55 protein-coding genes (1 of these 55 only partly in view) are annotated in these 55,035 nt (G+C 66.4%); 39 read left to right on the forward strand and 16 right to left on the reverse strand.

Features of this window, described 5'->3' with window-relative positions; translation table 11 throughout:
- Positions 1-363 precede the first annotated feature (363 nt).
- The 7 genes from prfB to C4S71_RS17550 all read left to right on the forward strand — a co-directional run bounded on the left by prfB (position 364) and on the right by C4S71_RS17550 (position 6,902).
- Positions 364-1,462, forward strand: a protein-coding gene (gene prfB / locus C4S71_RS17520; protein ID WP_103970054.1) for a peptide chain release factor 2 whose coding sequence is annotated in 2 segments (ribosomal slippage) — positions 364-438 and positions 440-1,462 — 1,098 coding nt in all. Because the reading frame shifts where the segments join, the coding sequence is not laid out codon by codon here.
- Positions 1,463-1,587: 125 nt separating this feature from the next.
- Positions 1,588-3,138 carry a lysine--tRNA ligase gene (lysS, locus tag C4S71_RS17525; RefSeq protein WP_086508996.1) on the forward strand — a complete coding sequence of 517 codons (1,551 nt, stop codon included), beginning with the start codon at positions 1,588-1,590 and terminating at the stop codon, positions 3,136-3,138.
- Between the two features lie 91 nt (positions 3,139-3,229).
- Positions 3,230-3,616: a hypothetical protein gene (locus C4S71_RS17530; protein ID WP_010630199.1), complete on the forward strand. Its 387-nt coding sequence runs from the start codon at positions 3,230-3,232 to the stop codon at positions 3,614-3,616.
- Positions 3,617-3,832: 216 nt separating this feature from the next.
- A complete protein-coding gene (locus tag C4S71_RS17535) occupies positions 3,833-5,242 on the forward strand; it encodes an MFS transporter (protein WP_103970055.1) in 1,410 nt (469 codons plus the stop codon).
- A gap of 28 nt (positions 5,243-5,270) precedes the next feature.
- The gene (locus tag C4S71_RS17540) at positions 5,271-5,579 is read left to right on the forward strand and encodes a BolA family protein (RefSeq protein WP_086508998.1); all 309 of its coding nucleotides are present in this window, start codon (positions 5,271-5,273) and stop codon (positions 5,577-5,579) included.
- Complete coding sequence (locus tag C4S71_RS17545) at positions 5,576-6,448, forward strand: hypothetical protein (protein WP_234250797.1); 873 nt, start codon at positions 5,576-5,578, stop codon at positions 6,446-6,448. The genes C4S71_RS17540 and C4S71_RS17545 overlap by 4 nt, the downstream gene beginning before the upstream one ends.
- Positions 6,441-6,902 carry a GNAT family N-acetyltransferase gene (locus C4S71_RS17550; protein ID WP_103970056.1) on the forward strand — a complete coding sequence of 154 codons (462 nt, stop codon included), beginning with the start codon at positions 6,441-6,443 and terminating at the stop codon, positions 6,900-6,902. The genes C4S71_RS17545 and C4S71_RS17550 overlap by 8 nt, the downstream gene beginning before the upstream one ends.
- An 11-nt stretch (positions 6,903-6,913) precedes the next feature.
- Here the strand turns inward: C4S71_RS17550 and C4S71_RS17555 are convergent, their stop codons facing one another.
- Both C4S71_RS17555 and rsmD read right to left on the reverse strand, forming a co-directional pair.
- A complete protein-coding gene (locus C4S71_RS17555; RefSeq protein ID WP_103970057.1) occupies positions 6,914-7,105 on the reverse strand; it encodes a cell division protein ZapB in 192 nt (63 codons plus the stop codon).
- Between the two features lie 116 nt (positions 7,106-7,221).
- Positions 7,222-7,854, reverse strand: coding sequence for a 16S rRNA (guanine(966)-N(2))-methyltransferase RsmD (gene rsmD / locus C4S71_RS17560; RefSeq protein ID WP_103970058.1), 633 nt, complete (start codon positions 7,852-7,854; stop codon positions 7,222-7,224).
- Between the two features lie 89 nt (positions 7,855-7,943).
- On the opposite strand from rsmD, the gene ftsY reads away from it, so the two are divergent.
- The 4 genes from ftsY to rpoH all read left to right on the forward strand — a co-directional run bounded on the left by ftsY (position 7,944) and on the right by rpoH (position 12,061).
- The gene (gene ftsY / locus C4S71_RS17565; RefSeq protein WP_103970059.1) at positions 7,944-9,338 is read left to right on the forward strand and encodes a signal recognition particle-docking protein FtsY; all 1,395 of its coding nucleotides are present in this window, start codon (positions 7,944-7,946) and stop codon (positions 9,336-9,338) included.
- Positions 9,335-10,003 (forward strand): cell division ATP-binding protein FtsE, encoded by a 669-nt coding sequence (gene ftsE / locus C4S71_RS17570; RefSeq protein ID WP_086509003.1) that lies wholly within the window; start codon positions 9,335-9,337, stop codon positions 10,001-10,003. The genes ftsY and ftsE overlap by 4 nt, the downstream gene beginning before the upstream one ends.
- Positions 10,000-11,007, forward strand: a complete 1,008-nt coding sequence (ftsX, locus tag C4S71_RS17575) for a permease-like cell division protein FtsX (RefSeq protein WP_086509004.1) — start codon at positions 10,000-10,002, stop codon at positions 11,005-11,007. Before ftsE ends, ftsX begins: the two co-directional genes overlap by 4 nt.
- A gap of 187 nt (positions 11,008-11,194) precedes the next feature.
- On the forward strand, positions 11,195-12,061 hold the full coding sequence (gene rpoH / locus C4S71_RS17580) for an RNA polymerase sigma factor RpoH (protein ID WP_086509005.1): 867 nt from the start codon (positions 11,195-11,197) through the stop codon (positions 12,059-12,061).
- A gap of 136 nt (positions 12,062-12,197) precedes the next feature.
- Here the strand turns inward: rpoH and slmA are convergent, their stop codons facing one another.
- The 5 genes from slmA to coaBC all read right to left on the reverse strand — a co-directional run bounded on the left by slmA (position 12,198) and on the right by coaBC (position 17,109).
- A complete protein-coding gene (slmA, locus tag C4S71_RS17585) occupies positions 12,198-12,812 on the reverse strand; it encodes a nucleoid occlusion factor SlmA (RefSeq protein WP_086509006.1) in 615 nt (204 codons plus the stop codon).
- 61 nt (positions 12,813-12,873) lie between these two features.
- Complete coding sequence (gene argB, locus C4S71_RS17590) at positions 12,874-13,794, reverse strand: acetylglutamate kinase (RefSeq protein WP_086509007.1); 921 nt, start codon at positions 13,792-13,794, stop codon at positions 12,874-12,876.
- Between the two features lie 31 nt (positions 13,795-13,825).
- Positions 13,826-15,223 carry a phosphomannomutase/phosphoglucomutase gene (locus C4S71_RS17595; protein WP_103970060.1) on the reverse strand — a complete coding sequence of 466 codons (1,398 nt, stop codon included), beginning with the start codon at positions 15,221-15,223 and terminating at the stop codon, positions 13,826-13,828.
- 102 nt (positions 15,224-15,325) lie between these two features.
- On the reverse strand, positions 15,326-15,808 hold the full coding sequence (dut, locus tag C4S71_RS17600; protein WP_103970061.1) for a dUTP diphosphatase: 483 nt from the start codon (positions 15,806-15,808) through the stop codon (positions 15,326-15,328).
- 41 nt (positions 15,809-15,849) lie between these two features.
- Positions 15,850-17,109, reverse strand: a complete 1,260-nt coding sequence (coaBC, locus tag C4S71_RS17605) for a bifunctional phosphopantothenoylcysteine decarboxylase/phosphopantothenate--cysteine ligase CoaBC (protein ID WP_103970062.1) — start codon at positions 17,107-17,109, stop codon at positions 15,850-15,852.
- 135 nt (positions 17,110-17,244) lie between these two features.
- Between coaBC and radC the strand changes: the two genes are divergently transcribed.
- The 11 genes from radC to C4S71_RS17660 all read left to right on the forward strand — a co-directional run bounded on the left by radC (position 17,245) and on the right by C4S71_RS17660 (position 27,416).
- The gene (gene radC, locus C4S71_RS17610) at positions 17,245-17,919 is read left to right on the forward strand and encodes a RadC family protein (RefSeq protein WP_086509011.1); all 675 of its coding nucleotides are present in this window, start codon (positions 17,245-17,247) and stop codon (positions 17,917-17,919) included.
- A gap of 571 nt (positions 17,920-18,490) precedes the next feature.
- Positions 18,491-18,727, forward strand: coding sequence for a 50S ribosomal protein L28 (rpmB, locus tag C4S71_RS17615; protein ID WP_010630182.1), 237 nt, complete (start codon positions 18,491-18,493; stop codon positions 18,725-18,727).
- Positions 18,728-18,753: 26 nt separating this feature from the next.
- The gene (gene rpmG, locus C4S71_RS17620; RefSeq protein WP_086509014.1) at positions 18,754-18,909 is read left to right on the forward strand and encodes a 50S ribosomal protein L33; all 156 of its coding nucleotides are present in this window, start codon (positions 18,754-18,756) and stop codon (positions 18,907-18,909) included.
- A gap of 93 nt (positions 18,910-19,002) precedes the next feature.
- Positions 19,003-19,839 (forward strand): bifunctional DNA-formamidopyrimidine glycosylase/DNA-(apurinic or apyrimidinic site) lyase, encoded by an 837-nt coding sequence (gene mutM, locus C4S71_RS17625; protein WP_103970063.1) that lies wholly within the window; start codon positions 19,003-19,005, stop codon positions 19,837-19,839.
- Between the two features lie 22 nt (positions 19,840-19,861).
- Positions 19,862-21,052, forward strand: a complete 1,191-nt coding sequence (locus tag C4S71_RS17630) for a class I SAM-dependent rRNA methyltransferase (RefSeq protein ID WP_086509016.1) — start codon at positions 19,862-19,864, stop codon at positions 21,050-21,052.
- Between the two features lies 1 nt (position 21,053).
- Positions 21,054-21,368, forward strand: a complete 315-nt coding sequence (locus C4S71_RS17635) for a putative signal transducing protein (protein WP_103970064.1) — start codon at positions 21,054-21,056, stop codon at positions 21,366-21,368.
- 19 nt (positions 21,369-21,387) lie between these two features.
- Positions 21,388-21,828 (forward strand): acyl-CoA thioesterase, encoded by a 441-nt coding sequence (locus C4S71_RS17640; RefSeq protein ID WP_103970065.1) that lies wholly within the window; start codon positions 21,388-21,390, stop codon positions 21,826-21,828.
- Positions 21,829-22,011: 183 nt separating this feature from the next.
- Positions 22,012-23,124, forward strand: a complete 1,113-nt coding sequence (gene ald / locus C4S71_RS17645; protein WP_103970066.1) for an alanine dehydrogenase — start codon at positions 22,012-22,014, stop codon at positions 23,122-23,124.
- A 110-nt stretch (positions 23,125-23,234) separates the two neighbouring features.
- Positions 23,235-24,260: a tryptophan--tRNA ligase gene (locus C4S71_RS17650; protein WP_103970067.1), complete on the forward strand. Its 1,026-nt coding sequence runs from the start codon at positions 23,235-23,237 to the stop codon at positions 24,258-24,260.
- Positions 24,261-24,412: 152 nt separating this feature from the next.
- Entirely contained in the window at positions 24,413-25,615 is a 1,203-nt protein-coding gene (locus tag C4S71_RS17655; RefSeq protein ID WP_103970068.1) for a YeeE/YedE family protein, read from the forward strand.
- 124 nt (positions 25,616-25,739) lie between these two features.
- Positions 25,740-27,416, forward strand: a complete 1,677-nt coding sequence (locus tag C4S71_RS17660) for an NAD-dependent malic enzyme (RefSeq protein ID WP_086509357.1) — start codon at positions 25,740-25,742, stop codon at positions 27,414-27,416.
- Between the two features lie 86 nt (positions 27,417-27,502).
- Here the strand turns inward: C4S71_RS17660 and acnA are convergent, their stop codons facing one another.
- A complete protein-coding gene (gene acnA / locus C4S71_RS17665) occupies positions 27,503-30,253 on the reverse strand; it encodes an aconitate hydratase AcnA (RefSeq protein WP_103970069.1) in 2,751 nt (916 codons plus the stop codon).
- A gap of 170 nt (positions 30,254-30,423) precedes the next feature.
- Between acnA and C4S71_RS17670 the strand changes: the two genes are divergently transcribed.
- Both C4S71_RS17670 and trxB read left to right on the forward strand, forming a co-directional pair.
- Positions 30,424-30,633, forward strand: coding sequence for a zinc ribbon domain-containing protein (locus C4S71_RS17670; protein WP_086509355.1), 210 nt, complete (start codon positions 30,424-30,426; stop codon positions 30,631-30,633).
- Between the two features lie 156 nt (positions 30,634-30,789).
- On the forward strand, positions 30,790-31,743 hold the full coding sequence (trxB, locus tag C4S71_RS17675) for a thioredoxin-disulfide reductase (protein WP_103970070.1): 954 nt from the start codon (positions 30,790-30,792) through the stop codon (positions 31,741-31,743).
- 166 nt (positions 31,744-31,909) lie between these two features.
- Here trxB and C4S71_RS17680 read toward each other — a convergent pair whose 3' ends face one another.
- Entirely contained in the window at positions 31,910-32,224 is a 315-nt protein-coding gene (locus C4S71_RS17680) for a SlyX family protein (RefSeq protein WP_422666857.1), read from the reverse strand.
- A 48-nt stretch (positions 32,225-32,272) separates the two neighbouring features.
- On the opposite strand from C4S71_RS17680, the gene C4S71_RS22955 reads away from it, so the two are divergent.
- Complete coding sequence (locus C4S71_RS22955) at positions 32,273-32,737, forward strand: cold-shock protein (RefSeq protein ID WP_086509353.1); 465 nt, start codon at positions 32,273-32,275, stop codon at positions 32,735-32,737.
- 153 nt (positions 32,738-32,890) lie between these two features.
- Here the strand turns inward: C4S71_RS22955 and C4S71_RS17690 are convergent, their stop codons facing one another.
- The 7 genes from C4S71_RS17690 to map form a co-directional block, all read right to left on the reverse strand.
- Positions 32,891-33,298: a hypothetical protein gene (locus tag C4S71_RS17690; protein WP_086509352.1), complete on the reverse strand. Its 408-nt coding sequence runs from the start codon at positions 33,296-33,298 to the stop codon at positions 32,891-32,893.
- A 22-nt stretch (positions 33,299-33,320) separates the two neighbouring features.
- Positions 33,321-34,493 (reverse strand): succinyl-diaminopimelate desuccinylase, encoded by a 1,173-nt coding sequence (dapE, locus tag C4S71_RS17695; RefSeq protein ID WP_086509351.1) that lies wholly within the window; start codon positions 34,491-34,493, stop codon positions 33,321-33,323.
- Positions 34,480-35,505, reverse strand: a complete 1,026-nt coding sequence (dapD, locus tag C4S71_RS17700; RefSeq protein WP_103970071.1) for a 2,3,4,5-tetrahydropyridine-2,6-dicarboxylate N-succinyltransferase — start codon at positions 35,503-35,505, stop codon at positions 34,480-34,482. The genes dapE and dapD overlap by 14 nt, the downstream gene beginning before the upstream one ends.
- Positions 35,506-35,548: 43 nt before the next feature.
- On the reverse strand, positions 35,549-35,893 hold the full coding sequence (locus C4S71_RS17705; RefSeq protein WP_103970072.1) for a Spx/MgsR family RNA polymerase-binding regulatory protein: 345 nt from the start codon (positions 35,891-35,893) through the stop codon (positions 35,549-35,551).
- Positions 35,893-37,119, reverse strand: a complete 1,227-nt coding sequence (gene dapC, locus C4S71_RS17710) for a succinyldiaminopimelate transaminase (RefSeq protein WP_103970073.1) — start codon at positions 37,117-37,119, stop codon at positions 35,893-35,895. The genes C4S71_RS17705 and dapC overlap by 1 nt, the downstream gene beginning before the upstream one ends.
- Positions 37,120-37,280: 161 nt before the next feature.
- Complete coding sequence (locus tag C4S71_RS17715) at positions 37,281-39,962, reverse strand: [protein-PII] uridylyltransferase (protein WP_103970074.1); 2,682 nt, start codon at positions 39,960-39,962, stop codon at positions 37,281-37,283.
- Between the two features lie 11 nt (positions 39,963-39,973).
- Entirely contained in the window at positions 39,974-40,765 is a 792-nt protein-coding gene (gene map, locus C4S71_RS17720) for a type I methionyl aminopeptidase (protein WP_086509346.1), read from the reverse strand.
- 321 nt (positions 40,766-41,086) lie between these two features.
- On the opposite strand from map, the gene rpsB reads away from it, so the two are divergent.
- The 14 genes from rpsB to lpxB form a co-directional block, all read left to right on the forward strand.
- Entirely contained in the window at positions 41,087-41,833 is a 747-nt protein-coding gene (gene rpsB, locus C4S71_RS17725) for a 30S ribosomal protein S2 (RefSeq protein WP_010630160.1), read from the forward strand.
- Positions 41,834-42,008: 175 nt separating this feature from the next.
- A complete protein-coding gene (tsf, locus tag C4S71_RS17730; protein ID WP_103970075.1) occupies positions 42,009-42,878 on the forward strand; it encodes a translation elongation factor Ts in 870 nt (289 codons plus the stop codon).
- Between the two features lie 115 nt (positions 42,879-42,993).
- Entirely contained in the window at positions 42,994-43,755 is a 762-nt protein-coding gene (gene pyrH / locus C4S71_RS17735) for a UMP kinase (RefSeq protein WP_086509344.1), read from the forward strand.
- A gap of 4 nt (positions 43,756-43,759) precedes the next feature.
- Positions 43,760-44,317 carry a ribosome recycling factor gene (gene frr, locus C4S71_RS17740; protein WP_103970076.1) on the forward strand — a complete coding sequence of 186 codons (558 nt, stop codon included), beginning with the start codon at positions 43,760-43,762 and terminating at the stop codon, positions 44,315-44,317.
- Between the two features lie 58 nt (positions 44,318-44,375).
- Positions 44,376-45,152: a polyprenyl diphosphate synthase gene (gene uppS, locus C4S71_RS17745; RefSeq protein WP_422666858.1), complete on the forward strand. Its 777-nt coding sequence runs from the start codon at positions 44,376-44,378 to the stop codon at positions 45,150-45,152.
- On the forward strand, positions 45,145-45,945 hold the full coding sequence (locus tag C4S71_RS17750) for a phosphatidate cytidylyltransferase (RefSeq protein ID WP_103970078.1): 801 nt from the start codon (positions 45,145-45,147) through the stop codon (positions 45,943-45,945). Before uppS ends, C4S71_RS17750 begins: the two co-directional genes overlap by 8 nt.
- Before the next feature lie 16 nt (positions 45,946-45,961).
- Complete coding sequence (gene ispC, locus C4S71_RS17755; protein ID WP_103970098.1) at positions 45,962-47,155, forward strand: 1-deoxy-D-xylulose-5-phosphate reductoisomerase; 1,194 nt, start codon at positions 45,962-45,964, stop codon at positions 47,153-47,155.
- A 45-nt stretch (positions 47,156-47,200) separates the two neighbouring features.
- Positions 47,201-48,559, forward strand: coding sequence for a sigma E protease regulator RseP (gene rseP / locus C4S71_RS17760; protein ID WP_103970079.1), 1,359 nt, complete (start codon positions 47,201-47,203; stop codon positions 48,557-48,559).
- A 122-nt stretch (positions 48,560-48,681) separates the two neighbouring features.
- Positions 48,682-51,024 carry an outer membrane protein assembly factor BamA gene (gene bamA, locus C4S71_RS17765; protein WP_234250790.1) on the forward strand — a complete coding sequence of 781 codons (2,343 nt, stop codon included), beginning with the start codon at positions 48,682-48,684 and terminating at the stop codon, positions 51,022-51,024.
- A gap of 25 nt (positions 51,025-51,049) precedes the next feature.
- Positions 51,050-51,556, forward strand: coding sequence for an OmpH/Skp family outer membrane protein (locus C4S71_RS17770; RefSeq protein WP_086509339.1), 507 nt, complete (start codon positions 51,050-51,052; stop codon positions 51,554-51,556).
- Between the two features lie 45 nt (positions 51,557-51,601).
- The gene (gene lpxD, locus C4S71_RS17775) at positions 51,602-52,642 is read left to right on the forward strand and encodes a UDP-3-O-(3-hydroxymyristoyl)glucosamine N-acyltransferase (RefSeq protein ID WP_086509338.1); all 1,041 of its coding nucleotides are present in this window, start codon (positions 51,602-51,604) and stop codon (positions 52,640-52,642) included.
- Positions 52,643-52,765: 123 nt separating this feature from the next.
- The gene (gene fabZ / locus C4S71_RS17780; RefSeq protein ID WP_035592045.1) at positions 52,766-53,209 is read left to right on the forward strand and encodes a 3-hydroxyacyl-ACP dehydratase FabZ; all 444 of its coding nucleotides are present in this window, start codon (positions 52,766-52,768) and stop codon (positions 53,207-53,209) included.
- Positions 53,206-53,973 carry an acyl-ACP--UDP-N-acetylglucosamine O-acyltransferase gene (gene lpxA, locus C4S71_RS17785; RefSeq protein WP_103970080.1) on the forward strand — a complete coding sequence of 256 codons (768 nt, stop codon included), beginning with the start codon at positions 53,206-53,208 and terminating at the stop codon, positions 53,971-53,973. Before fabZ ends, lpxA begins: the two co-directional genes overlap by 4 nt.
- A gap of 23 nt (positions 53,974-53,996) precedes the next feature.
- A protein-coding gene (lpxB, locus tag C4S71_RS17790; RefSeq protein WP_103970081.1) for a lipid-A-disaccharide synthase crosses the window boundary here: on the forward strand, positions 53,997-55,035 show its 5' portion. 185 nt of this gene lie beyond the right edge of the window; the window shows 1,039 of its 1,224 coding nt (coding positions 1-1,039); its start codon is at positions 53,997-53,999; its stop codon lies off the right edge, out of view.

Genomic DNA, 55,035 nt, shown 5'->3' on the forward strand with positions numbered 1-55,035 from the left:
CTCATGCAACGGATCAGTAGCGCCGGCGTCTGGCTGCGTCACGGCTTGGAGAGTAGAATTGCTCATGGCGTATCCATCCTATGCTGGTTGTGATCTGGCGTGATCAATCAGCAGGATACGCCACCCTCTCTACTTCCCTCCATACACAAGACTTGAGCTTAACTCACCCTAGTAGATTTAACCAGAAATGTGATGTAAGACTTTCGCCTGCTTGTGTGTAAGACATTGCTGACAGTGCCGGCCGGCAAGGATGCGCCCCTGCGCCGAGTTCGCTACAATAAGCGCCTTTTCCGCGCCGTCCGCCCAGGGTTCGTATCCTTCGGCGGCGTCGTTATTCCCTAGCGAATCAGGCGAGCGAGCCCCATGCTGGAAACCAACCCCATTCACAACCTCATCAAGGACCTGGCCGAACGGACAGACGTCCTGAGGGGGTATCTTTGACTATGCCGAACGCAAGGATCGGCTAGAGGAAGTCTCCCGCGAGCTGGAAGACCCGAACGTCTGGAACGACCCCGAGTACGCGCAGAAGCTGGGCAAGGAGCGCGCCGCGCTGGAGCTGGTGGTCGAGACCATCGACGAGCTCGACCGGGGCCTGGCGGACAGCCGCGACCTGCTCGAGCTGGCCGAGATGGAGGAGGACGAGGACACCGTCTCCGAAGTCCGCAAGGAGCTCGACGGCCTGCAGGCGAGCCTCGAGAAGCTCGAGTTCCGGCGCATGTTCTCCGGCGAGATGGACGCCAACAACGCCTACCTGGACATCCAGGCCGGCTCCGGCGGCACCGAGGCCCAGGACTGGGCCAACATGCTGCTGCGCATGTACCTGCGCTGGTGCGAGCACCACGGCTTCAAGACCGAGATCACCGAGCTTTCCGCCGGTGAGGTGGCGGGCATCAAGTCGGCCACGATTCACGTGCAGGGCGACCACGCCTTCGGCTGGCTGCGTACCGAGACCGGCGTCCACCGCCTGGTGCGCAAGAGCCCGTTCGACTCCGGCGGCCGTCGCCACACGTCGTTCGCCTCGGTGTTCCTGTCGCCGGAGATCGACGACAGCTTCGAGGTCGAGATCAACCCGGCGGACCTGCGCGTCGACACCTACCGCTCCAGCGGCGCCGGCGGTCAGCACGTCAACACCACCGATTCCGCGGTGCGTATCACCCACGAGCCCACCGGCATCGTGGTGGCCTGTCAGAGCCAGCGCAGCCAGCACGCCAACCGCGACTTCGCCATGAAGCAGCTCAAGGCGAGGCTGTGGGAGCACGAGATGGAGAAGCGCAACGCCGCCAAGCAGGAAGCGGAAGACTCCAAGGCCGATATCGGCTGGGGCAGCCAGATCCGCTCCTACGTGCTCGACGACCAGCGCATCAAGGACCTGCGAACCGGCGTGCAGACCAGCAACTGCGACCGGGTGCTGGACGGCGATCTGGACGCCTTCATCGAAGCCAGCTTGAAGCAAGGCTTGTAACCGGCACTTGCGCTTGCCGATACGGCAGAGCCCCTCGATTCGAGGCGTGTAAAGGGCGCGCCTCTCCCGTCGAGGGGCGTCTTGTCTCGGTATCTTTCGAACGGATGAATCCAACAGGTAGCAACATGGCCAACCAGAGCTCCTCCCCGGAAAGCCCCCAGACCGACGAGAACCGTCTGATCGCCGAGCGTCGGGCCAAGCTGGCGGCACGCCGCGAGCGCGCTGCCGCCACCGGCGGCAGCGCCTTCCCCAACGACTTCCGCCGCGACAGCCTGGCGGCCGAGCTGATCGCCGAGCTGGGCGAGAAGGACAAGGCCGAGCTGGAGGCGCTCAGCCGCCCGGCGGCGGTGGCCGGGCGCATCATGCGCAAGCGCGGTCCGTTCCTGGTGATCCAGGATCCCAGCGCCACGATCCAGCTCTACGTCGACAAGCAGGGCCTGCCGGAAGCGACGCTCGAGGACATCAAGGGCTGGGACATCGGCGACATCGTCGCGGCCCGCGGCCCGGTGCACAAGTCGGGCAAGGGCGACCTCTACGTGATGATGGAAGAGGCCAGGCTGCTGACCAAGAGCCTGCGCCCGCTGCCGGACAAGTTCCACGGCCTGACCGACATGGAGGCGCGCTACCGCCAGCGCTACGTCGACCTGATCATGAACCCCGACTCGCGCAAGGTGTTCGAGACCCGCGCCGGGGTGATCAGCGCCATGCGCCGCTTCTTCGAGGAGCGCGGCTTCATGGAGGTGGAAACCCCTATGCTGCAGCCGATTCCCGGCGGTGCCACCGCGCGGCCCTTCATCACCCACCACAATGCGCTGGACATCGACATGTACCTGCGCATCGCGCCGGAGCTCTACCTCAAGCGCCTGGTGGTGGGCGGCTTCGAGAAGGTCTTCGAGATCAATCGGAACTTCCGTAACGAAGGCCTCTCGACTCGCCACAACCCCGAGTTCACCATGGTCGAGTTCTATCAGGCCCATGCCAACCATCATGACCTGATGGATCTCACCGAGGAGATGCTGCGCACCATCGCGCTCAAGGTGCTGGGCACCACTACCGTGGTCAACACCGTGCGCAACGCCGAGGGCGAGGTGCTCGAGAGCTACGAGTACGACTTCGGCAAGCCGCTCAAGCGCATCAGCGTGTTCGACTCGATTCTCGAGTTCAACCCGGACATCCACGCCGAGGCGCTGGCCGACGAGGCCGCCGCGCGGCAGATCGCCGAGCGGCTGGACATCGACGTCAAGGACGGCTGGGGCCTGGGCAAGATCCAGATCGAGATCTTCGAGAAGACCGTCGAGCATCGCCTCAAGGACCCGACCTTCATCACCGATTACCCCACCGAGGTGAGCCCGCTGGCAAGGCGCAACGACAGCAACCCGTTCGTCACCGAGCGCTTCGAGTTCTTCGTCGGCGGGCGCGAGATCGCCAACGGCTTCTCGGAGCTCAACGACGCCGAGGACCAGGCCGAGCGCTTCCGCGCCCAGGCGGCGGAGAAGGAGGCCGGGGACCTCGAGGCGATGTACTACGATGCCGACTACGTGCGCGCACTGGAGTACGGCATGCCGCCCACTGCCGGTGAGGGCATCGGCATCGACCGCCTGGTGATGCTGTTCACCGACAGCGCCTCGATTCGGGATGTGTTGCTGTTCCCGGCCATGCGCCCTGAGGTGGAGTGAAGGAGCTGCGCAGCGCTGCTGGGCGGAAGTATTGGTAAGCGGCGGCGCTAGCGCCCATAATGATCACCGTTTCGACGTCGAGGAGACCGCGATGAAACTGCTCAACCGCTCCGCCCTGAGCGTCAGGCCGACCCGGCACTTCGTGGACTGGATCAATGCGCTGGAACCCACCATGGGGGAGGACGACCTCACCCTGGAGGACGTCGAACGTGAAAGCACGGTCTATCTGATTCCCGAGATGGACACCCCGGAGGCCCTGGAGGCTTTCGTGCGCGAGCGCTACCTCGAGATCCTCGAGACCGAGCTGCGCGCCTGGGAAGAGGACGAGCGGCAGTGGCCCGAGGCCCTCGACTGGGCGCTGTTCCAGCGCTTCCTGCAGGTCGAGCATAGCTATCTCGCCATCGACCTGGACGACGAAACGGCGCTGGAAATCTCCGAGGTCGACGATTCACTCCTGCTGGAAACCGACCAGGACTGAGGAAAGCCCCGATTTTCTGCTGCGCTCGATATCCCGCTCTCCGGCGGTGCTCGCAATCCTCATTTAGCAGGCTGTAAACTCCGGTTGCTGCGCTCCGGCGGAAAGCGGGCTCTCATCGCTCGCGACGCAAATCGGCGTCTTTCCATTTTTAAGGCAGATGCGAAAACCGGCTGCGGCCGGTTTTCTCGTTACGAACTTCGCAGCGATGGAAACCGAATGAGCCGACTCTTTTCGACCCGGCCCGGCGACGACGGCTTGCCGGGTCCCGAGCGACGCCTGGCGGTGCTGGCGCTGATCCTCGGCACGCTGATGGCGGTGGTCGATGTCACCATGGTCAACATCGCGCTGCCGTCGATAGCGCGCGATCTGCAGATTTCCGATGCCCGCGCGGTGTGGGTCACCAACCTCTACCAGATCGTCTGCGCCGCCTTCCTGCTGGTATGCGCCTCCTTCAGCGAGATGATCAGCCGCCGTCGCCTCTACGTGGCCGGGCTGCTGCTGTTCGTGTTCGCCTCGCTGGGCGCGGCGCTGTCGCGCAGCCTGGAGTGGCTGCTGCTGTTTCGTGCGCTGCAGGGGCTGGGGGCGGCCGCCACGCTCTCCATCGGACCGTCGCTCTACCGTTCGATCTTTCCCACCCGGCTGCTGGGCAGCGCGCTGGGGCTCTCGGCGCTGGTGGTGGCAGGTGGCTATGCCGCCGGCCCGGCGCTCGGCGGGCTGATCCTGTCGGTGGCCAACTGGCCTTGGCTGTTCGCTCTGCATCTGCCCCTGGGGCTCATTTCGCTGTGGCTGGCCTGGCGCGCGCTGCCTCGCGAGAAGGGACGCCGCGGCGGCTTCGACGGTCGCGGGGCGCTGGGCTCGGTGATCATGCTGGGCAGCTTCTTTCTGGCCATGGACACCCTGGGCCATGGGGCGCCGCTGTGGCAGGCGCTGGCCTGGCTGGCCGTGAGCGTCGTAGTGGGCTACCTCTTCCTGCACCGCCAGCGCCGCGCCAGCCATCCGCTGCTGCCACCGCAGTTGTTCCGCGTGGCGCGCTTCCGTCTGGCGGTTTCCGCCTCGGGTCTGGCCTTCGTCGGCCAGGGGCTGGCCTTCGTCGCGCTGTCGTTCCTCTATCAGCAGGAGATGGGCTTCTCGCCGCTGCACACCGCCTGGCTGTTCACCCCCTGGCCGCTGGCCATCATGCTGGTGGGCCCGCTGGCCGGCCGCCTTGCCGACCGCGTCAATCCCAGCCTCATGGCCAGCACCGGGCTGGTGCTGCTGATGCTGGGGCTGGCCTCGCTGGCGCTGCTGCCCAAAGATGCGGGGCTCATCGACAGCCTGTGGCGCACGGCGCTCTGCGGCATCGGCTTCGGCTTGTTCCAGCCGCCCAACAACCGCGAGATGATGACTAGTGCGCCGCGGGAGCTCAGCACCAGTGCCTCGGGGGTACTCAGCACCACGCGCACCGTGGGACAGTCCCTCGGTGTGGCCCTGGTCGGCGCCTTCATGGCCGCCAGTGCGCCGGTTCAGGTCACGCTCTGGGTCGGCTGTCTGGCCTGTCTGCTGGCACTCGGCGCCAGCCTGGCGCGGATGTCGCTCGCCGGTCAGGCACTGTCACAGGTGAAGTCGCCGGACAAGGGAGTACAATGACCCCATGTTTCATCATCGAGGAGCCACCATGAGCATTCAGGCCGTCATCGAAGAGAAGCTGCAGGCCCTCGAGCCCACCCACCTGGCGGTGGAGAACGAGAGTCATCGACATGCCGTTCCGGCCAACTCCGAGACCCACTTCAAGGTCACGGTGGTGTCCGAGCACTTTCAGGGCCTGATGCCGGTGAAGCGCCACCAGCGCCTCTATGCGCTGCTGGCCGATGAGCTGGCGGGGCCGGTACACGCCCTAGCGCTGCATCTCTACACGCCTCAGGAGTGGGCGGCGCGCGGCGGTGCGCGTCCCGACTCCCCCGACTGTCGCGGCGCCGGCGCGTGACCACCGAACCGCAGCGCCTTCAGTATCTGGAGGCGATGGGGCTGACCGCCTGGGTAGCGCGCTACCGGCTGCCCAATGCCCAGCCGACCGAAGCCTGTGAGTGGACGCTGCCCGAGCGGGCGGCGCCCGCACCGCCCGCTGAGCGGCTGCATGCGCTGCTGGACGAAGCCGAGGCCACCCCCCGTCAGGCGCCACCCACATCGACGGCGGGCGAGAGTGCACGCCCCAGGCCGCCCCGTCGCGCCCGGCAGCTGCTGGGCATCGAGCCCGAAGGCGAGGCGCCTGAGACAGACTCTGCCCCGGTCAGTGCGAAAACGGCGAATGCCGATGCGGCCAGCCCGGAGACGAGTCCCGAGACGACGCCCACGATGCCACGGCAGGCGCAGGAGCCCCTGCGCTTCACCCTGCAACTGGCCTGCCTGGCCGGGCGCTGGCTGGTGTTCGTGCCGCAGCCGTCGGCGCCGGACGCCGCCCAAGGCGAGCTGCTCAGCAATGCACTGAAGGCAGCCGGGATCGACGTTCCCGTGCCGCTGGTCTTCGAGACCTTTCGCTGGCCACCCATGGAGAACCTGCCGGTCGAGGCCCCCCTGGAAGAGGCGCGGGAAGGGCTTGCCGCCTTCGTCGAGGGCACGCAGAGACGCGGATGGTCGCCCGAGCGGGTGCTGATCTTCGGCCGTGACGACACGCTCGATCGACTCCTCGACCTGAGTCACGGCGAGGGGCGAATCGAATCGCTGGGCCTGCCCGGCTGGCAGGGGCCCGGTCTGGATGAGCTGGTGCAGAGCGCCGAGGCCAAGCGTTCGCTGTGGCCCACGCTGCTGGCGTGGCGGCGGGCCTGGTCGGCGAAGGACGCCGAGGCCGATGACTGATGGCGGGGTGCGCCGCCTCTCGCTCGGCGATCTGGAGCGGCTGGTGGCGCTGGAACGGCAGCAGCCTCGCCACTGGTCGGCCGGTCAACTGCAGGCCGCGCTCGAGGATCGCGACTGCTGCGTGTTCGGCATCGAAGTCGAGGATGCGCTCGTCGCTCACGCCGTGGTGGCAAGGCTGCCGTTCGAGGCTGAGCTGCAGGCGATGCTGGTCGCACCCGCCATGCGTCGCCGCGGCCTGGCGGCGACGCTGCTCACGGCAGTGGTGACGCAGTGCCGCCGCTGGGGCAGCGAGAGACTGTTGCTCGAAGTGCGGGCGGGCAATGCAGCGGCCGTTGCGCTCTATCGGCGTGCCGGCTTCAACGAAGATGGCCGGCGGCGCGGCTATTACCCGCCCCTGGAGGGCACGACCGGCGCGAACAGGGAAGATGCCATCCTGATGTCGCGCCGTTTGTAAGAAGTGAGGGCTTAGCCGCGCTCGGTTTCCACTTCGTCGAACTTGCCCAGCAGGGCGGTCAGGCGGCGCTCCCACTCTTCGCGCTCCTGCTTCAGCCGGCTGTTTTCCTCGCGCAGCTCCTCCGCCTCCATCTTCAGCAGCTCCAGGGCCTCGACGGCACTGGCCACTTTCTGTTCGAGCCGGTTGAAGAGTTCGGTGCTCATCGTGTTCTCCTGAAATAGGTCCTGCCGGGGCGGGCACCTGCCCGCACTGAATCCGTTGCGCAGCGTAACGCCGAGGGCCGAGGCTCGGCAAGCGTAGCCGAACGGCGACGCAGCCTTCAGGCGGCGGGCTTCGCCTGGCGCCGGTAGAGCCGGCCGGTGCTGTCGCCGGCGCGCACTTCGCGATGCAGCGACCAGCTCTCGGGTACCTCGATGTCGAGGCCCGTTTCGGTCTCCACATAGATCCACGCATCCGTCGTGAGCCAGCCCTGCTCCAGTCGCTCGATGCAGGGCGTCGCCAGGCCCTGGCGAAAGGGCGGGTCGAGAAAGACCAGCGAGAAGGGGCCGAGGCCGGTCGGGCCGGCGACGAGGAGCTCCAGGGCGTCGGCGCTACGTACCGTGCCTCGTTCGCCGGCGCCCAGGGTTTGCAGGTTGTCGCCGAGGGCCTGGGCAACCCGGGCATCACGCTCGACGAACAGCGCCTCGGTCGCGCCGCGGGAGAGCGCCTCCAGGCCCAGCGCGCCGGTACCGGCGAACAGGTCCAGTACCCGTGCCCCCGGGGTGGCGGCCGTCAGCCAGTTGAACAGCGTCTCCCGCACCCGGTCGGGCGTGGGACGCAGCCCGGGGCTGTCGAGCACCGGCAGCAATCGACGCCGAAACTCGCCGCCGATGATGCGCAGCCGCCCGCCGCCCTTGGACGAATGGGTGCCGGAGCGGGAGTGTGAGCGGAGGGGAGGACGGCGTCGGGTCATGGGGCGAATTGTACCCGTCGCCTTGTCCACAGTCATGATGCGCGGTGTTAGGATGTAGCGATCATTCACCCGTGAGGCTGAATTCCCCCATGTTCGGTTTTTTCAAGCGCAAGAAGCAGCAGGAAGAGCAGCAGGACGAGCTGAAAGGTCAACAGCCGACGCCGCCCGAAGAGCAGACCGAAGAAGAGCGTGCGCGCGACGGGCGACCCACCGAGGAATCCGCGACAGAGGTTACGACCGCTGAGCAGGCCGAACGCGAACCGGCTCCTGCCGAACCGGATGTGGTCGACGCCCCGCGCGCCGGGGAGCGTGCCATGGCCGGCCCCGCCGCGGACGAGGCGCATGAGCGCACCGAGGCGTTCGACGAGGTCGACCGGGAAGAGGAGAACGCGGTGCTGCGCGCCGAGACGCTGGCTCCCGAATCCGAATCCGAATCCGAGCCTGCAGCGCAAGCGGCAGCGGAGTCCGAGCCTGAACCTGAACCTGAACCGGAGCCCGCGCGCACGCCGCTGCAGGAGAAGCCGGTGGCCGAGAAGCAGGGCTGGTTCGCGCGCATCCGCTCCGGCCTGGGCAAGACCCGCGCCAACCTCACCGAGGGCATCGCCGGGCTGTTCCTGGGCAAGAAGCAGATCGACGACGAGCTGATCGAGGATCTCGAGACTCAGCTGCTGATGGCCGACGTGGGCATCGAGGCCACCACCGAGATCATCGACCGCTTGACCGAGCGCGTCTCGCGCAAGGAGCTCAAGGATCCCCAGGCGCTCTACCGCGCGCTGCAGGACGAGCTGGCCACGATGCTCGACGCCGTGGCCAGGCCGCTGGCGCTGCCGGCCAAGGGCGAAGGCCCCTTCGTGATCCTGGTGGTGGGCGTGAACGGGGTGGGCAAGACCACCACCATCGGCAAGCTGGCCCAACGCTTCCAGCGGGAGGGGCGCAGCGTGATGCTGGCCGCCGGCGACACCTTCCGCGCCGCGGCGGTGGAGCAGCTCAGGGTGTGGGGCGAGCGCAACAAGGTGGCGGTGATCGCCCAGCACACCGGCGCCGACAGCGCCTCGGTGATCTACGACGCCGTGGCCGCGGCCAAGGCGCGCAAGGTCGACGTGCTGATCGCCGATACCGCCGGGCGCCTGCACAACAAGGGGCACCTGATGGAGGAGCTCAAGAAGGTGCATCGGGTGATGGGCAAGCTCGACGACAGCGCCCCCCACGAGGTGATGCTGGTGCTCGACGCCGGCACCGGCCAGAACGCGCTGTCTCAGGCCAGCACCTTCAACGAGGCGGTGCCGGTCACCGGCATCACCCTGACCAAGCTCGACGGCACCGCCAAGGGCGGCATCATCTTCGCCCTGGCCAAGCAGCTCGGTACGCCGATCCGCTTCATCGGCGTGGGCGAGGGCCTGGATGACCTGCGTCCTTTCGAGGCCCGCGACTTCGTCGACGCGCTCTTCGACCAGGGCGACGAGGGAGCCGCCGCCTCGTCATGATCCTCTTCGAGCATGTGGGAAAGCGCTACGGCGGGCGCTTCGACGCGCTGGCCAACATCGATTTTCGCGTAGAGCGTGGCGAGATGGTCTTTCTCACCGGCCATTCGGGGGCCGGCAAGAGTTCGCTGCTGCGTCTGATCATGCTGCTCGAGCGGCCCACCCGCGGCCGGGTGCTGGTTGCCGGTCACGACATCGGCCGCCTGCATCCCAGTCAGGTGCCGTTCTATCGCCGCCAGATCGGCGTGGTGTTCCAGGACCATCAGCTGCTCCACGACCGTTCCATCTTCCACAACGTGGCGCTGCCGCTGGAAATCCGTGGCTTCGAGCCGCACGAGGCGGCGCGTCGGGTACGGGCGGCGCTGGACAAGGTGGGCCTGCTGCATCGCGAGAAGGCATTGCCCATCGAGCTCTCCGGCGGCGAGCAGCAGCGCGTGGGCATTGCCCGAGCGGTGGTCTGCAAGCCCTCGCTGCTGCTGGCCGATGAGCCCACCGGCAACCTCGACCCACAGCTCTCGGCCGACATCATGGCGCTGTTCGAGGACTTCAACCGCATCGGCACCACGGTCATGATCGCCAGCCATGACCTGGCGTTGATCGCCCGCCTGCGTCATCGCGTGCTGCGCCTGCGCGAGGGGCGTCTGGTCGCCGACGAGGAGGCTGCATGAGCCGCCGTCAGCCGCGGGAAGGCGGCACCAGCCGTCGTCAGCCGCCGCCACCGCCCCGTGGTGCCCGTACCCAGCGCACCCGCTCCTCGAGCCGCTTCCGCGGCTGGCTGCGCCACCATCGCGCCATGTGTCTCGACAGCGCCCGGCGCCTGCTGCGCACGCCCATCGGCAGCCTGTTGACCATGCTCGCCATCGCCATCGCCCTGGTGCTGCCGGCGGCGCTGTGGCTGGCGCTGGACAGTGCACGCCTGCTCGATGCCGAGCTGGAGGAGAGCGCCACCCTGACCGTCTATCTCGAACACCAGGTCGACGAGGGGCAGGCCGGTCGCATCGACGAGGCGGTGGCGGCCCACGAGGGTGTGGCGCGGACCCGGTTGATCAGCGCCGCCGAGGGCATGGCGGAGTTCCAGCAGGCGCTGGGGTTGGCCGACGCCCTGGGCCGGCTGGAAGACAACCCGCTGCCGGCCAGTATCGTGGTGGTGCCGGTGGACCCGGCTCCCGAAGCGGTGCGTCGACTGGCCGGAGAGCTCGAGGCGCTCAGCGGCATCGACGAGGTACGCCTCGACCTGGCCTGGCTCGAGCGGCTGCGCCATCTGGCCGAGCTCGGCAGCCGCCTGGCGCTGGCGCTGGCGGTGCTGTTCGGCCTGGGCGTGCTGCTGGTGGTGGGCAATACCATTCGCCTGGCGGTGGAGAGCCGCCGCCAGGAGATCGAGGTGGTGATGCTGATCGGTGCCACCCACGCCTTCGTGCGGCGGCCGTTCCTCTACAGCGGGGCCTGGTACGGTCTCGGCGGCGGCCTGCTCGCCTGGGGGCTGCTGGCGCTCGGCAATCAGTGGCTGGCGCTGCCGGTCAGCGCCCTGGCGGCCAGCTACGGCGCCACCTTCACGCTGCCGCAACTGGGGCCGGAGGGCTCGGCAACGCTGCTGTTGTGCAGTACACTACTGGGCTGGCTGGGCGCCTGGATCGCCGTGAGCCGTCACCTCGCGGAGGTGCGGCCGCGGTAAAGAGCGGAGGTTCGGCCGCGATAGAGCGGAGGTGCGGCCGCGGTAAAAGGCCGCAGGGTTCCAGGCTGCGCTCGCGACCGCGCCCAGCATCTGCCACGCTGACGGCAGGATAGGGAACATTATCGACTCTCGTTCGTCTAAACGGGCGATTGAACCGTATATTAGGTTTTCAAGGAGACAACCTGCAATGAGCACCAGTCTTCTGCCGGTGGGTCACCTCTCACCGGGGCATGACCTCAATGGGTACATCCAGGCGGTCAACGGCATCCCCATGCTCACCGCCGAGGAAGAGCGCGAACTCGCCTTCCGCCTTCACGACGAAGGCGATCTGGAGGCGGCGCGTCGTTTGGTGCTGTCGCATCTGCGCTTCGTGGTGCACATCGCCCGCAGCTACTCCGGCTACGGTCTGCCTCAGGCCGACCTTATCCAGGAGGGCAACGTGGGCCTGATGAAGGCCGTCAAGCGTTTCGACCCCAATCAGGGCGTGCGCCTGGTCTCCTTCGCCGTGCACTGGATCAAGGCCGAGATTCACGAGTTCGTGCTGCGCAACTGGCGTATCGTCAAGATCGCCACCACCAAGGCTCAGCGCAAGCTGTTCTTCAACCTGCGCAGTGCCAAGAAGCGCCTGGCCTGGCTCAACAACGACGAAGTCGACGCCATCGCCCGCGATCTCGACGTCAAGCCCGAGGTGGTGCGCGAGATGGAGGGTCGTCTGGCGGCCCATGATGCCGGCTTTGACGTCTCGCCCAGCGAGGACGAGGATTCCGCTTACCAGGCGCCGGTGCACTACCTCGACGATGACGGCTCCGACCCGGCCGTGCAGCTCGAAGACAGCGACTGGGAAGACGACGCCAACCGTCGCCTGAAGATGGCGCTGGAGGCGCTGGACGAGCGCTCGCGGGACATCCTGCAGCAGCGCTGGCTGGCCGACGACAAGGCGACCCTGCACGAGCTGGCCGATGTCTACGGTGTCTCCGCCGAGCGTATTCGCCAGCTCGAGAAGAACGCCATGAAGAAGATCCGCCAGCAGCTGGGCGACACCCTGGCCGCCTGACGCGGTGGCCTGCTTCCAGCGAGCTCTGCTGAGGACATGAACAGCGAAGCCCCGACCAGTGGTCGGGGCTTCGTCGTTGATGTGGCCTAGTCGTTGGTGTGGCCTAGGCGTTGTGTGGCCTAGTCGTTGGCGTGGCCTAGGCGCTCTGGGTAAGCGGCTCGCGCATCAGCTGCGCCGAGAGCAGCGCCCACTGATCGTCCCAGTGTTCGGTGGGCCGGCGCTGGAAGTCGCTGCGTACGTACTGCGAGATGCGCCCCTCGGCCACGGCGATCAGCAGGTTGGCGGTAGCCGACACCGGCAGCACGGTGCGCCGTCTTTCGCGCAGTTCCGCCTCGCGCAGCACCTGCTTGAGCTGGGTCTCCACGCGCTCGAACAGCTGGTGGATGCGCAGCCGCAGCCGGGCGGTCTCGCCGGTCAGGACATCGCCTTCCAGCAGGCGCGAGAGGCCCGGGTTCTTCTCGGCGAAGGCCAGCAGCAGGATGAGGATCTGGCCGCAGCGCGGCACGGCCTCGTGCACCTCTTCGAGAATGCGCGAGATGCGCTCGAACAGGGTCTCCTCGATGAACGAGATCAGTCCCTCGAACATGCGCGCCTTGCTCGGGAAGTGGCGATAGAGGGCGGCTTCGGAGACCCCCACCTGGCGCGCCAGCGCCGCGATGGTGATGCGTTTGCCGCTGTCTTCTTCCAGCATCAGGGCGAGCGCCTGCAGGATCTGCTCGCGCCGGCTGGTGATCTGTGTAGCCTGCGTCATGTGGGTCTTCTGTTATTCATGGCCGGCGCCACCCGCCCGGCGTTGCCGGGCGGATGGCCGCTCAGGCGTTGTCGTTCCCTTGTCGGTCGGCATCGGTGATGAGGGTGCCGACCCCCGCGTTGGTGAATATCTCCAGCAGCGTGGCGTGGGGTACACGCCCGTCGATGATATGGGCACTGCGTACGCCGCCCTTCACGGCGTCGAGTGCACAACGGATCTTGGGCAGCATACCACCATGGATGGTGCCATCGGCGATCAGGGCGTCAACCTGCGCGGTGGTCAGCCCGGTCAGCACCTCGCCCTCGGCGTTCATCAGGCCGGCCACGTTGGTCAGCAGCATCAGCTTCTCGGCGCCCAGCGCCTCGGCCACCTTGCCTGCTACCAGATCGGCGTTGATGTTGTAGCTGTTGCCCTTGGCATCGACGCCGATGGGCGCGATCACCGGGATGAAGTCGCGCTCGGCGAGCATCTCGATCAGATCGGTGGAGACGTGCTCCACCTCGCCCACGTGGCCGATGTCGATGATCTCGGGGGCGGTCATCTCCGGCGTCTGATGCTCCACCTTGAGCTGACGCGCGCGGATCTGGGCGCCGTCCTTGCCGGTGAGGCCGATCGCCTTGCCGCCGCACTGGTTGATCAGATTGACGATCTCCTTGTTGACCAGCCCGCCGAGCACCATCTCCACCACGTCCATGGTCTCGGAATCGGTGACCCGCATGCCGTTGACGAAGCGCGACTCGATCTTCAGCTTGGCCAGCAGGTCGCCGATCTGCGGCCCGCCGCCGTGTACCACCACCGGGTTGATGCCCACCTCCTTCATCAGCACCATGTTGCGTGCGAAGGAGTCGATCAGGGTGTCCTCGGTCATGGCATTGCCGCCGTACTTGACGACCACGGTCTTGCCGGAAAAGCGCTGGATGTAGGGCAGCGCCTCGGAAAGCACTTCCACTACCAGGCGCGGGTCACGAGTCGTTTCGGTCATGTTCCTTCCTTCAATGAACGAAGCGCTGCCGTCAGCTCGGCAGCGTCAGCGCCGGGTCGACCTGTTTCAGGGCGTCGGCAAACCGGTTGCGGATACGTTCGAGCGCCGCATCGCTCTTGCCCTCGAAGCGCAGCACCAGCACCGGGGTGGTGTTGGAGGCGCGGCACAGGCCCCAGCCGTCGGGGTAGTCGACGCGAATGCCGTCGAGCGTGGTCTTGACGCCATCGTCGCCGAAGTCGCCCTCGCGAGCCAGCTTCTCCACCAACTCGAACTTGTTCTCGTCGGTGACGTGAACGTTGATCTCGGGGGTGCCGAGATCCTGCGGATAACGGGCGAAGAAGGCGTCGGCGTCATCGTCCTGCTTGGCAAGGATCTCCAGCAGCCGGGCGGCGCCGTAGATGCCGTCGTCGAAGCCGTACCAGCGCTCCTGGAAGAAGATATGGCCGCTCATCTCGCCGGCGAGCTGAGCTCCGGTCTCCTTCATGCGTGCCTTGATCAGCGAGTGGCCGGTGCGCCACATCTCCGGCGTGCCGCCGGCCCGCTCGACCACGCCCGCCAGGTTGCCGGTGCACTTGACGTCGAAGATCACCCGCGCGCCGGGATTGCGCGACAGCATGTCCTCGGCGAAGGCCATCATCAGGTGGTCGGGGTAGATCAGCTTGCCGCTCGGCGTGACCACGCCGAGGCGATCACCGTCGCCGTCGAAGGCCAGGCCGATATCGGCGCCGGTCTCCTTCACCGTGCGCATCACATCCTGCAGGTTTTCGAGCTTGCCCGGGTCGGGGTGGTGGTTGGGGAAGGTGCCGTCGATCTCGGCGAACAGCGGTATCGTTTCGGCGCCGAGCATCTCGATCAGCTTGGGGCCGAGCTCGCCGGCCACGCCGTTACCGCAGTCGACCACCGCCTTCAGCGGACGCTCGAGCTTGATGTCGCCGACGATGCGCTCGAGGTAGGCGTCGCGCACGTCCGCGTGGCGCACGCTGCCCTGGCCTTCGGCCAGATCGCCGGACTCGATGCGCCGGTACAGCGCGGTGATCGCCTCGCCGGAGAGCGTCTCGCCGCCGAGCACGATCTTGAAGCCGTTGTAGTCCGGCGGGTTGTGGCTGCCGGTGACCATCACCCCGGAGGCGGTCCCTTCGAGAATGTGCGTGGCGAAGTAGAGCACCGGCGTGGGTACCATGCCGATGTCGATCACGTCGCGGCCGGCGGCGGTCAGGCCGCGCATCAGCGCCTCGCTGAGTCGCGGGCCGGAGAGGCGGCCATCGCGGGCTACCACCACGGTGGACTCGTTGCGCGCCGCGGCTTCCGAGCCGATGGCGCGACCGATCTGCTCCACGGTCGCCTCGGTCAGGGTATCGTCGACGATGCCGCGGATGTCGTAGGCGCGGAAGATGGAGGCCGGTACGCTGCTGTTGGTGGCTTGGCTCATAACGGTTCCTTGTCAGACAAGTGTGAATTCATGTGCCTGGTTGCGATGACGCTGTCGCAAGGTCCTCTCCTTGGGCCGTGTGCGCCAGCGTCGTGTCGGTCGTCAGTGGCGCCCCGAGCTGCCGAAGCCGCCTGCGCCGCGCAGGCTGGCCTCGAAGTCGTCGACGATTTCCAGCTCGGCCTGGACTACCGGTACCAGAACATACTGGGCCAGACGTTCGAAAGGCTCCAGTACGAACGGGGTGCTGCCGCGGTTCCAGGTCGAGATCATCAGCTCGCCTTGGTAGTCGGAGTCGATCAGGCCCACCAGGTTGCCCAGCACGATGCCGTGCTTGTGACCGAGACCCGAGCGCGGCAGGATCAGGCCGGCCAGGCCCGGGTCGCCGATGTGAATCGCGAGTCCGGTGCGCACCAGCTCGCACTGGCCGGGCGCGATGGTCAGCGGCTCATCGAGCAGGGCGCGCAGGTCCATGCCGGCGGAGCCCAGGGTGGCATATTGGGGCATGTAGTCGCGCAGACGCTCGTCGAGCAGCTTGACCTCGAGGCGCGGCTTTGGGGCTTGATGGGTTGGCTGGGACTCGGACATGGTCGTTCCGTCAGGTTGGCTGAATGTCTGGGTAAATCGCGTCAGTGAACGGGGCGCTCGGCCAGGCGGCTCAGGGCCTGTTTCAGCACGGCCCTGGCGAGCTCGAGCTTGGGCTGAGGCGGCAGGCTCTCGCCGCCTTCGCCCTCGCCGTCGCGCCACATGAGCAGGGCGGCGTTGTCGTCGGCGCCGAAGCCGAGCCCCGCGGCCGAGACGTCATTGGCCACGATCATGTCGAGCCGCTTGCGCTCTAGCTTGTCGCGGGCGTAGGTCTCCAGGTCGCGGGTCTCGGCGGCGAAACCCACCACGAAGGGGCGTCCGCCCGCCGCGTCGCGTCGCTCGGCGACGGCGGTGATGATATCCGGATTCTTGATCAATCTGAGGCTCAGGGTCTCCTCCCCCTCGCGCTTCTTGATCTTGTGCTCCGCCGCCTTCTCGGCGCGGTAGTCGGCCACCGCCGCACAGCCGATGAAGATGTCGCACTCGCCGGCCAGCTGCTGGCTCGCCTCGTGCATCTGCAGCGCCGTCTCCACCTCGATGCGGGTCACGCCCGCAGGCGTCGGCAGGCTGACCGGGCCGCTGATCAGGGTGACCTTGGCGCCTAACTCCGCGGCGGCGGCGGCCAGGGCGAAGCCCATCTTGCCCGAGCTGTGATTGGAGAGGTAGCGCACCGGATCCAGCGGCTCGCGGGTGGGGCCGGCGGTGATCGCGATATGCAGGCCCTGGGCGATACCCACATCCTTGACGGAGGGCGTCAACAGCTCGGCCACGATCGCCTCGGGCTCGAGCATGCGACCCGGCCCCACGTCGCCGCAGGCCTGATCGCCGCTGTCGGGGCCCAGCAGTCGCCAGCCGTCCTGCTCGAGACGCTCGGCGTTGCGCTGGGTGGCGACGTGGCGCCACATGGCCTGGTTCATGGCCGGTGCCATGACCTTCTCGGCTTCGCTGGCCAGGCACAGGGTGGTGAGCAGGTCGTCGGCCATGCCCTGGGCCAGGCGCGCCATCAGGTCGGCGGTGGCCGGCGCGATCAGAATCACGTCGGCCCAGCGGGCCAGTTCGATATGCCCCATGCCGGCCTCGGCTTCGGGGTCGAGCAGCGAGGTACGCACCGGCTCGCCGGTGAGCGCCTGCAGCGTCAACGGTGTGATGAAGGCCTGGGCGCCCTCGGTCATGACCACGCGTACCTCGCAGCCTGCCTGCTTGAGCAAGCGGGCGAGCTGAGCGCTCTTGTAGGCGGCGATGCCGGCACTGATACCGAGCAGAATGCGTCGGCCGACGAGCCGATTGACGGTCTGCGTAATCATGACGATTTCCTGAACTGAAACCCGACCGCCTACCTTACCACCGCCGTTGAAGTTGCGCAGCCGCAGCCTTCGGCCAAGGTCGGTTACAATGGGTGACTTCCTATCACCAGGGAAAGCGTAGCAAGGAGACAGAGGATGTCGATTCGCAACTGGCCCGAGGGCGAGCGCCCGCGGGAAAAGCTGCTGACGCTGGGGGCCGAGGCGCTTTCCGATGCCGAACTGCTGGCCATCTTTCTGCGCGTGGGGGTAGCGGGGCGCTCGGCGGTGGATCTCGCCCGCGACCTGCTCACGGCTTTCGGCGGCCTGCGCCAGCTGCTCGAGGCCGACCAGACGCGCTTCTGCGCCGAGCGCGGCCTGGGTACGGCCAAGTTCGTGCAACTGCAGGCGACGCTCGAGCTCTCAAAACGTCATCTTGCCGCTCAACTGGCCCGCGGCAATGCCCTGACCTCCCCCACCCTGGTGCGCGCCTACCTGGCCACCCAGTTGCGCCACCTGGGCCACGAGGAGTTCGCCGCGCTGTTCCTCGACACTCAGCACCGGGTGATCCGCTTCGAGTCGCTGTTTCGCGGTACGTTGGACAGCGCTTCTGTCTACCCGCGCGAGGTAGCGCGCCGGGCGCTCGAGCTGGGCGCCGGGGCGATCATCTTCGCCCACAATCACCCCTCCGGCGTGGCCGAACCCAGCGATGCCGACCGGCGCATCACCGAGCGGCTGCGCGAGGCGCTCTCGCTGTTCGAGATCCGCGTGCTGGATCACTTCGTCGTCGGCGACGGGGAGGTCGTGTCTTTCGCCGAGCGAGGCTGGCTTTAGGAAACACTGCATAAATGTCTGCGCGAGCGAATCGCTGCGTTGCGCGGTGCTCAGAGTCCTCACCTATACCCCATAGGCTCCGGCTGACTCGCAGCCTTCGGCTACTCGCCCCTTCGGGGCCAGCCTACGGCTGTTTGTCGCTTCGCTCGGTACTGCGCTCCGTGCGCCTTGCGCTTCATCTCGCTCGCCAATTTATTCAGCGCTTCCTAGGGTGAGAAACCGGCTGCGCTCGGCCATGCGGCGTTGAACCTTGCTTCGCAATGCTCATTTAGCCCACTAAACTCCGCTTGCTCAGCAAGGTTCGCCTAGCCTGGCCTTCGCTCGCTCGGTTCTCTGGCTGGGTGGAGAAGGCCCATTGTTTGTGGTGGAAGTGCGACTGCTCATGAAAGCTTGCGGGAGTGGGGGTAAGGGAGTGTAGAATACGCGGCTACTTGCCTGTAGGGGCGCACTCTGCTATAAAGTGCAGCCTTTGAATTCCCTTGGGTCAAATGACAACGGGGTCGTTCCCGGTTTGCCCGACAGGTTTTGAACACACAGGTTTGACCACCTGGCCAAGCGGTTGGAGGCTCCCATGTCCAAAGTATGTCAGGTCACCGGCAAGCGCCCGGTGACTGGTAACAACGTTTCACACTCCCAGCGCAAGACCCGTCGTCGTTTCTTGCCGAACCTGCACACCCACCGTTTCTGGGTGGAGTCCGAGAACCGCTTCGTCAAGCTGCGGGTCTCCTCCAAGGGTATGCGCATCATCGACAAGAAGGGCATCGATGCGGTGCTCAGCGACATCCGCAAGCGCGGCGAAGCCGTCTAAGCGACCAGATCAGGGAGTAAGCAGTCATGCGTGACAAGATCAAGCTGGTGTCCAGTGCCGGTACCGGTCACTTCTACACCACCGACAAGAACAAGCGGAACACTCCGGACAAGCTCGAATTCAAGAAGTTCGACCCGGTCGTCCGCAAGCACGTGATGTACAAGGAAGCCAAGATCAAGTAAGCCTTGGTCGTCTTCCGCAGGTGTTCAAACCTGTTCGCCTGAACCCGGTCACATGGCCGGGTTCAGGCGTATTTATTTCCCGGATATCGTTGCATGCCCGAGCTTCCCGAAGTCGAGACCACCCGGCGCGGCATCGCCCCCCACGTGGAAGGGCGCGAGATCGTCGAGGTAATCGTGCGCCAGCCGCGCCTGCGCGTACCGGTGCCCGAGGATTTCATCGAGCGCCTGGTGGGCTCGCGCATCGGCACCCTGTCGCGCCGCGCCAAGTATCTGCTGCTGCCGATCGAGGGCGGGGAAGAGCACGCGCGCGCCGGCAGCCTGATCTGGCATCTGGGCATGTCGGGCAGCCTGCGCATTGCCCGGCTGGGCGAGCTGCCGAAGAAGCACGACCACGTTGACCTGGTGCTCGACGACGGCGCCATCCTGCGCTACCACGACCCGCGCCGTTTCGGCTTCGTCGACTGGCTGGCCGGCAGCGCCGAACGCGACCCGCGGCTGGCGAACCTGGGGCCCGAGCCGCTGTCGGATGCCTTCGACGGTGAACGCCTCTACCGGCTCTCCCGCGGCCGACGCATGGCAGTCAAGCCATTCCTGATGGACAATGCCGTGGTGGTGGGCGTAGGCAACATCTACGCCAGCGAAGCGCTGTTCCTGGCCGGCATCGATCCGCGCCGGGCGGCGGGGCGTATCTCCCGCGAGCGCTACGAGCGTCTGGCGGCTGCCATTCGCGAGGTGCTGGCTGCCGCGATCACCCAGGGCGGGACGACGTTGCGCGACTTCGTCAGCGGCACCGGCGAGCCGGGCTACTTCAAGCAGCGTCTCAACGTCTACGGCCGTCACGGCCAGGGCTGCCGGCGCTGCCACGGCGAGCTGCGACTGGTGACGCTGGGCCAGCGCGCCAGTGTCTTCTGCCCCTCTTGCCAAACATGATCCCCATTCCACGAGACCGACCATGACCCAGACCCTGCGCCTCAAGAAGAACGCCGACCGCCGCCTCAAGGCCGGTCACCTGTGGCTCTACTCCAACGAGGTCGACATCGAGGCCACGCCGCTCAAGGGCCTCGAGCCGGGCGCCCAGGTGGTGGTCGAAGCGGCGAACGGCAAGGCCATGGGCGTGGCCTACGTCAATCCCAACTCGCTGATCTGCGCCCGGGTGGTCTCGCGCGATCCCAACATGCGCCTCGACCGTTCGCTGCTGGTGCATCGCTTCAACCAGGCGCTGTCGCTGCGTCAACGCCTCTATGCCAAGCCGTTCTACCGGCTGGTGCACGGCGAGGGCGACCTGCTGCCGGGGCTGGTGGTGGATCGCTTCGACGACGTGCTGGTGGTGCAGCTCAATACCCTGGGCATGGAGCGCCTCGCCGAGGAGGTCGTCGCCGCACTGGACAAGGTGGTGTCGCCGCGGGTCATCGTGTTCAAGAACGACTCCTCCGGGCGGCGCCAGGAGCAGCTCGAGCGTCAGGTCACCCTGGCCAAGGGCGAGCTCGACGGCCCGGTGCTGATGGAGGAGAACGGCGTACGCTTCCACGCCCCGGTCCTCGACGGCCAGAAGACCGGCTGGTTCTACGATCACCGCGCCAACCGTGCCTGGCTCAACGGCCTGGTGGCCGGCAAGCGGGTGCTGGACCTGTTCAGCTACATCGGCGGCTGGGGCGTGCAGGCGGCGGCTCACGGCGCCCGCGAGGTGCTGTGCGTGGACGCCAGCGCTCAGGCCCTGGAGCGGGTGGCCGAGAACGCGGCCCTCAACGGCCTGCACGAGCAGGTGGCGGTGGGGGAAGCCGATGCCTTCGAGGCGCTGAGCTCGCTCAAGGCCGACGGTGAACAGTTCGACGTGGTGATCCTCGACCCGCCGGCCTTCATCAAGAAGCGCAAGGACATCCCCAACGGCGAACGCGCCTACGCCAGGCTCAACCGCGAGGCGATGCGCCTGCTGGGCCGCGACGGTTTGCTGCTCTCGGCCTCCTGCTCCATGCACCTGGCCCCCGAGCGGCTGGTGGACGTGGTGCGCGGTGCGGTGCGCCACCAGGACCGTCACGGTCAGATCGTCTATCAGGGCCATCAGGCGGCGGACCACCCGGTGCATCCGGCGATCCCGGAAACCGCTTACCTGAAGGCTTTGGGCGTCCGCGTCTTCCGGGATTGAAATGAGCGGCTACGTACGCGTCTTCGCCCACTCCAATGCGCTGCTGGTCAGCCACGTGCGCAACGTGCTGGACGCGGCGGGCATCCCCGTGGAACTGCGCAACATGGTGCTGGGCGGCGGTGCGGGCGAGCTGCCGCTGGGCGAGTGCGAACCCGAGGTGTGGGTGGCGGCGCACAACCGCGAGCGCGCCGAGGCGTTGATCCAAGCGGCCATGTCCGGTGCAGCCGATGCACCGGCGTGGCGCTGCCCCAACTGCGGCGAAGCGCTGGAGGGCGTATTCGATACCTGCTGGCGCTGCGGCACGTCCAAGACCTGAACCTGCAAGGGAGTGCACCATGACACAGGAGTGGGACCTTCCCGATCCGTTCGTGATCGAACTCGAGGTGCAGCCCTCGGCCATCGACGAGTACGGTCACGCCAACAATGCTGCCTACCTGCGCTGGGTCGAGCAGGTGAGCTGGGCGCATTCGGAGCATCTCGGCCTCGATCTGGCGCGCTATCGTGAGCTGGACCGGGCCATGGCCGTGCACCGCCACGAACTCGACTACCTGGCGCCTGCCTTCGAGGGAGAGCGCCTGGCGCTTGCCACCTGGATCGTCGGCTGCGACGGCCGCCTGACCCTGACCCGCCGCTTCCAGCTCGTTCGACCCGCCGACGGTCGCACTCTGCTGCGCGCTCGCACCCGCTTCGCCTGTATCGAACTCTCCAGCGGTCGGCCACGCCGCCTGCCCGAGGAGTACGTGGCGATCTACGGTGGAGCGCTGGTGGCCGAGTGAGGCGTGATTTTTTTGTCATCCCGCTCTTAAAAATAACGATTTTCTGCCGCTCTGGCCTTGAGAATGGATTTTTGCCGTTCTTTACCGTTGGTACTTCGTGTATGGACTGACTGTGCTGTAATGAGCGTGACGATCCCCTGACAAGGACGATCCCTAACAAGACAGCGCCGTTGGAGGTACCCCATGAAGATCGCCGTGCCGAAGGAAATCAAGAACCATGAGTATCGCGTCGCCCTGACTCCCACCGGAGCGCGGGAGCTGGCGGCGCGTGGCCATTCGGTGGCCGTTCAGGTGGGGGCCGGGGAGGGAGCGGGCTTCGCCGATACCGACTATGAAGCGGCAGGCGCCCGGCTCGAGGCCGACGTCGATACCCTGTGGGGCGAGGCCGAGCTGATCCTCAAGGTCAAGGAGCCGCAACCGGAAGAGGTGGCGCGGCTCTCCCGCGGCCAGACCCTGTTCACCTACCTGCACCTGGCGGCCGAGGAGCAGCTGACCCGCGGCCTGATGGAGAGCGGGGCCACTTGCATCGCCTACGAGACCGTGACCGACCGCCAGGGCGGCCTGCCGCTGCTGGCGCCGATGAGCACCGTGGCCGGTCGCATGGCCATTCAGGCCGGCGCTCACAGCCTGGAAAAGGCCCAGGGCGGCTCCGGCGTGCTGCTGCCCGGCGTGCCCGGCGTGGCGCCGGGCAGGGTGACCGTTATCGGCGGCGGCGTGGTGGGCGAGAACGCCGCACGCATGGCGCTGGGGCTGGGTGCCGAGGTCAGCGTGCTAGACAAGTCGATTGCGCGCCTCGAAGTGCTCGACGACCGCTATCAGGGGCGCATGAAGACCATCTTCTCCACCGCCGACGCCATCGACGAGGCGGTGCGCGAGAGCGACCTGATCGTGGGTGCCGTGCTGATTCCCGGCGCCGCCGCGCCCAAGCTGATCACTCGTGCCATGCTCGCCGACATGAAGCCCGGCAGCGTGCTGGTCGACGTCGCCATCGACCAGGGCGGCTGCTTCGAGACCAGCAAGCCCACTACCCATGCCGAACCGACCTACGTGGTCGACGGTATCGTCCACTACTGCGTGGCCAACATGCCGGGTGCGGTGGCGCGTACCTCGACCCAGGCGCTGACCAACGCCACCCTGCCGTTCGTCATCGCCCTGGCCGACAAGGGCTGGAAGCGGGCGCTGGCCGACGATGCCCACTTCCTGCCCGGGCTCAACGTCCACGATGGGCAGATCACCTACCGTGCCGTGGCCGAGGCTTTCGGCCTGGAATCTGTCGATCCGGCGCGTTTGGTGTAACAAATGTCTGCGCGAGCGAATCGCTTCGGTGAGCGGGGTCGGGGCGGTCGCCTTGACCGCCCCCTCGCGTTAACATAGCGGGCATTTCCGACAAGCAGAGTCCGCTTTCCATGAGTGCAGCTTCCCAGAAGACACGCGTTCTCACCGGTATCACCACCACCGGTACCCCGCACCTCGGCAACTATGTCGGCGCCATCAAGCCCGCCATCGCCGCGAGCCAGGACCCGAGCGTGCAGTCCTACTACTTTCTCGCCGACCTGCATGCACTGATCAAGTGCCAGGACCCGCAGCGGGTGCAGGAGTCGCGCCTGGAGATCGCCGCCACCTGGCTGGCGTTGGGGCTCGATACCGACAACGCCATCTTCTACCGCCAGTCGGACATTCCCGAGATCCCCGAGCTGACCTGGATGCTCTCCTGCGTGTGCGCCAAGGGCCTGATGAATCGCGCCCACGCCTACAAGGCGGCGGTGGCCGAGAACGAGGCCGCCGGCAACCAGGACCCCGACAAGGGCATCACCATGGGCCTGTTCGGCTACCCGGTGCTGATGGCCGCCGACATCCTCATGTTCAACGCTCACAAGGTGCCGGTGGGACGTGACCAGATCCAGCACATCGAGATGGCCCGGGATATCGGCGGGCGCTACAACCACCTGTTCAAGGGCGAGTACTTCACCCTGCCCGAGGCGGTGGTCGACGACGAGGTGGCGGTGCTCAACGGCCTCGACGGACGCAAGATGTCCAAGAGCTACAACAACACCATCCCGCTGTTCGTCTCCGAGAAGAAGCTGCTCAAGCTGGTGCGCAAGATCAAGACCAACTCGCTTGAGCCCGGCGAGCCCAAGGACCCGGAAGGCTGCACTCTGTTCCAGATCTACTCCGCCTTCGCCAGCCGCGAGGAGCGCGAAGCGATGCGTGCCGAGTACGCCAACGGCATCGGCTGGGGCGAGGTCAAGAACCGCCTGTTCGAGCAGCTCGACACTCAGCTGCGCGAACCGCGGGAGCGCTACCAGGCGCTGATGGAGGATCCGGGGCACATCGAGAACGTGCTGCAGAAGGGTGCCGAACGGGCCCGCGCCGAGGCCGCACCGTTCATGGACAAGCTGCGCCAGGCCGTGGGCCTGGGACGCTTCGTCTAGCCTGCGAAACTGACCTTCGAAGCTGACCTTGGAAGCTGATCTTTGAAGGGAGTGAACGGGGCGCCTGCGGGCGCCCCGTTGCGTTGTGTCCACGCTGGCGGAGTGCGGCCTAACTTGCCAAGCTGCAGGGGCGAATCGAAAGGAGGAGTTTCATGGCCACTGCACTGGAAGCGAAAGGGCCCCGGCAGATCTCCCTGACGCTGGGGGCACTGCTGTTGGCAGGCGCTGTGCTGATCGGATTGGCTTACGGCACGCGCCTGGGGCTGCTGATGATCGTCGGGGCACTGCTCGGCGTGTCGCTCTATCACGCCGCCTTCGGCTTCACCGCCGCCTGGCGCGTCTTCATCAGCGAGCGACGCGGGCGCGGGCTGCGTGCCCAGATGGTGATGCTGGCCATCGCCGTGCTGCTGTTCTTTCCTGCGCTGGGGGCCGGCACTCTGTGGGGCCAGGAGGTGGCCGGCTTCGTCTCTCCGATCGGCGTTTCGGTGGTGTTCGGCGCCTTCCTGTTCGGTATCGGCATGCAACTGGGCGGTGGCTGCGCCTCGGGTACGCTGTTCACCGCCGGCGGCGGCAACGCCCGCATGGTCATCACCCTCATCTTTTTCATCGTCGGCTCGCTGATCGGCAGCGCCCACTTCGCCTGGTGGATAGGCCTGCCGGCCTTTCAGCCGGTATCGCTGGTGCACACCTTCGGTGCCGGCGGCGGCATGGCCGTGAGTCTGGCCCTGTTCGGAGGCATCGCTGCGCTGACCGTGCTGCTGGAGAAGCGCCGCCACGGCGGGTTGGAGGAAGCGCCACGGGCCAACTTCAGCCAGGGGCGCTGGCTCACCGGCCCCTGGCCCTTGCTGCTGGGTGCGGTGGCGCTGGCGCTGCTCAATTTCGCCACCCTGGCGCTGGCCGGGCGCCCCTGGGGCATCACCTCCGCCTTCGCCCTGTGGGGGGCCAAGGTCTACGAGTTCATCGGCGGCGACGTGAGCCAGTGGGGCTACTGGCAGAGCCCCGACAATGCCGCCACGCTGCGCGCCAGCGTGTGGAGCGACATCACCACGGTGATGAACGTGGGTATCATCCTCGGTGCCATGATGGCCGCGACGCTGGCCGGGCGCTTCGCGCCGACCCTGCGCATTCCGCTCGGCTCGGTGATGGCGGCGGTGATCGGCGGGCTGATGCTGGGCTATGGCGCGCGGCTCGCCTTCGGCTGCAACATCGGCGCCTACTTCAGCGGCATCGCTTCCGGCAGCCTGCACGGCTGGGTGTGGCTGGTGGCGGGTTTCGCCGGCAATGCGGTCGGCATACGACTGCGCCCGCTGTTCTTCGAGCGCCCCAGCGAAGGATCCCGGGCCAAGAGCGGCTGAGGCGGGGCGCCATGGTGCGGGAGGCGTGGTAGAGTTACGCCAAAGCGCCGCCAGAGCGCTCGGGAAGCCCGCCTGTCGAGCGTTTCCCTACGGCCCGGTTCCAGTCACCGTATCGAGACAAGAGATGCCTGAAAGCAAACGTCCACTTTACATTCCCTACGCTGGTCCTTCGCTGCTCGAGATGCCGCTGCTCAACAAGGGCAGCGCCTTCACCCGCGAGGAGCGGCTCGAATTCAACCTGGTCGGCCTGCTGCCGCAGAACGTGGAGACCATCGAGGAACAGGCCGAGCGGGCCTACCGCCAGTACCAGCAGTGCCATAGCGATCTGGAACGGCACATCCACCTGAGGGCGATCCAGGACGACAACGAGACGCTCTACTACCACATGGTCATGGAGCATCTCGAGGAGATGCTGCCGATCATCTATACCCCTACGGTGGGGCAGGCCTGCGAGGAGTTCTCCAATATCTACCGCAGTCACCGCGGCCTGTTCATCAGCTACCCCGACCGCGAGCGGATGGACGACATCCTGCGCAGTGCCACCAAGGACAAGGTCAAGGTGATCGTGGTCACCGATGGGGAGCGCATCCTCGGTCTCGGCGATCAGGGCATCGGCGGCATGGGTATCCCCATCGGCAAGCTGGCGCTGTATACCGCCTGTGGCGGCATCAGCCCAGCCTACACGCTGCCGATCATGCTCGACGTGGGCACCAACAATCAGGCATTGCTCGATGACCCCATGTACATGGGTTGGCGCCACCCGCGTATCTCCCAGGAGGAGTACGACGCCTTCCTCGAGGAGTTCATCGCTGCGGTGAAACGGCGCTGGCCCAACGTGCTGCTGCAGTTCGAGGACTTTGCCCAGGCCAACGCGGTACCGCTGCTGGAGCGCTATCGCGACCAGCTGTGCTGCTTCAACGACGACGTGCAGGGCACTGCGGCGGTGGCCGTGGGCACCCTGATGGCAGCCTGCCAGGCCCGCGACGAGACCATCGCCGACCAGCGCGTGGTGTTCGTCGGCGCCGGCTCCGCCGGCTGCGGCATCGCCGAGCAGGTCGTCATCGCCATGCAGGCCGAAGGGCTCAGCGAGAAGGAGGCACGGCGGCGGGTGTTCATGGTCGACCGCGAGGGGCTCGTCACCAGCGATCAGGAGTGGCTGCGTGACTTCCAGCGCCGCCTGGCCCACGACCCGGCGCTGGTCGAGGGGTGGCAGGACCAGTCGCTGCTCGAGGTGGCGCGCCATATCAAGCCCACCGTGCTGATCGGTGTCTCGGGCCAGCCGGGGCTGTTCTCCGAGGAGGTGATTCGCGCCATGCATGCCGGCTGCGAGCGCCCGGTGATCATGCCGCTCTCCAACCCCACCTCCCGCGTCGAGGCCGTGCCGGCCGACGTGATCGAATGGACCAACGGCCAGGCCCTGGTGGCCACCGGCAGTCCCTTCCCGCCGGTGGAGTACGAGGGCAAGATCTATCCCATTGCCCAGTGCAACAACGCCTACATCTTCCCCGGCATCGGCCTCGGCGTGGTGGCCAGCGGTGCCAAGCGCATCACCGATACCATGCTGATGACCGCCTCCCGGGCGCTGGCCCGCGAGGCGCCGCTGGTGAAGGCAGGCAAGGGGGCATTGCTGCCGCCGCTGTCGCAGATCCGCGAGCTGTCCAAGGCCATTGCCTTCGAAGTCGCTGCCCAGGCCCAGCAGGAGGGCATGGCGCTGCGCACCGACGGCATCAAGCTGCGTCAGGCCATCGAGCGCAGCAGCTGGACGCCGGAGTACCGCAGCTATCGGCGCCGCTCGTTCTGACGCAGAAGTTTCAGGTCAGGCAATGACAAAGGCCCTGCCGGATATCCGGCAGGGCCTTTTGCATGAGCGCAGGATGCTGGGCGGACCTAGGCCGCGCCGATCATCCGCCGCAGCACGTAGTGGAGGATGCCGCCGTGGCGGTAGTACTCCAGTTCGTTGGCGGTGTCGATACGGCACAGGGCTTCGATCTTTTTCTCGCCCTTGGCGCTCTTCACCGTGACGTTGACCTGACCGCCCGGGGTGAGGTCGGCCAACCCTTCGATGGAGATCGTCTCGTCGCCGGTCAGACCGAGCGTCTTGCGATTCTCGCCCTCGGGGAACTGCAGCGGCACCACGCCCATGCCGATCAGGTTGGAGCGGTGGATGCGCTCGTAGGACTCGGCCAGCACCGCGCGCACGCCGAGCAGCCGCGTGCCCTTGGCCGCCCAGTCCCGCGACGAACCGGTGCCGTACTCCTTGCCGGCCACCACCACCAGCGGCGTGCCCTTCTCCTGATACTTCATCGCCGCATCGTAGATCGCCATCTGCTCGCCGGTGGGCACGTGGCGGGTCTCGCCGCCCACCACGCCGTCGAGCATCTCGTTGCGGATACGCACGTTGGCGAAGGTGCCGCGCATCATCACTTCGTGGTTGCCGCGCCGCGAGCCGTAGGAGTTGAAGTCCACCGGCTTGATGCCGCGCTCCTGCAGATAGCGTCCGGCAGGGCTGTCGGGCTTGATCGAGCCGGCCGGCGAGATGTGGTCGGTGGTCACCGAGTCGCCCAGGATGGCGAGGATGTGGGCGTCCCTGACGTCCTCGATCGGCTCCGGGTCGCGGCCCATGCCCTCGAAGAAAGGCGGATGCTGGATGTAGGTGGAGGAGGGCGACCACTCGTAGACCTGGCTCTGGGGCACCTGCAGTGCCTTCCAGGTCTCGTCACCCTCGAACACCTCGGCGTACTCCTTGCGGAACATCTCGGTCTTGACCTTCTCCACCGCGCTGGCGATGTCGGCCTGAGAGGGCCAGATGTCCTGCAGGTAGACCGGGTTGCCGTCCTGGTCCTCGCCCAGCGGATCCTGGGTCAGATCCAGACGCACGTTGCCGGCCAGGGCGTAGGCCACCACCAGCGGCGGCGAGGCGAGCCAGTTGGTCTTCACCAGCGGGTGGATGCGCCCTTCGAAGTTGCGGTTGCCGGAGAGCACCGAGGCCACGGTGAGGTCGCCATCCTCGACCGCCTTCTCGATGGGCGGCGGCAGCGGGCCGGAGTTGCCGATGCAGGTGGTGCAGCCGTAGCCCACCAGGTTGAAGCCCAGCGCATCCAGGTCGTCCTGCACGCCACCGGCGGCCAGGTATTCGGTGACCACCTTGGAGCCGGGGGCCAGCGAGGTCTTGACCCACGGCTTGGTGGTGAGCCCCTTGGCACGGGCGTTGCGCGCCAGCAGGCCGGCGGCCAGCATCACGCTGGGGTTGGAGGTGTTGGTGCAGGAGGTGATGGCGGCGATGACCACGGCGCCGGGGTTGAGCTTGAACTGCTCGCCGTCCATCTCGACGTTCTGGCTGTCATGATGCTCGTAGCTGTCGTGGACGCCGACGGCGGTCTGCCCGCCTTCGGAGAACAGGCGGCCTTTCTCTTCGCTGGGCGTTGCCTTGCCGTTCTCCTCCCCCTGCATCAATTTCTCGAAGGTGGTTTTCATGTCCTTGAGTGCCACCCGATCCTGGGGCCGCTTGGGGCCGGCCAGGCTGGCCTCGACGTCGCCCAGGTCGAGGTGCAGGGTGTCGCTGAAGATCGGCTCGTCGCCGGGCTCGCGCCACAGCCCCTGCGCCTTGCAATACTCCTTCACCAGGGCGATCAGGCTGTCTTCACGACCGGTCAGGCGCAGGTAGGCCAGGGTCTCGTCGTCGACCGGGAAGAAGCCGCAGGTGGCGCCGTACTCCGGTGCCATGTTGGCGATGGTGGCGCGGTCGGCCAGCGGCAGGTCGGCCAGGCCGTCACCGTAGAACTCGACGAACTTGCCCACCACGCCGCGGCTGCGCAGCATCTGGGTCACCGTCAGCACCAGGTCGGTGGCGGTGATCCCTTCCTTGAGCTTGCCGGTGAGCTTGAAACCGACCACTTCGGGAATCAGCATCGACACCGGCTGGCCGAGCATGGCGGCTTCGGCCTCGATGCCGCCCACCCCCCAGCCGAGCACGCCGAGCCCGTTGATCATGGTGGTATGGGAGTCGGTGCCCACCAGGGTATCGGGATAGGCGAAGACCTTGCCGTTCTCCTCCTTGGTCCACACCGTACGGCCCAGGTACTCCAGATTGACCTGATGGCAGATACCGGTGCCCGGCGGTACCACGCTGAAGTTGTCGAAGGCCTGCTGCCCCCAGCGCAGGAACTCGTAGCGCTCGCGGTTGCGCTCCATCTCGATGGCAACGTTGTCCTTGAAGGCGGTGGGATTGCCGAACTTATCCACCATCACCGAGTGGTCGATGACCAGATCCACCGGCGACAGCGGGTTGATGCGTGACGGATCCTCACCGAGCTTTTCCACCGCGGCGCGCATCGAGGCCAGGTCCACCACGCCGGGCACGCCGGTGAAGTCCTGCATCAGCACCCGTGCCGGACGATAGCCGATCTCGCGGTTCGAGCGCCCGCCCTGCTGCCAGTCGATCAACGCCTGGATGTCTTCGCGCGCCACGCTCGGGTCGTCGGCGAAGCGCAGCTGGTTCTCCAGCAGGATCTTCAACGTCTTGGGCAGCCGGTCGATGTTGCCCATCTCCTCGGCCACCTTCGGCAGCGAGTAGTAGTGATAAGTGGTGCCGTCTGCGACCAGGGTCTGCAGCGTATCCGGCATCTCGTCACGGCTCATGAAGGCCTCCTGTCACGGTTGAGAACGGTCCTTTTCGTACTCTCGTCTTTATCACATGGTCATGATAGGCCTCCCTTTCAAGCACTGCCCAAGGTTTCTATGCTGAAGGAAAATCCGTTGCATGGCGCCGAGGCCCCGCCGGGGGAGGGGCTGGCGCCGGGAGTTTCGTCATGCATGAAGAACGCCTCGACAGCTACCCCGTTCACTGCCCCTACTGCAACATGCCCTTCGACCTGCCGGTGGATCTCTCCCAGGGCAGCCACCAGACCTGGGAAGACTGCCCGTTCTGCTGCGCGCCGATACAGGTGCGGATCGACGTCTCGCCCTTGGATGGTGAGCTGGAGACCCTCATGCTGGGCCGCGATGACGAAGTGCTGTAGGCAGGCCCGGACGTTGGCGGGCCGAGCGTGGATGCACCCACCACTGGCCATGGGCTGGTACAATGGCGGCAACCGTCTCTCCGGCAACAGGCAATGACCGCGACCGGAGTGAGTCAACTACCCCTCTTTGCGTTTTCGAACAGCGAGGATCTCTTCATGAGCGAAGCGCGTCACGAACGCCTGATCATCCTGGGTTCCGGCCCGGCAGGTTATACCGCCGCCGTCTATGCGGCACGTGCCAATCTCAAGCCGGTGTTGATCACCGGTATCCAGGCCGGCGGCCAGCTGACTACCACCACCGACGTGGACAACTGGCCCGGCGACGATGCCGGGGTGCAGGGGCCCGAGCTCATGGAGCGCATGAAGCGCCATGCCGAACGCTTCGATACCGAAGTGCTGTTCGACCATATCCATGAGGTAGACCTGCGCAACCGACCCTTCACCCTCAAGGGCGACAGCGGCAGCTATACCTGCGATGCGCTGATCGTCGCCACCGGCGCCAGCGCCCGTTACCTGGGGCTGCCCTCGGAGCAGCAGTTCATGGGCCAGGGGGTGTCGGCCTGCGCCACCTGCGATGGTTTCTTCTATCGCAACAAGGAGGTCGTGGTGGTGGGCGGCGGCAACACCGCCGTGGAAGAGGCGCTCTACCTCTCCAACATCGCGTCGAAGGTGACCCTGGTGCACCGACGCGACAGCCTGCGTGCCGAGAAGATCCTGCAGGACAAGCTGCGCGAGAAGGCCGCGAGCGGCAACGTGGTGCTCGAGTGGAACCACGTGGTGGAAGAGGTGCTGGGCGACGCCAGCGGCGTGACCGGCGTGCGTATTCGTTCCACCCTCGACGACAGCGTCAAGGAGATCGAGGCGCCCGGCGTGTTCATCGCCATCGGCCACAGCCCCAACACCGGCATCTTCGAGGGTCAGCTCGAGATGCATGACGGCTACATCAAGGTGAAGTCCGGCCTCGAGGGCAATGCCACCGCTACCAGCATTCCCGGCGTGTTCGCCGCCGGCGACGTGATGGATCACGTCTACCGCCAGGCGGTGACCTCTGCCGGCACCGGCTGCATGGCGGCGCTGGATGCGGAGCGCTACCTGGACGATCTCGTCTGAGCAGTGACGCTAGGTAGAGGCGAGCGTCGCCGGGGCAGGGTGTAGCGGAGGTTTTTTGCCATGGATGGCAAAAATAGCGCCCAGGGATGGGTTCACAGCGCCTCCGCGGCACCCTGGCGCCGGTAAAGGCGCGAACCAGTCTCTCCAGCTCTTGGTACAGGACCGGTCAATAGTGCGGCGGCACCTCATCCTGCGGTGACGGTGCCGCCATCTCCACTTCCTGCAGCGCCTGCTGTTGATCGCGCAACTTCTCCTGCATCAGCGCATTGATGCGCTCCAACTGGGCCAGGCGTCTTTCCTGGCCGGCGACGGCCTGATCCAGCGTGTCGAGCCAGTGCTCCTGGTAGGCGATACGACTCTCCAGTGCTTCCAGGCGTGCGGCGAGCGCATTCTCGGGGCTCATGCTAGAATCGTCGCGCTGCGTGTCGCTGTTCATCGTGACACCTTCATCGGTCGACGAGGCCTCGGGTCGTGTCGTCATAGATATCTCGTTTCACCATTCCACATAACAAGTGAGCAATACGGATCCATGAATCGCAAGGTTATCTTTCGCTGTACGTTGATCAGCCTATTATTGGCACTGCCGGCTCCACTGCTGATCGTCCTCTTTCTCTCGCTGTTCGGCGGCGAATTGGCGGCTCAGCTGTTTCTCATCCTGGAGGGCGGCGGCGTGGCGCCGGGCTATCTTGCCGTGGCTGCCGCCGCCTTCGTGCTGCTGCTGATCGCCACTCTCACCCTTCACGCCTTCAGCCCCCGGCTTGCGGTACTGGCCGAGGTGGAGAACGACGACCGCGAAATCGGCGAAGTGAAGTGGTTCAACGTCAACAAGGGTTACGGCTTCATCAAGCGCGAGACGGGTGAAGACGTGTTCGTCCATTTTCGCGCCATTCGCGGTCGCGGTCACCGTACCCTGGCCGAGGGCCAGAAGGTGCGTTACCACGTGATTGAAAATGATCGGGGGCTTCAAGCCGACGACGTCACTGTTATAACTTGAGCGAAGCGCCTGCGCTCGACCAGGCGTTGTTGGAGTGTGGAAAGAGAGCACTTCCGCCTAGCCTGATCATCGCTCGCCAGCTTTCGCAAGCTGGTCAGGCTTCAACAACATCGCCCCGCATGTTTCGAACATGCGGGGCGATGTCGTTTCGGGTCACCGGCCGGAGTCGGGCCAGTCGATGGCGCCTTCGCTGCCGTCGGGGAGTACCTGCCAGAAGCGGTCGGGGTCGTCGCCGGGCTGCCAGCCGCCCAGCGAGCAGCGTACCTCGCAGCCGAGCCGGGCGGCGGCGTCGCGGGCGCAGTCGCAGTCCCGCGGCCAGGGCGTACGATCGCTGTCGAACCACAGGCTGGCAAAGCCGTCGGCGGCCTTCTCCACCAGCAGTACCGGCACGACCTGCCCGTCGTAGTGGCCGCGGGTTTGCCACTTGTTGCGCCCGGCCTCACGCAGCGGGGCAGCGTCCAGCGTTTCGCCCAGCCAGGCGTCGATGGCCGCAAGCGGCGCCTGGCGCAGGTAGACCTCGATATCGGGGTAGTGCAGCTGGCTGTCGTGCGAGTCGGGCATGGTGAACACTTCCTTGGCGTATTCAGGGCTGGGCGGAGCCGTTGACGAAGAGCTTGCCCAGAATCGCTTCGTAGATCCGGCTCAGGTCGTCCAGGTCGGCGGCACGCACGCGTTCGTTGGTCTGGTGGATGGTGGCGTTACGCGGCCCCAGCTCCACCACCTGGCTGCCCAGGGTGGCGATGAAGCGCCCGTCCGAGGTGCCGCCGCTGGTGGAGAGCTTGGGGCGTCGGCCGAGTACGGCTTCGACGCCGTGCAGGGCGGCATCCACCAGCTCGCCTTCGGCGGTCAGGAACGGCTCGCCGTTGAGGGTCCAGTCGAGCTGATACTCGAGGCCGTGGGCATCGAGAATGGCCTGGGTTCGCTCACGCAGCTGTTCGTGGGTCACCTCGGTGGAGAAACGGAAGTTGAACACCACCTCCACGTCGCCGGGAATCACGTTGGTGGCCCCGGTGCCGGCGCGGATGTTGGAGATCTGAAAGCTGGTGGCAGGGAAGAAGGCGTTGCCCGAGTCCCAGTGTTCGCGCACCAGGGCATCGAGCGCGGGCATCGCCTGGTGGATGGGGTTGCGTGCCAGGTGCGGGTAGGCCACATGACCCTGGATGCCCTTGATGTGCAGTACGCCGCCCAGCGAGCCGCGGCGGCCGTTCTTGATCACGTCGCCCAGCACGTCGGTGGAGGAAGGTTCGCCGACGATGCAGTAGTCGAGCCGTTCGTGACGCTCGCGCAGGTGCTCGACCACGGCCCGGGTACCGTCCACCGCCGGCCCCTCTTCGTCGGAGGTGATCAGAAAGGCGATGCGCCCATGGTGGTCGGGGTGGGCGGTGACGAAGCGCTCCACCGCGGTGATCATGGCCGCCAGGCTGCCCTTCATGTCGGCGGAGCCGCGGCCGCGCAGCATGCCGTCGTCATCGATGCAGGGCTCGAAGGGCGGATACTCCCAGTAGGTGTGCGGCCCGCTCGGCACCACATCGGTATGGCCGGCGAAGGCCAGCACGGGACCGTGGTGGCCGTGGGTCGCCCAGAAGTTTTCCACGTCGCCGAAGGGCAGGCGCTCGATGTGAAAGCCGAGCCGCTCCAGGCGCTCGATCATCAGCGCCTGGCAGCCCAGGTCGTCGGGCGTGACGGAGGGCCGGCGGATCAGCTCCATGGCGAGCTGCAGAGTCGGGGAGAGCCCCTGTGGCTCAGTTGTTGGCATGCAGGGCCTCGTTGAGCGCGATGGCGCTCTTGTTGGTCAGGCACTCGATGCGGCCGTTCTGCGAGTTGCGGCGCAGCAACAGGTCGCTCTGGCCGGCCAGCTCGCGAGCCGCCACGGTCTTGACCTCCTGGCCCTGGTCGTCGAGCAGAGTGACCTTGGCCCCGGCGGTGATGTAGAGCCCGGCTTCCACGGTGCAGCGGTCGCCCAGGGGGATGCCGATACCGGCGTTGGCACCGATCAGACAGCCTTCGCCGACCTTGATCACGATGTTGCCGCCGCCGGAGAGGGTACCCATGGTGGAGCAGCCGCCGCCCAGATCGGAGCCCTTGCCCACCAGCACGCCGGCGGAGATGCGCCCCTCGATCATGCCGGGGCCTTCGGCGCCGGCATTGAAGTTGACGAAGCCCTCATGCATCACGGTGGTACCTTCGCCGAGATAGGCGCCCAGACGTACCCGGGCGGTATCGGCGATGCGCACGCCGCTGGGCACCACGTAGTCGGTCATCTTGGGGAACTTGTCGACGCAGTCCACCGACAGGGCGCGGCCTTCGAGGCGTGCCTTGAGGCGCCGGGCGGGCAGCTCCTCGATGTCGATCGGGCCTTCGCTGGTCCAGGCCACGTTACGCAGCAGGCCGAACATGCCGGTGAGATCGAGGCCGTGGGGCTTGACCAGACGGTGCGACAGCAGATGCAGCTTGAGGTACACCTCGGGCACGCTCTGCGGCGGCACGTCGCTGTCGATGAAGGTGGCGACCAGCGGGCGCTGGCTTGCCGCCAGCGCCTCGGCCAGTTCGGCCTGGGCCACGTGACCTGCGGCCTTGAGTGCCTCGGCGATGTCGCTGCAGTGTTCCGGCAGGAAGCTGACGGCAGCGTTGCCGCTGGGGATGTCGAGCACCTTGCCGACGGCTTCCACCAGGCTGGCATCCGGTTTGAACAGCGGGGCCGGATAGTAGATCTCCAGCCAGTCGCCCTGGGTGTTCTGGGTGCCGATTCCGAAGGCAAAACTCAACATGGGGTGTCCTCGTGTCTTGATGGTAAGTCTTTATGGTAAGGGGTCAGCCTTTGAGGTCGTCGTAGTCGCCGTCGCGATAGCCGACGCGAATCTCGTCGCCGGTATCGAGCAGCGGTCGCTTGAGCAGGGTGGGGTTGGCCATGATCAAGGTGCGGGCCTTGTTGGCATCGAGATCCTGCTTGTCCTCTTCGGGGAGATTGCGCCAGGTGGTACTGCGCCGGTTGAGCGCCTCCATCACCGGCACGCGCGCAAGAATGTGTTCGAGCAGGGCGGCGGAGAGGCCGTCCTCGCGCAGATCGTGGATCTGATAGGGCAGGCCCTTTTCGTCCAGCGCCTTGCGTGCCTTGCGGCAGGTGTCGCAGCTCTTGATCACGAACAGAGTTGCCATCATGCCCTCCTTTCGATGAAACGGCGAATTCGGCCGGCGGCTTCGACGGTGGGCTCGAGTTCGGCCACCAGCGCCAGACGGATGCGTCCGGCACCGGGGTTGTCGCCCCGCCCGTCCGCGCGGCCCCTTCCGTCGCCGGTGGTGGGGCGACCCATATAGCTGCCGGGCAGCACGCTGACGTGCTCGGCGGCGAACAGCTCGCGGGTGAAGGCTTCGTCGTCGCCGCCGGGCACCGCCGGCCATAGGTAGAAACTGGCCTCGGGGGCGGGAAATTCAAGCACCGGGGCGAGGATTTCGGTCACCGCGGCGAACTTCTCGCGATAGGCGTCGCGGTTGGCGCGTACGTGGGCCTCGTCGTTCCAGGCGGTGATCGAGGCGTGCTGCAGCGGCAGCGACATGGCGCAGCCGTGGTAGGTGCGGTAGCGCTTGAACGGAGCGATCAGCTCGGCGTCGCCGGCAACGAAGCCCGAGCGCAGCCCGGGCAGGTTGGAGCGCTTGGAGAGCGAATGGAACACCAGGCAGCGACGGTAGTCGTGGCGGCCCATCGCCGCGCAGGCCTCCAGCAGCCCCGGCGGCGGTGCGTCTGCGTCCAGGTAGAGCTCGGAGTAGCACTCGTCGGAGGCGATGATGAAGTCGAACTCGTCGGCCAGGGCGATCAGCTTCTGAAACTCCGCCCGCGGCGTCACCGCGCCGGTGGGGTTGCCCGGCGAGCAGAGGAAGAGGATCTGCACCTCGCGCCACACCTCGGCCGGCACGGCGTCGAAGTCGGGGCGAAAGCCGCTCTCGGCCCGGCAGTCCAGATAGTGCGGCTGGCCGCCGGCGAGCAGGGTGGCGCCCTCGTAGATCTGATAGAACGGGTTGGGCACCGCCACCCGTGCCGGACGGCTGCGGTCCAGTGCGGCCTGGACGAAGGCGAAGATCGCCTCGCGGGTGCCGTTGACCGGCAGCACCTGGCGCTCGGGGTCGAGCCCGTCGAGACGAAAGCGACGCCGGGCCCAGGCCGCGATGGCGCCGCGCAGCTCGGGGATGCCGGAGGTGGCCGGATAACGGGCGAAATCGAGCTGGTGCGCATGCAGCGTCGCCAGCGCCCCGGCGAAGGGCGCATGCTGCGGTTCGCCGATGGTCAGCGGGATGTGCGCGAGCTGCGCGGGCGGCGTCACACCGGCCTTGAGCGTGGCGAGCTTCTCGAAGGGATAGGGCTTGAGGGCGTCGAGATCGGGGTTCATCGGTGTCCAGGCGCCGGTAAGCGGCGTCGTTGTCGTGGCTGCGGGCAGACCGACGATTATAGGGAAGCCCCTGACTGGCCTCAAACCAATCGCGCTCGGCTCGAACCAATCGCGTTCGCCTCGAAACGACCGCGTTCGCCTGGTGCCGAGCGCGGCGGGCCTCAGCCCGCCACGTCCAGCACTTCGATCAGGCGCTCGCGCAGGCGCTGCTGGCGCTCGGGATCGGTCAGCGGCGCGCCCGACTTGTCGGTGATGAAGAAGACGTCCTCCACCCGCTCGCCCAAGGTGGCGATCTTGGCCGCCGAGAGCGAGATGTCCTGCTCCATGAAGATGCGCCCGACCCGGGCCAGCAGGCCGGGGCGGTCGGGGGCGGTCAGCTCCAGCAGGGTGCGCTCGTTGGCCGGGTCCTGTTCGATCAGTACCTCGGTGGGCACCTTGAAGTGGCGCAGCTGGCGCGGGGTGTGGCGGGTGACGATCTGCGGGTAGTCGTCGGGGTCGTCGAGTTCCTCGACCAGATGCGCGCGGATCTCCTCGATGCGGGCCGGATCGCGAATGGCGCGGCCCTGATCGTCGAGCACGATGAAGGTGTTGAGGGTCCAGTCGTTGCTCGAGGTGGCGATGCGGGCGTCGTGGATCGAGAGCCCGAGCTGCTCCATGGCGGCGGCGGTGGCGGCGAACAGATCGTCCACCGAGCGGGTGTGGATGAACACCTTGGTGCCGCCGTCGGACATGTCGTCGGTGGGGGCGCTGATCAGGATCAGCGGCAGTTCGGAGCCGCCGTGGGCGAGAATGCCCATGGTCTGCCAGACGATCTCGCTGGGGGCGTACTGCAGGAAATACTCCTCGCCGAGCAGCTCCCACAGGCGCTCGACCCGCTCCAGGTCGGCGCCCACGGCCGCCAGCAGCGAGCGCGCCTCGTTGCGCGTCTCGGCGACCCACTCCTCGCGGTCGAGCGGATTGTCCAGGCCGCGGCGCAGGGCGCGTTTTGTCTCGGCGTGGAGCTGGCGTAGCAGCGAGGCCCGCCAGCCGTTCCACAGCGTCGGGTTGGTGGCGTTGATGTCGGCCACCGTCAGCACGTAGAGGTAGTCCAGGCGGGTCTCGTCGCCGACGTGGGCGGCGAACTCACGGATCACGTCGGGGTCGGTGATGTCGCGCTTCTGGGCCACCATCGACATCACCAGATGGTTCTCCACCAGCCAGCTGACCAATCGCGTGTCGCGGCTCGACAGGCCGTGGCGCTCGGCGAAGCGCTCCACGTCGTGGGCGCCGAGGATCGAGTGGTCGCCGCCGCGGCCCTTGCCGATGTCGTGATAGAGCCCGGCGATCCACAGCAGCTCCAGCTTGGGTAGCTGGTGCACCAGTTCCGCCACCACCGGGAACTCCTCGCGGGCCTCGGGCTTGCGGAACTGGTGAATGAACTTGAGCAGCCGCAGGGTGTGGGCATCCACCGTGTAGATGTGGAACAGGTCGTGCTGCATCAGCCCTACCGCCTGGCCGAACTCCGGCAGGTACTTGCCGAGCACGCCGTAGCGGTTCATGCGCCTGAGCTGGCGCGCCACGTTGCCGCTCGAACACAGCAATGACATGAACAGGTGCTGATGCTGGGCGTCGTCGCGGTAGAGGTCGTCGATGAGGTGGCGGTTGTCGCGAATCAGGCGGATGGTGTCGGCGCGTACGCCCTCGATCTCGGGATGCTCTGCCATCAGCAGGAACAGCTCCAGCAGCGCGTAGGGATGCTCGCGGAAGACCGCGCGGTGACGCGCCTTGATGTAGCTGCCTTCGATCACGAAGCGCTCGTTGAGGTCGGTGATCTCGAGCTTTTCGCCGCCGCGCAGGATGGCCTCGTCGAAGTGCTGCAGCAGCATGTCGTTGAGCCCCGCCAGCGCCGTCACGTGGCGGTAGTAGCGCTTCATGAACTGCTCGACGGCCAGACGCTCGGGGGTGTCGCGAAAGCCGAACAGCTCGGCGATGGTGCGCTGGTGGTCGAACAGCAGGCGATCCTCGGCGCGCCCGGTGAGCATGTGCAAGGCATAGCGTACCTGCCACAGGAAGGCCTGGCCCTGGCTCAGGATGTGCAGCTCGGCGTCGTTCATGAAGCCGTTCGCCACCAGGTCCCCGTAGCGCTGGCTGCCGAAGTGGCGCTTGGCCACCCAGCCGATCATCTGGATGTCGCGCAAGCCACCCGGCGAACTCTTGATGTTGGGCTCGAGGTGGTACTCGGAGTTGTTGAAGCGGTGATGGCGGCTGATCTGCTCCTGCCACTTGGCTTCGAAGAAACGGTCGGCGGGCCAGATGCGTTCGGGCGCGATGCGCGCCTTCATCGCCTCGCGCAGCGACTCGGGGCCGGCCAGGGTGCGCGACTCCATCAGGTTGGTGATGATGGTGATGTCGGCGCTGGCCTCGCGTTCGCAGTCGGCCAGCGAGCGCACGCTGTGGCCGATCTCCAGGCCGATATCCCACAGCAGGGTGATGAAGGCGGTCAGCGGCTCGCGATAGGGCGAGTCGTCGTCGTCCGCCAGTAGCAGCATCAGGTCGATGTCGGAGCGGGGGTGGAGTTCGCCGCGTCCGTAGCCGCCCACGGCGAGCAGCGCCACGCCGTCGTCGGGCCACTCCTGCAGCGACCACGCCACGCCGAGCAGCTGATCGAGGCACCAGGCGCGGCCGTGCACCAGGTCGCGAATGTCGGCTCCGGCACGGAACCGCTCGTCCAGGCGCTGCTGAATGTCGCGCAGCGCCGCCTTGAACGGTGCTATCGGCGAGCGGGTGCCGGCGAGCTCGCTGCGGAAGGTGGCAGCATCGAACAGCGTCTCATCGGGAACGAAACGGTAGTGGTGCAGCAGCATGTTGGCTCGACTCAGTGGTCGAGGAAGGAGAAATCTTCCTCGTGGCGCGCCGTGAGCACCTCGACGCCGGTTTCGGTGACCAGCAGGGTATGCTCCCACTGCGCTGACAGACTCTTGTCCCGGGTCACCGCGGTCCATCCGTCGCGCAGCACCTTGGTCTGGTGCCCGCCGACGTTGATCATCGGCTCGATGGTGAAGCACATGCCGGCGGCCAGGGTGGCGTCGGCCTCGGGCGCGTAGCCGTCATAATGCAGCACCTGGGGGTCTTCGTGGAAGGTGGCGCCGATGCCGTGGCCGCAGAAGTCGCGCACCACCGAGTAGCCGTTGGCCTCGGCATGGCCCTGGATGGCGCGGGCCAGTTCGGAGAGGCGCACGCCCGGCCGCACCAGGGCGATGCTCTTGTACAGGCACTCCTGGGTCACCCGGCACAGCCGCTCGCCCTGGATGTTCTCGCCGACGATGAACATCACGCTGGTGTCGCCGTGGTAGCCGTCGGCGGTCTTCACGGTGACATCGACGTTCATGATGTCGCCCTTCTTCAGCTTCTTGTCCGGATCGGGAATGCCGTGGCAGACCACATGGTTGAGCGAGGTGCAGATCGACTTGGGAAAGCCGTGATAGTTGAGCGGTGCCGGAGTGGAGCCCAGTTCGCCCACGATGTAGTCGTGGCACAGGCGATCCAGCTCGCCGGTGGTCACGCCGGCCTGGACGTGAGGGGCGATCATCTCCAGCACGCTGGCGGCCTGGCGACCGGCCTCGCGCATCTTCTCGATCTCGTCGGGCGTCTTGATGGCTATGTTCATGGAATCTCGTATCAGAGGAATGGCAGTGCCTGCAGCATAGGGAAGGGCGGCGGGCGACTTCATCTCGTGGATGAACTATGGTATAAAGCCGCGCGCTTTCCTGCAATCGTCGGGGTCCAGGCCGAACGGCCGGCCGACGAGGCAGCGACGGCGTCGGCGGCGAGTCGCCCAGCGCCTGGCGCAGCACGACTCGAGCCGGTAACTCAACAGCCTTGAAAACACACACGTACCGGCACATGGTCCCGGGTGCTGCCGCGGTTCTTCCCGGCGGTCGGATCCATGGGGTGCGTGGAGGCCTAACCCGATTTTCAGGAGTCATCCATGGCACACGTCAACATGCGTGACCTGCTCAAGGCAGGCGCACACTTCGGTCACCAGACCCGTTACTGGAACCCGAAGATGGGCAAGTTCATCTTCGGCGCGCGTAACAAGATCCACATCATCAACCTCGAGCACACCCTGCCGGCCCTCAACGAGGTGATCGACGTGGTCGAGAAGATGGCCGCTTCCAACAACAAGATCCTGTTCGTCGGCACCAAGCGCAGCGCGAGCAAGATCATCAAGGAAGAAGCCAATCGCGTCGGCATGCCGTTCGTCAACCACCGCTGGCTCGGTGGCATGCTGACCAACTACAAGACCATCCGTCAGTCGATCAAGCGTCTGCGCGACCTCGAGACCATGCGCGAGGACGGCACGTTCGACAAGCTGACCAAGAAAGAAGTCCTGATGGCGACTCGTGAGCAGGACAAGCTCGAGCGCTCCATCGGCGGCATCAAGGAGATGGGCGGTCTGCCCGACGCGCTGTTCGTGATCGACGTGGACCACGAGCGCATCGCCATCAACGAGGCGAACAAGCTCGGCATCCCGGTCATCGGCGTGGTGGACACCAACTCCGATCCGGACGGCGTCGACTACGTGATTCCCGGCAACGATGACTCCATCCGCGCCATCCAGATCTACGTCAAGGCGATCGCCGACGCCTGCGCGCGTGCGAAGGAAGGCCGCCCCGACGAGTTCGTCGAGGTCACCGAGGGTGAAAGCGGCGACGCTACTGCCGCCGCCGAGTAACGGCGCGTCGCTCGAGCCGGCCGTGTCGGCTCGGCAGGGCGGCTGCCCCGCGCGGCCGCCCGCTACCGCTCCGCTACGGCGGAGCGAGTGTTCACCGGGCCTTCGGGCCCGGCGCCCTTATTCCCAGGTCGAACCTGGATCAACCCGGGTTCCACTTACCAAGAGGTGAATTACCATGGCAGCGATCAGCGCTTCCCAGGTCAAGGAGCTGCGCGAGCGTACCGGGCTCGGCATGATGGAGTGCAAGAAGGCACTCACCGAAACGGGTGGTGACATCGAGCTCGCCATCGAGAACCTGCGCAAGAGCTCCGGTCTGAAGGCCGCCAAGAAGGCCGGCCGTACCGCCGCCGAAGGCACCGTGGTGACCCGTGTCGCCGCAGACGGCAGCTATGGCGTGGTGGTCGAGATCAACTCCGAGACCGACTTCGTCGCCCGCGACGACAACTTCAAGGCCTTCGCTGACAAGATTGCCGACGCCTTCTTCGCCGCCAAGAGCGAGGACGTGGCTGCCGTGATGGCCGGCGAACTCGAGAGCGCTCGCGAGCAGCTGGTGCAGAAGATCGGCGAGAACATCGGCGTGCGTCGCTGCGCCGTCGTCGAGGCACCGGCAGGCGCACTGGTGGGCGAATACGTCCACGGCGGCCGCATCGGCGTGCTCACCGTGCTCAAGGGCGGTAACAGCGAAGTGGCCAAGGACGTCGCCATGCACGTGGCCGCGATCAACCCGGCCGTGGCGCTTCCCGAGGACATGCCGCAGGAGCAGCTCGACAAGGAGAAGGCGATCATCCTGGCTCAGCCCGACATGGCCGGCAAGCCCGAGCAGATCGCCGAGAAGATGGTCGAAGGCCGCCTGAAGAAGTACCTGGCCGAGAACAGCCTGACCGAGCAGCCCTTCGTCAAGGATCCGAACCAGTCCGTGGCCGAGTTCGTCAAGGCCGCCGGCGGCGAGGTGCTTGGCTTCACCCGCTTCGAAGTGGGCGAAGGCATCGAGAAGGAAGAAGTCGACTTCGCCAAGGAAGTCATGGAACAGGCTGGCCGTCGCTAAGGTCAGAGGTTCCAGCTCGAGAACGGCGTGCGCGAGAGCGCACGCCTTCTCGTATCCGGCCCCCGCGCCGGACGTAGTAGACTAGCTCATCCCCTTGACGCTATGGAGAGTTGCCATGCCCCCGACCGATCACGTCGACAACCCCGCCAAGCCACGTACTGAAAAATCCAAGTACAAGCGCATCCTGCTCAAGCTCTCCGGCGAGGCGCTGATGGGCGAGCACGATTTCGGCATCGACCCCCAGGTGCTCGACCGCATGGCGCTGGAAATCGGTCAACTGGTGGGCATCGGCGTGCAGGTCGGTATCGTCATCGGTGGCGGCAACCTGTTCCGCGGCGCGGCGCTCAATGCGGCGGGCATGGATCGGGTCACCGGCGACCACATGGGCATGCTGGCCACGGTGATGAACGCCCTGGCCATGCGCGACGCGCTGGAGCGCTCCAACATCCGCTCGCGCGTCATGTCGGCCATCCCCATGAGCGGCGTGGTCGAACACTACGACCGCCGCACGGCGATTCGCTACCTCACCTCCGGCGACGTGGTATTGTTCTCCGCCGGAACCGGCAATCCTTTCTTCACCACCGATTCGGCCGCCTGTCTGCGCGGCATCGAGATCGACGCCAACGTGGTGGTCAAGGCGACCAAGGTGGACGGCGTCTACGACAAGGATCCGGTCAAGCACGCCGATGCGGTCAAGTACGATCATCTGAGCTACGATGATGCGCTCGACCAGAAGCTCGGCATCATGGATTTGACCGCTATCTGCCTGGTGCGGGACCATGACATGCCGGTTCGCGTCTTCAACATGAACAAGCCGGGCGCCCTGCTGAACCTGGTGGTGGGCGGCAAGGAAGGCACGCTGATAGACAGAGGTTGACACCGTGATCAATGACATCCAGAAAGATGCAGAAAGTCGCATGAAGAAGAGCCTCGAGGCCCTTCATGCCAACTTCAACAAGATCCGTACCGGGCGTGCTCACTCCAGCATCCTCGATTCGGTCACCGTGGACTATTACGGTAGCCAGGTGCCGCTCAACCAGGTCGCCTCGGTGAACATCGAAGATGCCCGCACCCTCTCCGTGGTGCCCTGGGAGCAGAACATGGTGCCCAAGATCGAGAAGGCCATCATGACCTCCGATCTGGGCCTCAACCCGTCGAGCGCCGGCAACGTGATCCGCGTGCCGATGCCGATGCTCACCGAAGAGACCCGCAAGGGCTACATCAAGCAGGCTCGCTCCGAGGCCGAGAATGCCCGCGTGGCGGTACGCAACGTGCGTCGCGATGCCAACAACGACATCAAGGCCCTGCTCAAGGAGAAAGAGATCTCCGAGGACGAGCAGCACCGTGCCGAAGACGTGATCCAGAAGCTGACCGACAAGTACATCGGCGAGATCGACAAGCAGCTCGAAGTGAAGGAACACGACCTGATGCAGGTCTGAGCAGCGCCGGGTGGCCCTGCCTGGCCACCCGGACCTCCCACCGCCATTGCGAGACATCATGACGTCAGCGCAGACCTCTGCATCGAAGATGCCACCGAAGCCCCCCGGCGACGGCCTGCCGCGCCATGTGGCGATCATCATGGACGGCAACAACCGCTGGGCGCGTGCGCGAGGGCTCTCCGGCATCCGTGGCCATCATGCCGGCGTCGAGGCCGTGCGGGCAGTGATCCGGCGCGCCGCCGAGCGTGGCATCGAGACCCTGACGCTGTTCGCCTTCTCCAGCGAGAACTGGCGTCGCCCCAAGGCCGAGGTCAGCGCCCTGATGGAGCTGTTTCTCCTTGCGCTCAAGCGCGAAGTGAAGAAGCTCCACAAGAACGGCATCCGGCTCTCGGTGATCGGCGACCGCAGCGCCTTTTCCAGCTCGATCCAGAAGCACATCGACAGGGCCGAGGCGCTGACCCGCGACAACCAGCGCATGCATCTGGTGATCGCCGCCAACTATGGCGGTCGCTGGGACATCGCCACGGCGGCGCGTCGTCTGGCCGAGCGTGCCGCGGCCGGGGAGCTGGACCCGGCCACGGTCGATGAGTACGCCGTGCAGGACGAGCTCTGCCTGAGCGCCGAGGCGCCGGTGGACCTGTGCATCCGTACCAGCGGCGAGCAGCGCATTTCCAACTTCCTGCTGTGGCAGATGGCCTACGCAGAGCTCTATTTCACCCCGCTGCTGTGGCCCGATTTCGACGGCGATGCCTTCGACCTGGCAGTGGACGACTTCCGCCGGCGGCAGCGCCGCTTCGGCATGACCGAAGAACAGATCGAGGCTGAGGGTGCTTAGACAGCGAGTCATTACGGCGGCGTGGCTGGCGCCGCTGATGCTGGCCGGACTGTTCGGCCTTTCCGGCGGCGCCTTCGCCGCCTTCACCGGGGGCATCGTGCTGCTGGCCACCTGGGAGTGGACCAATCTGGCCGGAGTGAGCGCAACGAACCGGCGGCTGGCCCTGGTGGCGGGCATGGCGCTGTTGATGCTCGTGCTGTGGGGAGCGGGCGCCGCGCTGTCGGTCGGGCTCCTGTGGCTGGCGCTGGCGGGCTGGCTGGTCAATCTCTACTGGATCGTTCAGTACCCTGCGCGAAGTGAACAGTGGCAGTCCATGGCCATGCGCCTGGCCATGGGGCTGTGGGTGCTGCTGCCGACCTGGGTCGGCTTCAACGTGCTGCGCGATACCGGCGGCATCTGGCTGCTCTACGTGCTGCTGCTGGTGTGGGGCGCCGACATCGGCGCCTATTTCAGCGGCCGCGCCTGGGGCAGGCGCAAGCTGGCGCCGGCGGTCAGCCCGGGCAAGTCGTGGGAAGGCGTGGCCGGCGGGCTGGCGGTGACGCTGGTGCTGGCGCTGGTGTTCGCCACCTGGCAGGGGCTGGGTGCGGCAGCCGGCCTGGGGCTGGTCGTGGTCACGGCGATCGTGACGCTGGTCTCGGTGATGGGCGACCTGTTCGAGAGCATGCTCAAGCGCTTTCGCGGCATCAAGGACTCCAGCAACCTGCTGCCGGGCCATGGCGGCGTGCTCGACCGTATCGACAGTCTGACCGCCGCGGTACCGCTGTTCGCGCTGCTCTCGCTCGGAGTGCTGTAACGTGGAGCGCCGTGAGGTGAGCGACTCTCGCCGGCAGCAGCGCGTCACGGTGCTGGGGGCGACCGGCTCCATCGGCACCAGCACGCTGGACGTGATCGCACGCCACCCCGAACGTTACCGGGTGCATGCGCTGACCGCCCACCGCTCGCGCGAGGCGCTGCTGGCTCAGTGTCAGCGCCATCGCCCCAGCCTGGCGGTGCTCGACGACGAGCGCGACGCCGCCTGGCTGCGCGAGCGCCTGCTGCAGGCGGGCCTGGCAACCGAGGTACGGGCCGGTCAGCAGGCGCTCAGCGAGGTGGCCAGCGACGCCGAGGTGGACGTGGTGATGGCGGCGATCGTCGGTGCCGCGGGGCTGTTGCCGACGCTTGCCGCGGTGCGTGCCGGCAAGCGTGTGCTGCTGGCCAACAAGGAGGCCCTGGTGATGTCCGGGGCGCTGTTCATGGACGCCGTGTCGCGCCATGGTGCCACGCTGCTGCCGATCGATTCCGAACATAATGCCATCTACCAGTGTCTACCACCCGAGCACCGTGGCGGTCTGGCGCGTCACGGTGTGACGCAGCTGCTGCTGACGGCTTCGGGAGGTCCGTTTCGCGGCTGGTCGCGGGAGCGCCTGGCAGCGGTGACGCCGGCGCAGGCCTGCGCTCATCCCAACTGGTCGATGGGGCGCAAGATCTCGGTGGACAGCGCCACCCTGATGAACAAGGGGCTGGAGCTGATCGAGGCCTGCTGGCTGTTCGATGCCCGGCCGGAGCAGGTGCAGGTGGTGGTGCATCCGCAGAGCGTGATTCACTCCATGGCGGCCTACAGCGACGGTTCGGTGCTGGCGCAGCTGGGCAATCCGGACATGCGCACGCCGATCGCCTATGGCCTGGCCTGGCCGGAGCGGATCGACGCCGGCGTCGAGGCGCTGGATCTGTTCCAGATCGCCCGGCTCGATTTCGAGGCGCCCGACGAGACGGCTTTTCCCTGCCTGCGGCTGGCCCGAGAGGCAATGCGGGCCGGCGGTACGGCACCGGCGATCCTCAACGGTGCCAACGAGGTAGCCGTCGACGCTTTCCTGGCGGGGCGCCTGAGCTTTCCGGGAATCGGCGAGCTGGTGGGCGAGATTCTCGCGACGCTGCCGGCGGAGCGCGGCGACGACCTGGAAACCGTGCTCGGTGCCGACGCCCGGGCGCGGCAGGCGGCACACACGTGGTTGAATCGGGGCTGAGCCGCTTTTCGCCGACGACGTAGTAGTCATTTCAAGGAGGCTGTATTGGGCCTGATCCAGAACGTGCTGGCCGTCATCGTGGTGCTGGGGCTGTTGATCACCTTCCACGAGTTCGGTCATTACTGGGTGGCGCGCCGCTGCGGTGTCAGGGTGCTGCGCTTCTCGGTGGGCTTTGGCAAGGCGCTCTGGTCCCGTACCGACCGTCACGGGACCGAGTTCGTCGTGGCGGCAATTCCTCTCGGCGGCTACGTCAAGATGCTCGACGAGCGCGAGGCGCCGGTACCCGACGATCAGCTCCACGAAACGTTCAACCGCAAGACGGTATGGCAGCGTATCGCCATCGTCGCGGCCGGACCGCTGGCCAACTTCCTGCTTGCCATCGTCGCCTACTGGGCGCTGTTCGTCGCCGGCACCACGACGGTGGCACCGGTGGTGGGCGAGGTGGCGCCCGATTCGCCGGCGGCCCGCAGCGGCCTGCAGAGCGGTCAGGAGATCGTCTCGGTGCAGGGCAATGCCGTACGTTCCTGGGACGAGATCAACCTGCGCCTGATCGCCCACATCGGGGCCAGCGGCGAGCTGACCATCGATGCGCGTGACGACGCCGGCTCGAGCGCGCAGGAGTACCGCCTGCCGGTGGAGAACTACCTGGTGCGCCAGGACCCGCCGCAGCCGCTGGCTACGCTGGGCATCACTCCCTGGCAGCCGCGTATTCCCGCGGTGCTGGGGCAGGTGCTGGATGGCCAGGCTGCCGCCGAGGCGGGGTTGCAACCGGGCGACGAACTGCTGGCCGTCAACGGGGCGCCCATCGGCGAGTGGATGGACTTCGTCAGCGTGGTGCGGGCCAATCCCGGAGAAGCGCTGGAGCTCGAGGTGCAGCGCGACGGCGAGCCTCTGACGGTGACCCTCATCCCGGGAAGCCGTGAGCTCGAGACGGGGGGTGCCATCGGCTACGTGGGCGCCGGGGTGGAACCGGTGGAGTGGCCCGAGGAGTTCCGGCGCGAGATCCGCTACGGTCCCGTGGCCGCCTTGGGTCAGGCCGTCAGCCGCACCGGCGAGATGACGGTGCTGACGCTGGATGCGATCCGCAAGATGCTGGTAGGCCTGATCTCGCCGACCAATCTTTCCGGACCCATCACCATCGCTCAGATGGCGGGGGATACGGCACGCACGGGGCTGGAGACCTTCGTCAGCTTCATGGCCTATCTCTCCATCAGTCTGGCGGTGCTGAATCTGCTGCCGATACCGGTGCTTGACGGTGGCCACCTGCTTTATTATTTCGTCGAAGCCGTCCGCGGCCGGCCGGTATCGGAGCGGGCTCAGGCGCTGGGATTGCGAATCGGGCTGGCGATGGTCGGCACGCTGATGCTGATGGCGCTCTATTTCGATCTGATGCGTCTCTGGTAGCGTGCGCCTCCAGTTGGAGGCTCAGGGAGGCGGAGCTACGCTCCGCCTTGTCAGTCACCCGCACATATGTATATGGTGCCTGTCTGTACAGGCAGGCGGATCAACGCGAGCGAAGCGACTGCATGAATATCAAGACCCTTGGACTGGCGGCTCTGCTGCTGGCCGGTTCCGGTACGGTGCTGGCCGAATCCTTCGAAGTAACCGACATTCGCGTGGAGGGGCTGCAGCGGGTATCCGCCGCCTCCGTCTTCAACGCCTTTCCCATCAGTGCACGCGACCGAGTGGATGACCGCGAGCTCGCCGAGGCGGCGCGCAGCCTGTTCGCCACCGGTTTGTTCGACGATATTCAGCTTGCTCGCGACGGTGACGTCCTGGTGATCCAGGTCGTCGAACGACCGACCATCTCTCGCCTGAACATCAGCGGCAACCGTCGGCTCTCCGAGGAGGATCTGCGCCGCGGCCTGCGCGAGGGCGGCCTGGCCGAAGGGCAGGTGCTGCAGCTCTCCACCCTGGAGGACATCCAGCGCGAGCTCGAAGGCGTCTATCAGGCGCAGGGGCGTTACAGCGCCCGGATCGAGACCAACGTGCGCGAGATCGACGAAGGCCGGGTCCAGGTCGATATCGACATCAACGAAGGGGCGGTGGCCAAGATTCGTCAGATCAACATCGTCGGCAACCGCCAGTTCAGTGACGACGAGCTGCGCGACGTGTTCGAGCTCAACGACCGGCCCGGGCGCTTCTTCGGCTGGTTCTCCCGCGACGAGTACTCCCGCGAGGCGCTCGCTGGCGACCTGGAGCGGCTGCGCTCGTTCTACCTCGACCGCGGCTACGTCAATTTCGACATCACTTCGACCCAGGTCTCGATCAGCCCCGACAAGTCGCAGATCTTCGTCACCGTCAACGTCGACGAGGGCAGTCAGTACCGCCTGGGCGACGTGCGCTTCGTCGGCGATCTGCAGATCGGCGAGCGGGAAGCGCGCAACCTGCTGCAGGTGGAGAGCGGCGAGATCTTCTCACGCAGCAACGTCACCGCTTCCACCGAGGCCCTGCGCTCGCGCCTGGGCGCCGAGGGTTTCGCCTTCGCTCGTGTCGACGGCATACCCGAGCCGCGCGCCGACGGCTCCACCGTCGATCTGACCATCCGTGTCGACCCGGGTCGTCGCGCCTACGTGCGGCGGATCAACTTCATCGGCAACACCACCACCCAGGACGAAGTGTTGCGTCGTGAGATGATTCAGATGGAGGGGGCGCCGGCTTCCACCGACTCGATCAGCCAGTCGCGCCGTCGCCTGGAGCGGTTGGGCTTCTTCCGCCAGGTCGAGGTGGAAACCCAGCCGGTGGCCGGCGAACCGGACAAGCTCGACGTCACCTACACGGTGGAGGAGCAGCCCTCCGGTTCGATCTCGGCGAGCATCGGTTTCTCGCAGAGCGCCGGGGTGATCTACGGCGCCTCGCTGGCCCAGAACAACTTCCTCGGCACCGGTAACCGGGTCAACATCGGCGCCCAGCGCAGCGACACCTTCACCAGCGTCAACTTCGGCTTCACCGACCCGTACTGGACGCTGGACGGTATCTCGCGCGGCTACAACGTCTTCTATCGCGAGACCGATTTCGAAGACTCGGATATCTCGACCTACTCCACCGACGCCTACGGCGCGGGGATCAACTTCGGCTATCCGATCAGCGAGCTGTCGCGCCTCAACTTCGGCGCCAGCATCGAAGACCTGACGGTCAAGACCTATCGCGACACGGCGTCGGAAATCGTGCGCTACGTCGAGGATCAGGGCGACAATGCCCAGAGCCTCAAGCTCACCGCCAGTTGGACGCGCAACAACCTCAACCGCGGCATCATGCCCACCTCGGGCAACTATCAGCGTCTCTCGCTGGAGACCGCCGCGCCGGGTAGCGACGCCGACTATTACAAGCTGCGCGCCCGCGCTCAGCAGCTCTTCCCGCTCAACGAGGAGGAGACCTGGTCGCTCAAGTTCGGCACCACGCTGGGCTATGCCGACAGCATCGGCAGCGACCCCTATCCGTTCTACGAGAACTTCTTCGCCGGCGGTCTGGGCTCGGTGCGCGGCTTCACCGCCAACACCCTGGGCGAGCGCACCACGCCGCGCGAGGCCGGTCGCGACCGCACCCTGGGTGGCAACGTGCTGATCGAAGGCAGCGCCGAGCTGCTCTTCCCGCTGCCGTTCGTCGAGGATCAGCGCTCGCTGCAGACCGGCTTCTTCCTCGATGCCGGCAACACCTTCCTGACCAGCTGCTATCCGATCATGGAAGGCGACGGGCCGTCGAACTGCTCCTCCGGCGTCGACCTGGGCGAGCTGCGCTACAGCATCGGTGTGGGGCTCTCCTGGCTGACGCCCGTGGGCCCGCTGACCTTCAGCATCGCCGAGCCGCTCAACGACAAGAGCGGCGACAACACCCAGTTCTTCCAATTCTCGCTGGGACAGACCTTCTGATCCGGCTCCTCAAGGAGTAATTTGAATGCGCAAGTTGACGCTCTTTTTGTGCATGGGTCTGTTCGCGGCGTTGTCTGCGCCGGCCTATTCGACCGAGGTGGCCGTGCTCGACTGGCGCGGGGCGCTGCTCTCTTCCGATGCCGCCCAGCGCTCGATGCAGCAGCTCGAGAGCCGGCTCGCCGGTCAGCAGCAGGAAGCGCAGTCGCTGGGGCAGGAGCTGTCCCAGCTGCAGCAGCGCCTGCAGCAGGAGGGCGACAGCCTGCCCGATGATCAGCGGCGTTCGCTGATCCAGGAGTTCCAGCAGAAGGGCAGCCGCTTCGAACAGCTGCGCCAGCAGATCATGGAAGAGCAGATGCGCGCCGAGCAGAATTTCCTGCAGGAGGCCGAGCCCAAGCTGGAGCGGGCCGTGGAGCAGGTGATCTCGCGGCACAACGTGCAGGTGCTGGTGGAGCCACAGGGCGTGCTGCACTCCGAGCGGGACCTGCCCAACCTCACGGGTGAAGTGATCGAAATACTCAACTCGCTCAATTGATCCACTCGGCAGCGCACTGCCGAAACGTTGTCGATACGGGTTTCCATGACGCACCCTGCTACTCCGCAATACACACTGACCGAGCTCGCCGAGCGGCTCGGTGCACAACTGATCGGCGACGGCAGTCGCCGCATCAGCGGGTTGGCGACCCTCAAGGAGGCCGGCCCCGACCAGGTGGCTTTCGTCGCCAATCGTTCCTACCTCAAGGACCTCGCCAACTGTCGGGCCGGGGCGGTGCTGCTCCACCCCGAGCATGGTGCCGCTTGCCCGGTGGCCCGCCTGGAGCTGGCGAATCCCTATCTCGGCTATGCCCACCTGTCCCAGCTGTTCGACCCGATCCTGGCGGCGCCCGTGGGCGGTATCCACCCCACGGCCGTGGTGGCGGAGGACGTGGTGCTCGGGGCGCGGGTCGAGATCGGCCCCAACGCCGTGGTCGAAGCCGGGGTGGAGCTCGGCGACGAGGTGGTGGTGGGGGCCGGCAGCTTCATCGGGGCGGGTTCATGCATCGGTGAGCAATCGCGGCTGCACGCCAACGTTACCGTCTGTCATGGCGTGACCATCGGCAAGCGGGCCATTCTCCACAGCGGCTGCGTGATCGGCGGCGACGGTTTCGGCTTCGCCCACGACGGCGGTCGCTGGCACAAGATCGCCCAGCTGGGCGGGGTGGTGCTGGGCGACGACGTCGAGGTGGGCAGCTGTTCCAGCATCGACCGCGGCGCACTGGACGACACCGTGATCGGCAACGACGTCAAGATCGACAGTCAGGTGCAGATCGCCCACAACGTGCGTATCGGCGACCACTCCGCCCTGGCCGGCTGCGTGGGCATCGCCGGCTCCACCCGGGTCGGCAGGAACTGCATGCTGGGCGGCGGCGTGGGGCTCTCCGGCCACCTGACGATCTGCGACGGCGTGCAGGTCACCGGCATGAGCCTGGTGACCAACTCGATCCACGAGCCGGGGGTCTACTCGTCGGGTACCGGTGCCATGTCCAATGCCCAGTGGCGCAAGAATGCGGTACGTTTCAAGCAGCTCGACGACATGGCCAGGCGCCTGGCGCGGCTCGAGAAGCGCGATCAGCAGGGTTGAGACAGGATCGGGCGGCGTTATAATTCCTCGCCTGCCGCTTGCAGGCGGTTTTCGGGAAGCCGGGTGCGACGCTTGCTGGACGTTTCGCCAAGGCTTCCCTACTTCATTTCAGAGGTCGCTACGATGGTAATGGACATCAACGAGATTCGTGATTATCTGCCGCACCGATATCCCTTTCTGCTGGTCGATCGGGTGACGGAGCTGAGCCTTGGCGAATCCATCGTGGGCTACAAGAACGTCAGCATCAACGAGCCGTTCTTCAACGGCCATTTCCCTCACCATCCGATCATGCCCGGTGTGCTGGTGCTCGAGGCGCTGGCCCAGGTATGCGGTATCCTCGGGTTCAAGACCGTCAACAAGCTGCCTGCCGACGGCTACGTCTATTACCTGGTGGGTAGCGACAACGTGCGCTTCAAGCGGCCGGTGATGCCGGGCGATCGCCTGAAGCTGGAGGCCAAGGTCGAACGTGAAAAGCGCGGCATCTGGAAGTTCGCCTGTCGTGCTACCGTAGAGGGTGAATTGGCCTGCGAGGCCGACATCATCTGTGCCGAGAGGAAGGTTTCTTGATACATAGCACCGCCATCGTCGATCCTGGGGCCCGTCTGGCCGAGGACGTGGAAGTCGGCCCCTTCAGCGTTATCGGGCCGGATGTCGAGATCGGCCCCGGCAGTCGTATCGGCCCGCATGTGGTGGTCAAGGGGCCGACCGTGCTTGGCGCCCGAACCCGGATCTTCCAGTTCGCTTCCGTAGGCGAGGATTGCCAGGACAAGAAGTACGCCGGCGAGCCGACCCGCCTGGTGATGGGTGACGACAACGTCATCCGCGAGGGCGTGACCCTGCACCGCGGCACCGCGCAGGATCGCGGCGAGACCACCATCGGCTCGCGCAACCTGTTCATGGCCTACGTGCACGTGGGGCACGACTGCATCATCGGCAACGACTGCGTGCTGGCCAACCAGGCAACGCTTGCCGGGCATGTGACCCTGGGCAACTTCGTCATTCTCGGTGGGCTCTCGGCCATCCACCAGTTCTGCCATTTCGGCGACTACGCCATGGCCGGTGGCGGTTCGATCATCACCAAGGACACGCCGGCGTTCCTGATGATCAATGGCAGTCCGGCCAGGCCTCATGGGCTCAATCTGGTCGGCCTCAAGCGCCGCGGTTTCTCGACCGAAGCGATCAAGGCGCTGGGCGAGTGCTACAAGCTGGTCTATCGTCAGGGCTTGACCGTGGCCCAGGCGCTGGACGAGATCCGCAACCGCTACGCCCTGCCCGAAACCGAGGCCTTTGCGGCTTCCATCGAGGTCTCGACGCGCGGCATCGTTCGCTGAGCGGACGTCGAAACGGGTCCGATATGAGCCAGTTAGCGCGTGTCTACATCGTCGCCGGCGAGATGTCCGGCGACCTTCTCGGCGCCAGCCTGATGCGGGCGCTCAAGGCGCGTCACCCCGGTGTCGAGTTCCGCGGCATCGGCGGGCCGGGCATGCTCGCCGAGGGCATCGACAGCCGCTTTCCCCTCGAGACGCTCTCGGTGATGGGGCTGGTCGAGGTGCTCAAGCATCTGCCGGAGCTGATTCGGGTGCGCCGTGCGCTGCGCGCCGATGCCCTGGCCTGGCAGCCGGACGTGATGATCGGTATCGACGCGCCCGATTTCAATCTCGGCCTCGAGCGTCAGCTGCGCGAGGCGGGGCTCACCACCGTGCACTACGTCAGCCCCACGGTGTGGGCCTGGCGTCAGGGGCGGGTCAAGGGCATCGTCCGCTCGGTGGATGCCATGCTCACCTTTCTGCCCTTCGAAGCCGCCTTCTACGAGAAGCACGATCTACCGGTGGCCTTCGTCGGTCATCCGCTGGCCGACGAGCTGCCGCTGGCCAACGATCGCGGTGCGGCACGAGAGGAAATCGGCTTACCGCTCAGCGGGCCGGTGCTGGCCGTGCTGCCGGGCTCCCGGGCCAACGAGATCCGCTTTCTCGGCGAGACCTTTCTCGACGCCGCCGAGCGGTTGTGCCGCGAACGCCCCGACTTGCGCGTCGTGATACCGGCGGCCACCCCGCTGCGCCGCGCCGAGCTCGAAGCGCTGCTCGAACACCGACCGTTGCTGAGGGAGCGCGCTCTACTGCTCGACGGTCGCGCACGCCAGGCCATGGTGGCCAGCGATGCCGTGCTGCTCGCTTCCGGCACGGCGGCGCTGGAGGGCATGCTGTGTCATCGCGCGATGCTGGTGGGCTACCGCATGGCGCCGCTGACCCACTGGCTGGCCAAGCGTCTGGTCAAGACGCCGTGGATTTCGCTGCCCAATCTGATCGCTCAGGAGACCTTGATTCCCGAGCTGATCCAGGACGCGCTCACGGCCGAGGCAATCGTCGCGCGCATCGGTCCGCTGCTCGACGACG

The organism is Billgrantia desiderata, from assembly GCF_900108215.1.
In the GTDB taxonomy this organism is placed as follows: domain Bacteria; phylum Pseudomonadota; class Gammaproteobacteria; order Pseudomonadales; family Halomonadaceae; genus Halomonas; species Halomonas desiderata.

What these genes read in the sequence shown, in the direction of transcription:
- lysS (WP_086508996.1), top strand. Translation starts at nt 1,588, where the DNA reads ATGGCCAACCAGAGCTCCTCCCCGGAAAGCCCCCAGACCGACGAGAAC.
- C4S71_RS17530 (WP_010630199.1), top strand. Translation starts at nt 3,230, where the DNA reads ATGAAACTGCTCAACCGCTCCGCCCTGAGCGTCAGGCCGACCCGGCAC.
- C4S71_RS17535 (WP_103970055.1), top strand. Translation starts at nt 3,833, where the DNA reads ATGAGCCGACTCTTTTCGACCCGGCCCGGCGACGACGGCTTGCCGGGT.
- C4S71_RS17540 (WP_086508998.1), top strand. Translation starts at nt 5,271, where the DNA reads ATGAGCATTCAGGCCGTCATCGAAGAGAAGCTGCAGGCCCTCGAGCCC.
- C4S71_RS17550 (WP_103970056.1), top strand. Translation starts at nt 6,441, where the DNA reads ATGACTGATGGCGGGGTGCGCCGCCTCTCGCTCGGCGATCTGGAGCGG.
- C4S71_RS17555 (WP_103970057.1), bottom strand. Translation starts at nt 7,105, where the DNA reads ATGAGCACCGAACTCTTCAACCGGCTCGAACAGAAAGTGGCCAGTGCC.
- rsmD (WP_103970058.1), bottom strand. Translation starts at nt 7,854, where the DNA reads ATGACCCGACGCCGTCCTCCCCTCCGCTCACACTCCCGCTCCGGCACC.
- ftsY (WP_103970059.1), top strand. Translation starts at nt 7,944, where the DNA reads ATGTTCGGTTTTTTCAAGCGCAAGAAGCAGCAGGAAGAGCAGCAGGAC.
- ftsE (WP_086509003.1), top strand. Translation starts at nt 9,335, where the DNA reads ATGATCCTCTTCGAGCATGTGGGAAAGCGCTACGGCGGGCGCTTCGAC.
- ftsX (WP_086509004.1), top strand. Translation starts at nt 10,000, where the DNA reads ATGAGCCGCCGTCAGCCGCGGGAAGGCGGCACCAGCCGTCGTCAGCCG.
- rpoH (WP_086509005.1), top strand. Translation starts at nt 11,195, where the DNA reads ATGAGCACCAGTCTTCTGCCGGTGGGTCACCTCTCACCGGGGCATGAC.
- slmA (WP_086509006.1), bottom strand. Translation starts at nt 12,812, where the DNA reads ATGACGCAGGCTACACAGATCACCAGCCGGCGCGAGCAGATCCTGCAG.
- argB (WP_086509007.1), bottom strand. Translation starts at nt 13,794, where the DNA reads ATGACCGAAACGACTCGTGACCCGCGCCTGGTAGTGGAAGTGCTTTCC.
- C4S71_RS17595 (WP_103970060.1), bottom strand. Translation starts at nt 15,223, where the DNA reads ATGAGCCAAGCCACCAACAGCAGCGTACCGGCCTCCATCTTCCGCGCC.
- dut (WP_103970061.1), bottom strand. Translation starts at nt 15,808, where the DNA reads ATGTCCGAGTCCCAGCCAACCCATCAAGCCCCAAAGCCGCGCCTCGAG.
- coaBC (WP_103970062.1), bottom strand. Translation starts at nt 17,109, where the DNA reads ATGATTACGCAGACCGTCAATCGGCTCGTCGGCCGACGCATTCTGCTC.
- radC (WP_086509011.1), top strand. Translation starts at nt 17,245, where the DNA reads ATGTCGATTCGCAACTGGCCCGAGGGCGAGCGCCCGCGGGAAAAGCTG.
- rpmB (WP_010630182.1), top strand. Translation starts at nt 18,491, where the DNA reads ATGTCCAAAGTATGTCAGGTCACCGGCAAGCGCCCGGTGACTGGTAAC.
- rpmG (WP_086509014.1), top strand. Translation starts at nt 18,754, where the DNA reads ATGCGTGACAAGATCAAGCTGGTGTCCAGTGCCGGTACCGGTCACTTC.
- mutM (WP_103970063.1), top strand. Translation starts at nt 19,003, where the DNA reads ATGCCCGAGCTTCCCGAAGTCGAGACCACCCGGCGCGGCATCGCCCCC.
- C4S71_RS17630 (WP_086509016.1), top strand. Translation starts at nt 19,862, where the DNA reads ATGACCCAGACCCTGCGCCTCAAGAAGAACGCCGACCGCCGCCTCAAG.
- C4S71_RS17635 (WP_103970064.1), top strand. Translation starts at nt 21,054, where the DNA reads ATGAGCGGCTACGTACGCGTCTTCGCCCACTCCAATGCGCTGCTGGTC.
- C4S71_RS17640 (WP_103970065.1), top strand. Translation starts at nt 21,388, where the DNA reads ATGACACAGGAGTGGGACCTTCCCGATCCGTTCGTGATCGAACTCGAG.
- ald (WP_103970066.1), top strand. Translation starts at nt 22,012, where the DNA reads ATGAAGATCGCCGTGCCGAAGGAAATCAAGAACCATGAGTATCGCGTC.
- C4S71_RS17650 (WP_103970067.1), top strand. Translation starts at nt 23,235, where the DNA reads ATGAGTGCAGCTTCCCAGAAGACACGCGTTCTCACCGGTATCACCACC.
- C4S71_RS17655 (WP_103970068.1), top strand. Translation starts at nt 24,413, where the DNA reads ATGGCCACTGCACTGGAAGCGAAAGGGCCCCGGCAGATCTCCCTGACG.
- C4S71_RS17660 (WP_086509357.1), top strand. Translation starts at nt 25,740, where the DNA reads ATGCCTGAAAGCAAACGTCCACTTTACATTCCCTACGCTGGTCCTTCG.
- acnA (WP_103970069.1), bottom strand. Translation starts at nt 30,253, where the DNA reads ATGAGCCGTGACGAGATGCCGGATACGCTGCAGACCCTGGTCGCAGAC.
- C4S71_RS17670 (WP_086509355.1), top strand. Translation starts at nt 30,424, where the DNA reads ATGCATGAAGAACGCCTCGACAGCTACCCCGTTCACTGCCCCTACTGC.
- trxB (WP_103970070.1), top strand. Translation starts at nt 30,790, where the DNA reads ATGAGCGAAGCGCGTCACGAACGCCTGATCATCCTGGGTTCCGGCCCG.
- C4S71_RS17680 (WP_422666857.1), bottom strand. Translation starts at nt 32,224, where the DNA reads ATGACGACACGACCCGAGGCCTCGTCGACCGATGAAGGTGTCACGATG.
- C4S71_RS22955 (WP_086509353.1), top strand. Translation starts at nt 32,273, where the DNA reads ATGAATCGCAAGGTTATCTTTCGCTGTACGTTGATCAGCCTATTATTG.
- C4S71_RS17690 (WP_086509352.1), bottom strand. Translation starts at nt 33,298, where the DNA reads ATGCCCGACTCGCACGACAGCCAGCTGCACTACCCCGATATCGAGGTC.
- dapE (WP_086509351.1), bottom strand. Translation starts at nt 34,493, where the DNA reads ATGCCAACAACTGAGCCACAGGGGCTCTCCCCGACTCTGCAGCTCGCC.
- dapD (WP_103970071.1), bottom strand. Translation starts at nt 35,505, where the DNA reads ATGTTGAGTTTTGCCTTCGGAATCGGCACCCAGAACACCCAGGGCGAC.
- C4S71_RS17705 (WP_103970072.1), bottom strand. Translation starts at nt 35,893, where the DNA reads ATGGCAACTCTGTTCGTGATCAAGAGCTGCGACACCTGCCGCAAGGCA.
- dapC (WP_103970073.1), bottom strand. Translation starts at nt 37,119, where the DNA reads ATGAACCCCGATCTCGACGCCCTCAAGCCCTATCCCTTCGAGAAGCTC.
- C4S71_RS17715 (WP_103970074.1), bottom strand. Translation starts at nt 39,962, where the DNA reads ATGCTGCTGCACCACTACCGTTTCGTTCCCGATGAGACGCTGTTCGAT.
- map (WP_086509346.1), bottom strand. Translation starts at nt 40,765, where the DNA reads ATGAACATAGCCATCAAGACGCCCGACGAGATCGAGAAGATGCGCGAG.
- rpsB (WP_010630160.1), top strand. Translation starts at nt 41,087, where the DNA reads ATGGCACACGTCAACATGCGTGACCTGCTCAAGGCAGGCGCACACTTC.
- tsf (WP_103970075.1), top strand. Translation starts at nt 42,009, where the DNA reads ATGGCAGCGATCAGCGCTTCCCAGGTCAAGGAGCTGCGCGAGCGTACC.
- pyrH (WP_086509344.1), top strand. Translation starts at nt 42,994, where the DNA reads ATGCCCCCGACCGATCACGTCGACAACCCCGCCAAGCCACGTACTGAA.
- uppS (WP_422666858.1), top strand. Translation starts at nt 44,376, where the DNA reads ATGACGTCAGCGCAGACCTCTGCATCGAAGATGCCACCGAAGCCCCCC.
- bamA (WP_234250790.1), top strand. Translation starts at nt 48,682, where the DNA reads ATGAATATCAAGACCCTTGGACTGGCGGCTCTGCTGCTGGCCGGTTCC.
- C4S71_RS17770 (WP_086509339.1), top strand. Translation starts at nt 51,050, where the DNA reads ATGCGCAAGTTGACGCTCTTTTTGTGCATGGGTCTGTTCGCGGCGTTG.
- lpxD (WP_086509338.1), top strand. Translation starts at nt 51,602, where the DNA reads ATGACGCACCCTGCTACTCCGCAATACACACTGACCGAGCTCGCCGAG.
- fabZ (WP_035592045.1), top strand. Translation starts at nt 52,766, where the DNA reads ATGGTAATGGACATCAACGAGATTCGTGATTATCTGCCGCACCGATAT.